Annotated in this window: 55 protein-coding genes (1 of these 55 cut by a window edge); 31 read left to right on the top strand and 24 right to left on the bottom strand. The window is 66.6% G+C overall.

Features of this window, described 5'->3' with window-relative positions; genetic code table 11:
* Positions 1-98 carry the final stretch of a CPXCG motif-containing cysteine-rich protein gene (locus DFO68_RS10280; RefSeq protein WP_133483571.1) on the top strand. 112 nt of this gene lie to the left of the window's left edge, so only the last 98 of its 210 coding nucleotides appear in the window; its start codon lies off the left edge, out of view; its stop codon occupies positions 96-98.
* Between the two features lie 134 nt (positions 99-232).
* A complete protein-coding gene (gene trxB, locus DFO68_RS10275) occupies positions 233-1,183 on the top strand; it encodes a thioredoxin-disulfide reductase (protein WP_133483570.1) in 951 nt (316 codons plus the stop codon).
* 205 nt (positions 1,184-1,388) lie between these two features.
* Here the strand turns inward: trxB and DFO68_RS10270 are convergent, their stop codons facing one another.
* On the bottom strand, positions 1,389-1,667 hold the full coding sequence (locus DFO68_RS10270) for a SlyX family protein (protein ID WP_373191212.1): 279 nt from the start codon (positions 1,665-1,667) through the stop codon (positions 1,389-1,391).
* 65 nt (positions 1,668-1,732) lie between these two features.
* On the opposite strand from DFO68_RS10270, the gene DFO68_RS15945 reads away from it, so the two are divergent.
* A complete protein-coding gene (locus DFO68_RS15945; RefSeq protein WP_279512803.1) occupies positions 1,733-2,197 on the top strand; it encodes a cold-shock protein in 465 nt (154 codons plus the stop codon).
* A 92-nt stretch (positions 2,198-2,289) separates the two neighbouring features.
* Here the strand turns inward: DFO68_RS15945 and DFO68_RS10260 are convergent, their stop codons facing one another.
* The 7 genes from DFO68_RS10260 to map all read right to left on the bottom strand — a co-directional run bounded on the left by DFO68_RS10260 (position 2,290) and on the right by map (position 9,847).
* Positions 2,290-2,676 (bottom strand): hypothetical protein, encoded by a 387-nt coding sequence (locus DFO68_RS10260; RefSeq protein WP_133483569.1) that lies wholly within the window; start codon positions 2,674-2,676, stop codon positions 2,290-2,292.
* A 7-nt stretch (positions 2,677-2,683) separates the two neighbouring features.
* Positions 2,684-3,856, bottom strand: a complete 1,173-nt coding sequence (gene dapE / locus DFO68_RS10255; RefSeq protein WP_133483568.1) for a succinyl-diaminopimelate desuccinylase — start codon at positions 3,854-3,856, stop codon at positions 2,684-2,686.
* Positions 3,843-4,868 (bottom strand): 2,3,4,5-tetrahydropyridine-2,6-dicarboxylate N-succinyltransferase, encoded by a 1,026-nt coding sequence (gene dapD, locus DFO68_RS10250; protein WP_133483567.1) that lies wholly within the window; start codon positions 4,866-4,868, stop codon positions 3,843-3,845. The genes dapE and dapD overlap by 14 nt, the downstream gene beginning before the upstream one ends.
* Positions 4,869-4,913: 45 nt before the next feature.
* Positions 4,914-5,009: an arsenate reductase family protein gene (locus tag DFO68_RS16055; protein WP_373191205.1), complete on the bottom strand. Its 96-nt coding sequence runs from the start codon at positions 5,007-5,009 to the stop codon at positions 4,914-4,916.
* Positions 5,003-6,208, bottom strand: a complete 1,206-nt coding sequence (dapC, locus tag DFO68_RS10240) for a succinyldiaminopimelate transaminase (RefSeq protein WP_133483566.1) — start codon at positions 6,206-6,208, stop codon at positions 5,003-5,005. The genes DFO68_RS16055 and dapC overlap by 7 nt, the downstream gene beginning before the upstream one ends.
* A 155-nt stretch (positions 6,209-6,363) precedes the next feature.
* Positions 6,364-9,045, bottom strand: a complete 2,682-nt coding sequence (locus tag DFO68_RS10235; protein WP_133483565.1) for a [protein-PII] uridylyltransferase — start codon at positions 9,043-9,045, stop codon at positions 6,364-6,366.
* Positions 9,046-9,055: 10 nt separating this feature from the next.
* Entirely contained in the window at positions 9,056-9,847 is a 792-nt protein-coding gene (map, locus tag DFO68_RS10230; protein ID WP_133483564.1) for a type I methionyl aminopeptidase, read from the bottom strand.
* Positions 9,848-10,145: 298 nt separating this feature from the next.
* Between map and rpsB the strand changes: the two genes are divergently transcribed.
* The 17 genes from rpsB (at position 10,146) to tilS (ending at position 30,734) form a co-directional block, all read left to right on the top strand.
* Positions 10,146-10,892 carry a 30S ribosomal protein S2 gene (gene rpsB / locus DFO68_RS10225; RefSeq protein ID WP_133483563.1) on the top strand — a complete coding sequence of 249 codons (747 nt, stop codon included), beginning with the start codon at positions 10,146-10,148 and terminating at the stop codon, positions 10,890-10,892.
* A 136-nt stretch (positions 10,893-11,028) separates the two neighbouring features.
* Positions 11,029-11,898 (top strand): translation elongation factor Ts, encoded by an 870-nt coding sequence (gene tsf / locus DFO68_RS10220; RefSeq protein ID WP_133483562.1) that lies wholly within the window; start codon positions 11,029-11,031, stop codon positions 11,896-11,898.
* Between the two features lie 115 nt (positions 11,899-12,013).
* The gene (gene pyrH, locus DFO68_RS10215) at positions 12,014-12,781 is read left to right on the top strand and encodes a UMP kinase (protein WP_133483561.1); all 768 of its coding nucleotides are present in this window, start codon (positions 12,014-12,016) and stop codon (positions 12,779-12,781) included.
* Between the two features lie 4 nt (positions 12,782-12,785).
* On the top strand, positions 12,786-13,343 hold the full coding sequence (frr, locus tag DFO68_RS10210; protein ID WP_133483608.1) for a ribosome recycling factor: 558 nt from the start codon (positions 12,786-12,788) through the stop codon (positions 13,341-13,343).
* 61 nt (positions 13,344-13,404) lie between these two features.
* Positions 13,405-14,193 (top strand): polyprenyl diphosphate synthase, encoded by a 789-nt coding sequence (gene uppS / locus DFO68_RS10205; RefSeq protein ID WP_133483560.1) that lies wholly within the window; start codon positions 13,405-13,407, stop codon positions 14,191-14,193.
* Positions 14,186-14,986, top strand: a complete 801-nt coding sequence (locus DFO68_RS10200; protein WP_133483559.1) for a phosphatidate cytidylyltransferase — start codon at positions 14,186-14,188, stop codon at positions 14,984-14,986. The genes uppS and DFO68_RS10200 overlap by 8 nt, the downstream gene beginning before the upstream one ends.
* Before the next feature lie 2 nt (positions 14,987-14,988).
* On the top strand, positions 14,989-16,164 hold the full coding sequence (ispC, locus tag DFO68_RS10195; protein WP_133483607.1) for a 1-deoxy-D-xylulose-5-phosphate reductoisomerase: 1,176 nt from the start codon (positions 14,989-14,991) through the stop codon (positions 16,162-16,164).
* A gap of 39 nt (positions 16,165-16,203) precedes the next feature.
* A complete protein-coding gene (gene rseP / locus DFO68_RS10190; RefSeq protein WP_133483558.1) occupies positions 16,204-17,562 on the top strand; it encodes a sigma E protease regulator RseP in 1,359 nt (452 codons plus the stop codon).
* A gap of 87 nt (positions 17,563-17,649) precedes the next feature.
* On the top strand, positions 17,650-19,995 hold the full coding sequence (bamA, locus tag DFO68_RS10185) for an outer membrane protein assembly factor BamA (protein WP_243726481.1): 2,346 nt from the start codon (positions 17,650-17,652) through the stop codon (positions 19,993-19,995).
* A 143-nt stretch (positions 19,996-20,138) separates the two neighbouring features.
* A complete protein-coding gene (gene lpxD, locus DFO68_RS10180; protein WP_133483557.1) occupies positions 20,139-21,176 on the top strand; it encodes a UDP-3-O-(3-hydroxymyristoyl)glucosamine N-acyltransferase in 1,038 nt (345 codons plus the stop codon).
* Between the two features lie 104 nt (positions 21,177-21,280).
* Positions 21,281-21,724, top strand: coding sequence for a 3-hydroxyacyl-ACP dehydratase FabZ (fabZ, locus tag DFO68_RS10175; protein ID WP_133483556.1), 444 nt, complete (start codon positions 21,281-21,283; stop codon positions 21,722-21,724).
* A complete protein-coding gene (gene lpxA / locus DFO68_RS10170; protein ID WP_133483555.1) occupies positions 21,721-22,488 on the top strand; it encodes an acyl-ACP--UDP-N-acetylglucosamine O-acyltransferase in 768 nt (255 codons plus the stop codon). The genes fabZ and lpxA overlap by 4 nt, the downstream gene beginning before the upstream one ends.
* Positions 22,489-22,515: 27 nt before the next feature.
* A complete protein-coding gene (gene lpxB, locus DFO68_RS10165; RefSeq protein WP_133483554.1) occupies positions 22,516-23,712 on the top strand; it encodes a lipid-A-disaccharide synthase in 1,197 nt (398 codons plus the stop codon).
* Complete coding sequence (rnhB, locus tag DFO68_RS10160) at positions 23,709-24,347, top strand: ribonuclease HII (protein WP_133483553.1); 639 nt, start codon at positions 23,709-23,711, stop codon at positions 24,345-24,347. Before lpxB ends, rnhB begins: the two co-directional genes overlap by 4 nt.
* Before the next feature lie 281 nt (positions 24,348-24,628).
* Complete coding sequence (gene dnaE, locus DFO68_RS10155) at positions 24,629-28,129, top strand: DNA polymerase III subunit alpha (protein ID WP_133483552.1); 3,501 nt, start codon at positions 24,629-24,631, stop codon at positions 28,127-28,129.
* Between the two features lie 276 nt (positions 28,130-28,405).
* Positions 28,406-29,359 carry an acetyl-CoA carboxylase carboxyl transferase subunit alpha gene (gene accA, locus DFO68_RS10150; RefSeq protein WP_133483551.1) on the top strand — a complete coding sequence of 318 codons (954 nt, stop codon included), beginning with the start codon at positions 28,406-28,408 and terminating at the stop codon, positions 29,357-29,359.
* Positions 29,360-29,381: 22 nt separating this feature from the next.
* On the top strand, positions 29,382-30,734 hold the full coding sequence (tilS, locus tag DFO68_RS10145) for a tRNA lysidine(34) synthetase TilS (protein WP_133483550.1): 1,353 nt from the start codon (positions 29,382-29,384) through the stop codon (positions 30,732-30,734).
* On the opposite strand, the gene ppx is transcribed toward tilS, so the two are convergent.
* Positions 30,664-32,208: an exopolyphosphatase gene (gene ppx / locus DFO68_RS10140; RefSeq protein WP_133483549.1), complete on the bottom strand. Its 1,545-nt coding sequence runs from the start codon at positions 32,206-32,208 to the stop codon at positions 30,664-30,666. The two genes, tilS and ppx, sit on opposite strands and share 71 nt — an antisense overlap.
* A gap of 448 nt (positions 32,209-32,656) precedes the next feature.
* Between ppx and rho the strand changes: the two genes are divergently transcribed.
* The 9 genes from rho to DFO68_RS10110 all read left to right on the top strand — a co-directional run bounded on the left by rho (position 32,657) and on the right by DFO68_RS10110 (position 39,465).
* Positions 32,657-33,916 (top strand): transcription termination factor Rho, encoded by a 1,260-nt coding sequence (gene rho, locus DFO68_RS10135; protein WP_133483548.1) that lies wholly within the window; start codon positions 32,657-32,659, stop codon positions 33,914-33,916.
* Between the two features lie 214 nt (positions 33,917-34,130).
* Entirely contained in the window at positions 34,131-35,618 is a 1,488-nt protein-coding gene (ubiD, locus tag DFO68_RS10130) for a 4-hydroxy-3-polyprenylbenzoate decarboxylase (RefSeq protein WP_133483547.1), read from the top strand.
* Positions 35,619-35,636: 18 nt separating this feature from the next.
* On the top strand, positions 35,637-36,416 hold the full coding sequence (locus tag DFO68_RS10125) for an NAD(P)H-flavin reductase (RefSeq protein WP_133483546.1): 780 nt from the start codon (positions 35,637-35,639) through the stop codon (positions 36,414-36,416).
* Positions 36,413-37,126, top strand: a complete 714-nt coding sequence (folM, locus tag DFO68_RS10120; RefSeq protein WP_133483545.1) for a dihydromonapterin reductase — start codon at positions 36,413-36,415, stop codon at positions 37,124-37,126. Before DFO68_RS10125 ends, folM begins: the two co-directional genes overlap by 4 nt.
* Positions 37,127-37,210: 84 nt before the next feature.
* Positions 37,211-37,339, top strand: coding sequence for a hypothetical protein (locus DFO68_RS15940; protein WP_279512802.1), 129 nt, complete (start codon positions 37,211-37,213; stop codon positions 37,337-37,339).
* Positions 37,340-37,402: 63 nt separating this feature from the next.
* Positions 37,403-37,528, top strand: coding sequence for a hypothetical protein (locus DFO68_RS15935; protein WP_279512801.1), 126 nt, complete (start codon positions 37,403-37,405; stop codon positions 37,526-37,528).
* A gap of 131 nt (positions 37,529-37,659) precedes the next feature.
* Positions 37,660-37,818, top strand: a complete 159-nt coding sequence (locus DFO68_RS15505; RefSeq protein ID WP_166637552.1) for a hypothetical protein — start codon at positions 37,660-37,662, stop codon at positions 37,816-37,818.
* Between the two features lie 7 nt (positions 37,819-37,825).
* A complete protein-coding gene (locus tag DFO68_RS10115) occupies positions 37,826-38,890 on the top strand; it encodes a 3-deoxy-7-phosphoheptulonate synthase (RefSeq protein ID WP_133483544.1) in 1,065 nt (354 codons plus the stop codon).
* 62 nt (positions 38,891-38,952) lie between these two features.
* Positions 38,953-39,465, top strand: coding sequence for a DUF3087 family protein (locus DFO68_RS10110; protein ID WP_133483543.1), 513 nt, complete (start codon positions 38,953-38,955; stop codon positions 39,463-39,465).
* Between the two features lies 1 nt (position 39,466).
* Here the strand turns inward: DFO68_RS10110 and ppk1 are convergent, their stop codons facing one another.
* Positions 39,467-41,671, bottom strand: a complete 2,205-nt coding sequence (gene ppk1 / locus DFO68_RS10105; RefSeq protein ID WP_133483542.1) for a polyphosphate kinase 1 — start codon at positions 41,669-41,671, stop codon at positions 39,467-39,469.
* Positions 41,672-41,716: 45 nt separating this feature from the next.
* Complete coding sequence (gene hemB, locus DFO68_RS10100; RefSeq protein WP_373191367.1) at positions 41,717-42,718, bottom strand: porphobilinogen synthase; 1,002 nt, start codon at positions 42,716-42,718, stop codon at positions 41,717-41,719.
* Between the two features lie 224 nt (positions 42,719-42,942).
* Between hemB and elbB the strand changes: the two genes are divergently transcribed.
* A complete protein-coding gene (elbB, locus tag DFO68_RS10095) occupies positions 42,943-43,605 on the top strand; it encodes an isoprenoid biosynthesis glyoxalase ElbB (RefSeq protein WP_133483540.1) in 663 nt (220 codons plus the stop codon).
* 94 nt (positions 43,606-43,699) lie between these two features.
* Here the strand turns inward: elbB and tatC are convergent, their stop codons facing one another.
* The 13 genes from tatC to DFO68_RS10030 all read right to left on the bottom strand — a co-directional run bounded on the left by tatC (position 43,700) and on the right by DFO68_RS10030 (position 55,990).
* Positions 43,700-44,467 carry a twin-arginine translocase subunit TatC gene (gene tatC / locus DFO68_RS10090; protein WP_133483539.1) on the bottom strand — a complete coding sequence of 256 codons (768 nt, stop codon included), beginning with the start codon at positions 44,465-44,467 and terminating at the stop codon, positions 43,700-43,702.
* The gene (tatB, locus tag DFO68_RS10085) at positions 44,451-44,900 is read right to left on the bottom strand and encodes a Sec-independent protein translocase protein TatB (protein ID WP_133483538.1); all 450 of its coding nucleotides are present in this window, start codon (positions 44,898-44,900) and stop codon (positions 44,451-44,453) included. The genes tatC and tatB overlap by 17 nt, the downstream gene beginning before the upstream one ends.
* Before the next feature lie 6 nt (positions 44,901-44,906).
* A complete protein-coding gene (gene tatA, locus DFO68_RS10080; protein ID WP_133483537.1) occupies positions 44,907-45,185 on the bottom strand; it encodes a Sec-independent protein translocase subunit TatA in 279 nt (92 codons plus the stop codon).
* Positions 45,186-45,242: 57 nt separating this feature from the next.
* Positions 45,243-45,578, bottom strand: a complete 336-nt coding sequence (locus DFO68_RS10075) for a phosphoribosyl-ATP diphosphatase (RefSeq protein ID WP_133483536.1) — start codon at positions 45,576-45,578, stop codon at positions 45,243-45,245.
* Between the two features lie 42 nt (positions 45,579-45,620).
* Complete coding sequence (ubiB, locus tag DFO68_RS10070; protein WP_133483535.1) at positions 45,621-47,243, bottom strand: ubiquinone biosynthesis regulatory protein kinase UbiB; 1,623 nt, start codon at positions 47,241-47,243, stop codon at positions 45,621-45,623.
* Positions 47,240-47,881, bottom strand: coding sequence for a ubiquinone biosynthesis accessory factor UbiJ (locus tag DFO68_RS10065; protein ID WP_133483534.1), 642 nt, complete (start codon positions 47,879-47,881; stop codon positions 47,240-47,242). The genes ubiB and DFO68_RS10065 overlap by 4 nt, the downstream gene beginning before the upstream one ends.
* Positions 47,881-48,636, bottom strand: a complete 756-nt coding sequence (gene ubiE / locus DFO68_RS10060; protein WP_133483533.1) for a bifunctional demethylmenaquinone methyltransferase/2-methoxy-6-polyprenyl-1,4-benzoquinol methylase UbiE — start codon at positions 48,634-48,636, stop codon at positions 47,881-47,883. The genes DFO68_RS10065 and ubiE overlap by 1 nt, the downstream gene beginning before the upstream one ends.
* Positions 48,637-48,736: 100 nt before the next feature.
* Positions 48,737-49,120 carry a gamma-butyrobetaine hydroxylase-like domain-containing protein gene (locus DFO68_RS10055; RefSeq protein WP_133483532.1) on the bottom strand — a complete coding sequence of 128 codons (384 nt, stop codon included), beginning with the start codon at positions 49,118-49,120 and terminating at the stop codon, positions 48,737-48,739.
* A gap of 124 nt (positions 49,121-49,244) precedes the next feature.
* Complete coding sequence (hslU, locus tag DFO68_RS10050; RefSeq protein WP_133483531.1) at positions 49,245-50,567, bottom strand: ATP-dependent protease ATPase subunit HslU; 1,323 nt, start codon at positions 50,565-50,567, stop codon at positions 49,245-49,247.
* A gap of 2 nt (positions 50,568-50,569) precedes the next feature.
* Entirely contained in the window at positions 50,570-51,088 is a 519-nt protein-coding gene (hslV, locus tag DFO68_RS10045; protein ID WP_133483530.1) for an ATP-dependent protease subunit HslV, read from the bottom strand.
* A 142-nt stretch (positions 51,089-51,230) separates the two neighbouring features.
* Positions 51,231-51,959, bottom strand: coding sequence for an SPOR domain-containing protein (locus tag DFO68_RS10040; protein WP_133483529.1), 729 nt, complete (start codon positions 51,957-51,959; stop codon positions 51,231-51,233).
* A 3-nt stretch (positions 51,960-51,962) separates the two neighbouring features.
* Positions 51,963-53,648, bottom strand: coding sequence for an arginine--tRNA ligase (gene argS / locus DFO68_RS10035; protein ID WP_133483528.1), 1,686 nt, complete (start codon positions 53,646-53,648; stop codon positions 51,963-51,965).
* Positions 53,649-53,749: 101 nt separating this feature from the next.
* The gene (locus tag DFO68_RS10030) at positions 53,750-55,990 is read right to left on the bottom strand and encodes a primosomal protein N' (protein ID WP_243726480.1); all 2,241 of its coding nucleotides are present in this window, start codon (positions 55,988-55,990) and stop codon (positions 53,750-53,752) included.
* Positions 55,991-56,149: 159 nt separating this feature from the next.
* Here DFO68_RS10030 and rpmE point away from each other — a divergent pair, with 159 nt between their 5' ends.
* Positions 56,150-56,362 carry a 50S ribosomal protein L31 gene (gene rpmE / locus DFO68_RS10025; protein WP_133483526.1) on the top strand — a complete coding sequence of 71 codons (213 nt, stop codon included), beginning with the start codon at positions 56,150-56,152 and terminating at the stop codon, positions 56,360-56,362.
* Positions 56,363-56,536 lie beyond the last annotated feature (174 nt).

Below are 56,536 nucleotides of genomic sequence, written 5' to 3'. Positions count from 1 at the left end.
CGCGCTGCTGTGCGCCGATTCAGCTGCGTATCGAGGTGTCGCCGGCCAGCGGCGAACTGGTCTCCCTGGCAGCCGGGCGTGATGACGATGTGCTCTAGCGCCCCACAGCGGACTGCCTGCCGGTTCCCCCGACGGCGTCTTGTCGCCGGTGTTTCTCACGGGCTGGGCCCTATCGGCGTGTGTCGGCAAGGCCCAGTCCGCAGCGCCATTATCGACTCCACGAGGTCCCTACATGAGCGACGCGCGTCACCAACGCTTGATCATCCTGGGCTCCGGCCCTGCCGGCTACACCGCCGCCATCTACGCGGCCCGGGCCAATCTCAAGCCCCTGCTGATCACCGGCATTCAGGCCGGTGGTCAGTTGACGACGACCACCGATGTGGACAACTGGCCGGGAGACGAGGCCGGTGTCCAGGGGCCTGAGCTGATGGAGCGCATGAGGCGTCATGCCGAGCGCTTCGATACCGAGGTACTGTTCGATCATATCCATGAGGTGGAGCTGCGCGATCGTCCTTTCACGCTCAAGGGCGACAGCGGCACCTACCGTTGTGATGCCCTGATCATCGCCACCGGCGCCAGTGCCCGCTATCTGGGCCTCGAGTCGGAACAGGCGTTCATGGGGCAGGGTGTCTCGGCCTGCGCGACCTGTGACGGTTTTTTCTACCGCAACCAGGAGGTGGTCGTAGTGGGCGGCGGCAATACCGCCGTGGAAGAGGCGCTCTATCTCTCCAACATCGCCTCCAAGGTGACCCTGGTGCATCGCCGGGACAGCCTGCGCGCCGAGAAGATCCTTCAGGACAAGCTGTTCGAGAAGACCGAGAACGGCAACGTGGTGCTGGAGTGGAACCACACCCTGGACGAGGTGCTGGGTGACAACAGCGGCGTGACCGGGGTGCGCATCAAGTCCACCGAGACAGGCGAGACCAAGGAGATCCAGGCGCCGGGGCTGTTCATCGCCATCGGCCACAGTCCCAATACCGGCCTCTTCGAGGGCCAGCTGGAGATGGCTGGCGGCTATATCAAGGTCAAGTCGGGCCTCGATGGCAACGCCACCGCGACCAGTGTGCCAGGCGTGTTCGCCGCCGGCGACGTGATGGACCATGTCTACCGCCAGGCGGTGACCTCCGCCGGTACCGGCTGCATGGCCGCTCTGGACGCCGAGCGCTATCTGGACGAGCTGTAAGCCAGCGACAAGCGCCCAGGCTGCGGGAGAGTTGCCCTGATGGCATGATGTCGCGGCTTGTCCTGCGACAGGCCTGCTCGGGGCGCTGTGAACCCTTCCCGGGCGCTACCGACGCCATCCTTGGCGTAGGAATCCCTCCAGGCCTGCCCCCGGCGCTGCTTGCCCAGATGGCGCCGCTTACATGCTTGGCCCCTTGAAGCCTGGATCAGTAATGCGGCGGCACTTCGTCCGCGGGGTGGGGTGTCGACGTGTCGCTTTCCTGCAGTGCCCGCCGCTGGTCGCGCAGCCGCTCCGTCATCAGTGCATTGAGCCTCTCCAGCCGCGCCAGGCGTTGCTCCTGGCCGGCTACGGCCGCGTCCAGGGTGTCGAGCCAATGCTCCTGGTAGGCGATGCGGCTCTCCAAGGCCTCAAGCCGCCGTGCCAGCTCGGCAGGCGTTGCCTCGGTGCCCATGGTAGAATCCTCGCGCTGAGTGTCGCCGTTCATCGTGCACCTCGCGGATCATGTATGCCTTCCTTCCTTTCACCTCTACAAGAGAGTCTTATAGGTCCATGAATCGAAAGGTCGTGTTTCGTTGTAGTCTTATCAGCCTGCTGCTGGCCGCGCCGGCCCCGCTGCTGATTGCCCTGTTCGTTCATCTTACCGGCGGTGTGCTGTCCCAAGAGCTGTTTGAAAGCCTCCAGGTTGGCGGTGTGGCTGTGGTCTATTTCGCCGCCGCAGCGGCGGTTTTCCTGGTACTGCTGGTCGCCACCTTGGTAGTCAATGCCCTGACGCCCCAGCTGGTCAACTTGGCCGAGGTCGAGAATGACGATCGCGAGATCGGCGAAGTGAAGTGGTTCAATATCAACAAGGGCTATGGCTTCATCACCCGTGGCGATGGCGAGGACGTCTTCGTGCATTTTCGTGCCATCCGCGGGCGAGGACACCGTACCCTGGCCGAAGGCCAGAAGGTTCGCTACCACGTCATCCAGAATGAGCGGGGGCTTCAAGCCGACGACGTCACCGTGATTACGTGAATCGAAGCGCCTGCGCTCGGCGCGTTATCTCACTGCCAACGACAACGCCCCGCCTCGGCGGGGCGTTGTCGCGTCTGGCCCAGGGGCCGGGGTCACTTCCCGGAGTCGGCCCAGTCGATCGGCTGCTCGTGGCCATCCGCTTTCACTTGCAGGAAGCGGTCCGGGTCATCGCCGGGCTGCCAGCCGCCCAGCGAGCAGCGCACCTCGCAGCCCAGCCGCGCGGCGGCTTCCCTGGCACACGCTAGGTCAGTCGCCCAGGGTGTCTCGGCACTGTCGAGCCACAGGCTAGCGAAGCCGTCGGCGGCCTTCTCCACCACCAGCACCGGCACTTCTCCGGCTGCGACGTGGCCTAGGGTGCGCCACTTGTGCTTGCCCGCGGGGCAGAGCGGCTCGGCACCGATGGCCTGCTGGAGCCAGGCATCAAGCCGCGTGATGTCGCAGTGGGCCAGATAGATCTCGATATCGGGAAAGGGTTGCATGGGCGCCTCAGGGCCGGGCCGTGCCGTTGATGAAAAGCCGGGTGAGGATCGCCTCATAGACTCGGCTGAGCTCCTCGAGGTCCGAGGCACGTACCCGCTCGTTGACCTGGTGGATGGTGGCATTGCAGGGGCCGAGCTCGACCACCTGGCTGCCCAGGGTGGCGATGAAGCGTCCGTCCGAGGTGCCGCCAGCGGTGGAGAGCTCGGGGCGGTGCCCCAGGACATCCTCGACGCCGTTGACGGCGGCCTCCACCAGCTCGCCTTCGGCGGTGAGGAAGGGCTCGCCGTTGAGTGTCCAGTCTAGGTGATAGTCGAGGCCGTGGGCCTCCAGTAGCGCCTCGGTTCGGCTGCGCAGCTGCTCGTGGGTCACCTCGGTGGAGAAGCGGAAATTGAACACCACCTCGACGTCGCCGGGGATGACGTTGGTGGCGCCGGTGCCCGAGCGGAAATTGGATATCTGGAAGTTGGTCGCCGGGAAGAAGGTGTTGCCGGCGTCCCAGTGCTCCCTGGCCAGGGCGTCCAGCGCAGGCAGCGCCTGGTGGATGGGGTTGCGCGCCAGATGCGGGTAGGCGACATGGCCCTGGATGCCCTTGATATGTAGCACTCCGCCCAGCGAGCCGCGGCGGCCGTTCTTGATCACGTCGCCGAGGCGCTCGGTGGAGGAGGGTTCGCCGACGATGCAGTAGTCGAGCCGCTCGTGGGTCTCGCGCAGATGCTCGACCACGGCCCGGGTGCCGTCCACTGCCGGCCCCTCCTCGTCGGAGGTGATCAAGAAGCCGATGCGCCCGTGGTGGTCCGGGTGTGCCTCGACGAAACGCTCCACCGCGGTGACCATCGCCGCTAGGCTGCCCTTCATGTCGGCGGCGCCCCTGCCCCGCAGCATGCCCGCCTCGTCGATGCACGGCTCGAAGGGCGGGAACTCCCAGTGGATGTGGGGGCCGCTGGGGACCACGTCGGTATGGCCGGCAAAGGCCAGCAGCGGGCCGTGATGGCCGCGGGTCGCCCAGACGTTCTGCACGTCGCCGAAGGGCAGGCGCTGGATCCGGAAGCCGAGCGCCGCGAGGCGCTCGATCATCAGCGCCTGGCAGCCCAGGTCATCCGGCGTCACCGAGGGGCGCCGGATCAGCTCGAAGGCGAGCTGCAGGGTCGGGGAGAGCGCCGGCGGCTTAGTAGTTGGCATGCAGCGCCTCGTTGAGCGCGATGGCGCTCTTGTTGGTGAGGCACTCGATGCGACCGTTCTGGGAGTTGCGGCGCAGCAGCAGGTCGTCCTGGCCGGCCAGCTTCCGGGCGGCCACGGTCTCGACCTCCTGGCCCTCGTCGTCGAGCAGGGTGACCTTGGCCCCGGCGGTGAGGTAGAGGCCGGCCTCCACGGTGCAACGGTCGCCCAGCGGGATGCCGATGCCGGCATTGGCGCCGATCAGGCAACCTTCGCCCACCTTAATGACGATGTTGCCGCCGCCGGAGAGGGTGCCCATGGTGGAGCAGCCGCCGCCGAGGTCCGAGCCCTTGCCGACCATCACCCCGGCGGAGATGCGGCCCTCGATCATGCCCGGCCCCTCTGTGCCGGCGTTGAAGTTGACGAAGCCCTCGTGCATCACCGTGGTGCCCTCGCCGAGGTAGGCGCCCAGGCGCACTCGCGCGGTGTCGCCGATGCGCACTCCGCCCGGGACCACGTAGTCGGTCATCTTGGGGAACTTGTCGACGCAATCCACGGAGAGCGCGCGGCCCTCCAGGCGCGCCTTGAGGCGCCGCGCCGGCAGCTCCTCGATGTCGATGGCCCCCTCGCTGGTCCAGGCGATATTGCGCAGCAGGCCGAACATGCCGGTGAGGTCCAGGCCGTGGGGTTTTACCAGGCGATGGGAGAGCAGGTGTAGCTTGAGGTAGACCTCCGGGGCGCCCTGGGGTGGAGTGTCCACGTCCAGGAACATCGCCACCAGCGGCCGCCGGCTGGCAGCCAGGGCGTCGGCGAGCTCGGCCTGCTTCTCGTGGCCGGCCGCCCTCAGTGCCTCGGCCAGCTCGTCGCACTGCTCGGGCAGGAAGCTCACCGCGGCATTGCCGTCGGGGGCATCGAGTACCTTGGCGGCGGCGGCCACCAGCTCGGCGTCAGGGTTAAGCAGCGGGGCTGGGTAGTAGATCTCCAGCCAGTCGCCCTGGGTATTCTGGGTGCCGATTCCGAGTGCGAAGCTCAGCATGGGGTGGTCTCCTCTGAAAGCGTGGGGGAAGGGCCTGAGCAGACCCTAGCGTGAGTCGTAGTCGCCGTCGCGGTAGCCGACGATGATCTCCTCCCCGCTATCGAGCAGCGGGCGCTTGAGCAGGGTGGGGTGGGTCAGCATCGGGGGTTCCTCTCGATGAAACGACGGATGCGCCAGGCGGCCTCCACCGTGGCCTCGAGCTCGGCGACCAGTGCCAGGCGCAGCCGGCCGCTGCCGGGGTTGGTGCCGCTGCTGCCGACCCGGCCCATGTAGCGGCCGGGCAGCACGCTGACGTTCGCCTCGGCATGGAGCGCGCGAGTGAAGGCCTCGTCGTCCCCGCCGGGCACCGCCGGCCATAGATAGAAGCTCGCCTGGGGAGCGGGAAAGTCCATGACCGGAGCGAGAATCTCGGTCACCGCGGTGAATTTCTCGCGGTAGGCAGCGCGGTTGGCGCGCACGTGAGCTTCGTCGTGCCAGGCGGCGATCGAGGCCTGTTGCACGGGCAGCGACATGGCGCAGCCGTGGTAGGTGCGGTAGCGCCGGAACGGGGCGATCAGCTCGGCGTCACCGGCGACGAACCCGGAGCGCAACCCCGGCAGGTTGGAGCGCTTGGAGAGCGAGTGGAATACCAGGCAGCGCCGGTAGTCGTGGCGACCGAGGCGCGCACAGGCCTCGAGCAGCCCCGGCGGCGGGGCGGCCTCGTCCAGGTAGAGCTCCGAGTAGCACTCGTCCGAGGCGATCAGGAAGTCGTGCTCATCGGCCAGGGCGATGAGCTTCTCGAACTCGACCAGCGGCGTCACCGCACCGGTGGGGTTGGCCGGCGAGCAGAGAAATACCAGCTGGACGTCGCGCCAGGTCTCGGCCGGAACCGCCTCGTGGTCCGGCAGGAAGCCGCTGTCGGCCGTGGCGTCGAGATACAGCGGCTCGCCGCCGGCGAGCAGGGTCGCACCCTCGTAGATCTGGTAGAAGGGGTTGGGCATCGCCACCCTGGCGGGGCGGGTGCGGTCCAGCGTGGCCTGGACAAAGGCGAAGATCGCCTCCCGGGTGCCGTTCACCGGCAGCACCTGGGTCTCGGCGTCGAGGCCCTCCAGGGCGAAGCGTCGTCTCGTCCAGCCGGCAATCGCCTCCCGTAGCTCGGCCGTCCCCGCGGTGGCCGGATAGCGGGCGAAGTCCTCGCGGTGGGTCGTGAGTGCCTCGAGGGCCGCCGCGAAGGGTGCATGTTGGGGCTCGCCGATGGTCAGCGGGATGTGTGTCAGTCCCTCGGGCGGCGTCACGCCGGCCTTGAGGGCGGCGAGCTTCTCGAAGGGGTAGGGCTTGAGCGCGTCGAGGTCGGGGTTCATGGCGGTCCAGGTGCGCCTTGGGCGTGCCAGCGCCGGCGTCTGTTTTCGGAAATGGCTCGCGGGCCGGCCGCAGCGCGCGGGCGAGAAAGGCGTCGATTATAGGCAAGCGCCGGGGCGGGCTCAAACGCCGCTGCATTACTTGAATCTGGGCGGTGTCAGCCGGGGATGGCGAGGACCTCGATAAGCCGCTCGCGCAGCTGCTGCTGGCGCTCGGTGTCGGTGATCGGCGCGCCGGCCTTGTCAGTGATGAAGAAGACGTCCTCGACCCGCTCGCCCAGCGTGGCGATCTTGGCCGCCGACAGCGCGATGTCCTGCTCCATGAAGATGCTCCCCACCCGGGCCAGCAGGCCGGGGCGGTCGGGCGCGACGAGCTCGAGCAGGGTGCGTTCGTTGGCCGGGTCCTGCTCGATGCTGACCTCGGTGGGCACGCGGAAATGCTTGAGCTGGCGCGGGGTGTGTCGGGTGACGATCCGCGGATAGTCGTCCGGGTCGTCGAGCTCCTCCACCAGGTGGCGGCGGATCTCCTCGATGCGCTCACGGTCACGGATCGCCTGACCGTGGTCATCCAGCACGATGAAGGTGTTCAGCGTCCAGTCGTTGCTGGAGGTGGCGATGCGCGCGTCGTGGATGGAGAGACCCAGTTGGTCCATGGCGGCGGCGGTGGCGGCGAAGAGGTCATCCACCGAGCGGGTGTGGATGAAGACTTTGGTGCCGCCCTCGGCCATGTCGTCGATGGGGGCGTTGATCAGGATTAGCGGCAGCTGGCTGTCGCCGTGGTCGAGGATGCCCTGGGTCTGCCAGACGATCTCGCTGGGGGCGTACTGCAGGAAGTAGTCCTCGCCTAGCGACTCCCAGAGCCGGTCGACCCGCGCCATGTCGGCGCCTACCGAGGCCAGCAGCGCGTGAGCCTCGCTACGGGTTTCCTGCACCCAGTCGTCGCGCTCCAGGGGGTTTTCGAGGCCACGGCGCAGGGCGCGCTTGGTTTCGCCGTGCAGCTGGCGCAGCAGCGAGGCCCGCCAGCCGTTCCATAGGGTCGGATTGGTGGCGTTGATGTCGGCCACCGTCAGCACATAGAGATAGTCGAGCCGGGTCTCGTCACCGACCAGACGGGCGAACTCGGCGATCACGTCGGGATCGGTGATGTCGCGCTTCTGGGCGACCATGGACATCATCAGGTGGTGCTCGACCAGCCAGCTGACCAGGCGGGTGTCGCGGCGGGAGAGCCCGTGGCGCTCACAAAAGGCTTCGGCATCCCGGGCGCCCAGGGTCGAGTGGTCGCCGCCGCGTCCCTTGCCGATGTCGTGGTAGAGGCCGGCGATCCACAACAGCTCCAGCTTGGGCAGCTGGTGAATTAGGCTGGCGGCCACCGGAAACTCCTCTTTCGCCTGGGGCTTGCGGAAGCGGTGGATGCACTTGAGCAGGCGCAGTGTATGGGCATCCACGGTGTAGATGTGGAAGAGATCGTGCTGCATCAGCCCCACGGCCTGGCCGAACTCGGGGAGGTACTTGCCGAGCACGCCGTAACGATTCATGCGCTGCAGCTGGCGAGCCACGTTGCCGCCCGAGCGCAGCAGCGCCATGAACAGGCTCTGGTGGCGCAGGTCGTCGCGGTAGAGATCGTCGATCAGGTGGCGATGGTCGCGGATCAGGCGAATGGTGTCGGCGCGCACCCCTTCGATCTCCGGGTGCTCGGCCATCAGCAGGAAGAGCTCGAGCAGAGCCGAGGGACGCTTGCGGAAGACATCGCGCGAGCGTGCTTGGATGTAGCCCCCCTTGATCTCGAAGCGCTCATTGAGCGGCACCGTGGTGAGCGCCTCGCCGGCGTGCAGGATTGCTTCGTCGAAGTGCTGCAGCAGCATGTCGTTGAGTCCGGCCAGTGCCGTGACATGGCGATAGTATCGCTTCATGAACTGCTCCACGGCCAGCCGCTCCGGCGTGTCGCGATAGCCGAACAATGTGGCGATGGTGCGCTGGTGGTCGAACAGCAGGCGGTCCTCGGCGCGGTCGTTGAGCATGTGCAGGGCGTAGCGTACCTGCCACAGGAAGGCCTGGCCCTGGCTGAGGATGCGCAGCTCGGGATCGTTCATGAAGCCGCCGGCGACCAGATCCTCGTAGCGCTGGGTGCCGAAGTGGCGCTTGGCCACCCAGCCGATCATCTGGATGTCGCGCAGCCCCCCCGGCGAGCTCTTGATGTTGGGCTCCAGGTGGTACTCAGAGTTGTTGTAGCGGTAGTGGCGACTGATCTGCTCCTGCCACTTGGCCTCGAAGAAGCGGTCTGCCGGCCACATCCGGTCGGTGGACAGGCGCGCCTGCATCGCCCCGCGCAGGCGTTCGGGACCGGCCAGGGTGCGGGTCTCGAGCAGGTTGGTGATCACCGTGATATCGGCCTTTGCCTCGCGTTCGCAGTCGGCCAGCGAGCGCACGCTGTGGCCGATCTCCAGGCCAATATCCCAAAGGAAGGTGATGAAGGCCGTTAGCGGCTCGCGATAGGGGGTATCGTCGTCCTGCTCGAGCAGCAGCAGCAGGTCGATGTCGGAGTGGGGGTGCAGCTCGCCGCGGCCATAACCGCCCACAGCGAGCAGCGCCACTCCGCCGTCGGGCCAGGCGTGCTGCTCCCAGACGAGGGCCAGCAGGCGGTCAAGACACCACGCCCGGCCATGCACCAGGTCGCGGATGTCGGCGCCGGCGCGAAAGCGCTCATCCAGGCGGGCCTGGATGGCGCGCAGCGCCGTCTTGAAGGGGGCGATCGGCGATCGTTCGCCGGCGAGCTCGGCGCGGAAAGCCTCAATATCGAAGAGGCTGTCGTCGGGAACGAAGCGGTAGTAATGCAGGAGCATGGCGAGCGACTCAGCGGTCGAGGAAGGAGAGGTCTTCGTCGCTTCGGGCGGTGAGTACCTCCACGCCCGTGGTGGTGACCAGCAGCGTGTGCTCCCACTGGGCGCTCAGGCTCCTGTCCTTGGTTACCGCGGTCCAGCCGTCGCGCAGCACCTTGGTGCGATGGTCGCCGACATTGATCATCGGCTCGATGGTGAAACACATGCCTGCCTGGAGGGCAATGTCGGCCTCGGGAGCATAGCCGTCGTAGTGCAGGATCTGCGGATCCTCGTGGAAGCCGGCGCCGATGCCGTGCCCGCAGAAGTCGCGCACCACCGAGTAGCCGTTGGCCTCGGCGTGGAACTGGATGGCGCGGGCCAGTTCCGAGAGGTGCACGCCCGGGCGCACCAGGGCGATGCTGCGGTAGAGGCACTCCTGGGTGACCCGGCACAGCCGTTCGCCCTGGATGGTCTCGCCGATGATGAACATCATGCTGGAGTCGCCGTGATAGCCGTCGGCGGTCTTCACAGTGATGTCGATGTTCATGATGTCGCCCTTCTTGAGCTTCTTGGCGTCATCGGGGATGCCGTGGCAGACCACGTGGTTGATCGAGGTGCAGATCGACTTGGGGAAGCCATGGTAGTCGAGCGGTGCCGGGGTGGAGCCGAGCTCGTCGACAATGTAGTCGTGGCAGCGTCGGTCCAGCTCGCCGGTGCTCACGCCAGCCTTCACGTGGGGGATGATCATCTCGAACACGCTGGCGGCCTGGCGGCCCGCCTCGCGCATCTTCTCGATCTCGTCGGGGGTCTTGATGGGTACGTTCATGGAATCTCGGATCAGGGGTGGTGTCGCCCAGATTACGGCGAGCTCGAGCAGCGGGCGACTTCATCTCGGCGGTCATCCATGGTATAAAGCTGCGCGCTTTCCTGCAATCGCGGAGCCCTGCCGACCCGTCGGTGCTTCGGCGAGACCCGGATACGCGCTCAATGATCCATGCAATGCCTTGAAATCACACATGCACCGTCACATGGTCCCGGGTGCTGTCGCGTCTCTGGCGACGAGCCGCGGCGGTCGGATCCATGGGGTGCGTGGAGGCCTAACCCGATTTTTCCAGGAGTCATCCATGGCACACGTCAATATGCGTGACCTGCTGAAGGCAGGCGCTCACTTCGGTCACCAGACCAAGTACTGGAACCCGAAGATGAGCAAGTACATCTTCGGCGCACGCAACAAGATCCATATCATCAACCTCGAGCACACCCTGCCGGCCCTCAACGAGGCCATCGATGTGGTCGAGAAGATGGCCGCGGCCAACAACAAGATCCTGTTCGTCGGCACCAAGCGCAGTGCGAGCAAGATCATCAAGGAAGAAGCTCAGCGCGTCGGCCAGCCATTCGTCAACCATCGCTGGCTAGGCGGCATGCTGACCAACTACAAGACCATTCGCGTCTCCATCAAGCGCCTGCGCGACCTCGAGACCATGCACGAGGACGGCACCTTCGAGAAGCTGACCAAGAAGGAAGTGCTGATGGCGACCCGCGAGCAGGACAAGCTCGAGCGGTCGGTGGGCGGTATCAAGGAAATGGGCGGCCTGCCCGATGCCCTGTTCGTGATCGACGTCGACCACGAGCGCATCGCCATCAACGAGGCGAACAAGCTGGGCATTCCGGTCATCGGCGTGGTGGATACCAACTCCGATCCCGATGGCGTCGACTACGTGATCCCGGGCAACGATGACTCCATTCGGGCCATCCAGATCTATGTCAAGGCCATCGCCGACGCCTGCGCCCGTGCGAAGGAAGGCCGTCCCGATGAATTCGTCGAGGTCACCGACGTCGAAGAGAGCCAGAGCGACGCCGCCGCCGAGTGAGCATCGGCCCGCCTGGGCCGGTCGCCGTGTCGTCACGTCGTTGGCGGCCCGCCGGACAGGCGCAAGGGGGCTCAGGCCCCCTTGTTTCTCTGCTTTGCTATCCATATCCAGGTCGAACCATTCAGAGGACACTACCATGGCAGCTATCAGCGCCTCCCAGGTCAAGGAACTGCGCGAGCGCACCGGGCTCGGCATGATGGAGTGCAAGAAGGCACTCACCGAGACCGATGGTGACATCGAGCAGGCCATCGAGAACCTGCGCAAGAACTCCGGCCTCAAGGCCGCCAAGAAGGCTGGCCGCACCGCCGCCGAGGGCGTCGTGGTGACCCGTGTGGCGGATGATGCCAGCTACGGTGTGATGGTCGAGATCAACTCCGAGACCGACTTCGTCGCCCGTGACGACAACTTCAAGGCCTTCGCCGAGAAGATCACCGATGCCTTCTTCTCCGCCAGGAGCGAAGACGTGGCCGCAGTGATGGAAGGGCCACTGGAAACTGCCCGCGAGCAGCTGGTGCAGAAGATCGGCGAGAACATCGGCGTGCGTCGCTGCGTGGTCGTCGAAGCCGGCGAAGGTCAGCTGGTCGGCGAATATGTGCATGGCGGCCGCATCGGCGTGCTGACCGTGCTTAAGGGCGGCAACCCCGAGGTGGCCAAGGACGTTGCCATGCACGTCGCGGCCATCAACCCGGCCGTGGCGCGTCCCCAGGACATGCCCCAGGCACAGCTCGATGCCGAGAAGTCGATCATCCTGGCGCAGCCCGATATGGCCGGCAAGCCTGAGCAGATCGCCGAGAAGATGGTTCAGGGCCGGCTGAAGAAGTACCTGGCCGAGAACAGCCTGACCGAGCAGCCCTTCGTCAAGAACCCGGACCAGACCGTGGGCGAGTTCGTCAAGGCGGCCGGCGGCGAGGTGGTCGGCTTCACCCGTTTCGAGGTGGGCGAGGGCATTGAGAAGGAAGAGGTCGACTTCGCCAAGGAAGTGATGGAACAGGCCAAGCGCAGCTGAGGTCTCAGGTTCAAGTATGAAGATGGCGTGCGCGCGAGCGCACGCCATCGTGTATCCGGCCGGTGAATCCGGCCATCCACCAGATCCCAAGCGTCGAGAATCCGGGAGACACCCCATGACCAGTGCCGATCACCCTGCCCCCAGCAAGCCCGAGAAGACCCGCGCTCAGGTGTCCAAGTACAAGCGCATCCTGCTCAAGCTCTCCGGCGAGGCGCTGACCGGCGATGCCGAATTCGGCATCGATCCCAAGGTGCTGGATCGCCTGGCGCTGGAGATCGGCCAGCTGGTAGGGATCGGCGTCCAGGTCGGCATCGTCGTCGGCGGCGGCAATCTGTTCCGCGGGGCGGCCCTGCACGAGGCCGGCATGGACCGGGTCACCGGCGATCACATGGGCATGCTGGCCACGGTGATGAATGCCCTGGCGATGCGCGATGCGCTGGAGCGCTCCAATATCCGCTCGCGAGTGATGTCGGCGATTCCGATGAGTGGCGTGGTGGAGCATTACGACCGCCGAACCGCCATCCGCTACCTGACGTCCGGCGACGTGGTACTGTTCTCGGCCGGCACCGGCAATCCCTTCTTCACTACCGACTCCGCGGCCTGCCTGCGCGGCATCGAGATCGATGCCGACGTGGTGGTCAAGGCCACCAAGGTCGATGGGGTCTACGACAAGGACCCGATCAGGCACCCCGACGCGGTCAAGTACGAACAGCTGTCCTACGATGATGCGCTCGATCAGAAGCTCGGGGTGATGGATTTGACCGCCATCTGCCTGGTGCGGGACCATGACATGCCGGTGCGGGTCTTCAACATGAACAAACCGGGTGCCCTGCTGAACCTGGTGGTGGGTGGCAAGGAAGGCACGCTGATTGACAGAGGGTAAGACAGTGATCGACGACATCAAGAAAGATGCGCAGAGCCGCATGCAGAAGAGCCTCGAGGCCCTTCACCAGAACTTCAACAAGATTCGCACCGGTCGCGCGCACTCCAGCATCCTGGATGCGGTGACCGTGGAGTACTACGGCAGCCAGGTGCCACTCAACCAGGTGGCCTCGATCAACGTCGAGGACGCCAGAACCCTGAGCGTGGTGCCCTGGGAGCAGCAGATGGTGCCCAAGATCGAGAAGGCCATCATGACCTCCGATCTCGGCCTCAACCCGGCCAGTGCCGGCAACGTGATCCGCGTGCCTATGCCGATGCTCACCGAGGAGACGCGCAAGGGCTACATCAAGCAGGCCCGCCAGGAGGCCGAGCATGCCCGGGTGGCGGTGCGCAATGTGCGTCGCGATGCCAACGGCGATCTCAAGTCGCTGCTCAAGGAGAAGGCGATCACCGAGGACGAGCAACATCAGGCCGAGGAGGCGATCCAGAAGCTCACCGACAGCATCATCGCCGAGATCGACAAGGCGCTGGAGTCCAAGGAACGCGACCTGATGCAGGTCTGAGGCTGACAGGCGCCGCCGCGGCTTGTCGGGCGCAATACGCTTATCCGCCATGCGAGACATCATGACGTCACCGCAGCCCCCCCCTGACAGGGCCACTTTCGACGACAGGCCCCTCGTTGGCGAGGCGCCCCTGCCGCATCATGTGGCCATCATCATGGATGGCAATAATCGCTGGGCGAAGTCGCGTGGCCTGTCCGGGGTGCGCGGCCACCATGCCGGTGTCGAGGCGGTGCGTGCCGTGATCCGTCGAGCCGCCGAGCGTGGCATCGAAACCCTCACGCTGTTCGCCTTCTCCAGCGAAAACTGGAAGCGGCCGGCCAGCGAGGTCAATGCGCTGATGGAGCTCTTTCTTCTGGCGCTCAAACGCGAGGTCAAGAAGCTGCACCGACACGGCATCCGCCTGTCGGTGATCGGCGATCGCAGCGCTTTTTCCACCTCGATCCAGAAGTATATCGTCAGCGCCGAGGCGCTGACGCGAGACAACACCGGCCTGCACCTGGTGATCGCCGCCAACTACGGGGGGCGCTGGGATATCGCTATGGCCGCGCGGCGGCTGGCCGAGCGGGTTGCCGCCGGAGAACTCGACCCCGAGGCGGTCGACGAGCAGGCCCTCGACGAGGCGGTAAGCCTGTCCGGCGACGCCCCCGTGGATCTGTGTATCCGCACCAGCGGCGAGCAGCGCATTTCCAATTTCCTGCTCTGGCAGATGGCTTATGCCGAGCTCCACTTCACCCCCGTGCTATGGCCCGACTTCGACGCCGTCGCCTTCGACCGTGCGCTGGCCGACTTCCAAGGGCGCCAGCGGCGCTTTGGCATGACCGATGAGCAGATCGAGGCACAGGGTGCTTAGACAGCGAATCCTCACCGCGGCCTGGCTAATTCCGCTGGCCTTATTCGGGTTGTTCGGCCTGGCGGATGTGGGGTTCAGGTTGTTCACCGCCGCCATCGTACTGCTCGCTGCCTGGGAGTGGACCAATCTCGCCGGCCTCAGGGCGCCGAGCCGTCGCCTGCTCTCGGTGGTGGGCCTCGCCGTGCTGATGGCGCTGTGCTGGGCGAGCGGGGCTGTGCTCTCGGCCTGGCCGCTGTGGCTGGGCGTGCTGGGCTGGCTGGTCAACCTTTACTGGGTGACCGGTTACCCTGCGCGCCTCGCGCAGTGGCGGTCGACCGGCATGCGCCTGGCCATGGGGCTCTGGGTGCTGCTACCGACCTGGGTGGGTTTCAGCGTGCTGCGCGAGGATGGCACCATCTGGCTGCTGTTCGTGCTACTGCTGGTGTGGGGCGCCGACATCGGCGCTTACTTCGTCGGCCGGACTCTGGGCCGTCACAAGCTCGCCCCCAGCGTTAGCCCCGGCAAGACCTGGGAGGGCGTAGCCGGCGGCCTGGCGGTCACCGCGCTGCTGGCGACCGGCTTCGCCGCCTGGCAGGAGCTGGGTGTCGCCGGCGGCCTGTTGCTGCTGCTGGCAACAGCGCTGGTGACGCTGGCCTCGGTGCTGGGTGACCTGCTGGAGAGCATGCTCAAGCGCCATCGTGGCCTCAAGGATTCCAGCCAGCTGCTGCCCGGCCACGGCGGGATGCTCGACCGGGTCGACAGCCTGACCGCGGCGGTGCCGCTGTTCGCGCTGCTGCATGGGGGGGGGCTGTGACGATAAGCCGCGTGACCGTGCTGGGCGCCACTGGCTCGATCGGCACCAGCACCCTGGATGTGCTCGGCCGCCATCCTGACCGCTACCGGGTCCATGCCCTGACCGCTCACCGCTCCCGGGAGGCGCTGCTGGCCCAGTGCCGGCGCCACCATCCGGCGGTGGCCGTGCTCGATGCCGAGGAAGATGCCGCCTGGCTGCGCGGGCAGCTGGCCGAGGCGGGGCTTGCCACCGAGGTGCTCGCCGGTAGCCAGGCGTTGGTCGAGGTGGCCGAGGCGCCCGAGGTGGACTGCGTGATGGCGGCCATCGTCGGAGCCGCCGGCCTGTTGCCGACGCTGGCCGCGGTGAAGGCCGGCAAGCGGGTTCTGCTGGCCAACAAGGAGACCCTGGTGACGTCGGGGGCGCTGTTCATGGAAGCTGTGGCGCGCCATGGCGCCACCCTGCTGCCCATCGATTCCGAACATAATGCCATCTACCAGTGTCTACCCGTCGAGCATCGTGGCGGCCTGGGGCGCCACGGCGTCAGGCAATTACTGCTGACCGCCTCGGGCGGCCCTTTTCGCGGCTGGTCGCGTGAGGCATTGGCCGAAGTGACGCCGAACCAGGCCTGTGCCCATCCCAACTGGTCGATGGGGCGCAAGATCTCGGTGGACAGCGCCACCCTGATGAACAAGGGGCTCGAGTTGATCGAGGCGTGCTGGCTGTTCGATGCCCGTCCCGAGCAGATTCAGGTGGTGGTCCACCCCCAGAGCGTGATCCACTCCATGGCGGCCTACAGCGACGGTTCGGTGATCGCCCAGCTGGGCAATCCCGACATGCGAACCCCCATCGCCTATGGCCTGGCCTGGCCGGAGCGCATCGACGCCGGCGTGGAGGCGCTGGATCTGTTTCAGGTCGCCCGGCTCGATTTTGAACCCGCCGACGAGGCGGCCTTCCCGTGCCTGCGCCTGGCCCGCGAGGCCATGGCCGCGGGTGGCACGGCGCCGGCGGTGCTTAATGCTGCCAACGAGGTGGCGGTGGAGGCCTTCCTGGCCGGTCGCCTCGGTTTCACCGAGATTGGCGAGCTGGTGGCCCGGGTGCGCGATGCGCGCCCAGTGGTGCCGGCCAAAGATCTCGAGACCATCCTCGAGGCCGATGTCCTCGCCCGGCGGGCGGCGCACGCCTGGCTGGTGCGGCAATAATGCTCGCACCTCTACGCTCTTGACTGCAAGGAGATTGTCTTGGCCCTGATCCAGAACGTGCTGGCCGTGATCGTGGTGCTCGGCCTGTTGATCACCTTCCACGAGTTCGGCCACTTCTGGGTGGCCCGGCGCTGCGGCGTCAAGGTGCTGCGCTTCTCGGTGGGCTTCGGCAAGCCGCTGTGGTCACGCCGCGACCATCACGGCACCGAGTTCGTGGTGGCCGCGATCCCGCTGGGCGGCTACGTGAAGATGCTCGACGAGCGCGAGGGCCCCGTCGATCCCGCCGAGCGCCATCTTGCGTTCAACAACAAGTCGGTCTGGCAACGTATCGCCGTCGTTGTGGCCGGCCCGCTGGCCAACTTCCTGCTGGCGATCGTCGCCTACTGGGCGCTGTTCGTGGCCGGCACCACCACCGTGGCGCCGGTGATCGGCAGTGTGGCGCCCGATTCCCCGGCCAGCCGTGGCGGTCTCGAGGCGGGCCAGGAGATCACCGCGGTGCGCGGCGAGGCGGTGCGCTCCTGGGATGAGATCAACCTCAAGCTGATCGCAGCCATTGGCGAGAGCGGTAAGCTCGAGGTGCAGGCCCGGGACGAGGCCGCCGCTGAGCCGCAAACCTATCGGCTGCCGGTGCAAGATTGGCTGGTAGGCCAGGATCCCCCCCGTCCGCTACCGAGCCTGGGGCTGACCCCTTGGCGGCCCGAAATCCCGGCGGTCATCGGCGAGGTGGTCGAGGGCGAGGCGGCCGCCAATGCTGGCTTGCAGAAGGGTGACAAAATCGTCGCAGTGGATGGCCAACCGGTCGCCGACTGGATGGCCTTTGTCGACCGGGTCCGCGCCAGTCCGGGTGAGCCCCTCGATCTGCTGGTGCGGCGCGACGGCAAGCGCCTAGAGCTCACCGTCACGCCAGCGCGCAACGAGCTCAAGGAGGGCGTGTCCATCGGCTATATCGGTGCCGGTGTCGAGGCCGTCAGCTGGCCCGAGAAGTACCGTCGCGAGATCCGCTATAACCCGTTGGCCGCCGTGGGCGAGTCGCTGTCCAAGACCGGCGAGATGACGGTGCTGACCCTGGGGGCCATCCGCAAGATGGCGGTGGGACTGATCTCGCCGTCGAACCTCTCCGGCCCCATCACCATCGCGCAGATTTCCGGCGACTCGGCGCGGGCGGGAGTGGCGAGTTTCATCAGCTTTCTCGCCTACCTGTCGATCAGCCTGGGGGTGCTCAACCTGCTGCCGATCCCGGTGCTCGATGGCGGCCATCTGCTCTACTATCTGATCGAGGTGGTGCGCGGTCGCCCGGTGTCCGAACGGGCCCAGGCCGTGGGTCTGCGCATCGGCCTGGCACTGGTCGGCACCCTGATGCTGATGGCGCTCTATTTCGACCTGATGCGGCTTGGGTAAATGGGTGTCGGCTTGTCAGTGGCCAGCACAAATGTATAAGGTGCCTGTCTGGTAAGGACGGCAGATCAACGCGAGCGAATCGACAGCATGAAAATCAAGACCATCGGACTGGCGGCGCTGCTGCTCGTGAGTGCCCAGGCGGCACAGGCACAATCTTTCCACGTTTCCGACATCAGGGTTGAGGGGCTGCAGCGGGTTTCGCCCGCCTCCGTGTTCAATGCCTTCCCTGTCAGCGCCCGCGACCGGGTGGATGAGCGTGAGCTGGCCGAGGCGGCCCGCGAGCTCTTTGCCACAGGGCTGTTCGAAGACGTCACGCTGGCTCGCGAGGGGGACGTGCTGATCATCCAGGTGGTCGAGCGCCCGACTATCGCGCGCCTCAACATCGAGGGTAACAAGCAGATTGCCGACGAGGATCTGCGCAATGGCCTCAAACAGGCCGGGCTCGATGAGGGGCAGGTGCTGCAGCTCTCCACCCTCGAGGAGATCCAGCGCGAACTGGAGGGAGTCTACCAGTCCCAGGGCCGTTACAGCGCCCAGATCGAGACCTCCGTGGAGGAGGTCGGCGAGGGCCAGGTTCAGGTCAATATCAACATCGACGAAGGCGCAGTGGCCAAGATCCGCCAGATCAATATTGTCGGTAACCACGATTTCGACGATGAGCAGCTGCGCGAGGTGTTCGAGCTCGATGACAAGCCGGGCTGGTTCTTCGGCTGGTTCTCCAGCGATGAGTACTCCCGCGAGGCCCTGTCCGGTGACCTGGAACGACTGCGCTCCTTTTATCTCGATCGCGGTTACGTGAACTTCAACATCGAGTCCACCCAGGTCTCGATCAGCCCCGACAAGTCGCGGATCTTCGTTACCGTCAACCTCGACGAGGGCCAGCAGTATCGTCTGGACGACATCCGCTTCGCCGGTGACCTGCAGATTCCCGAGGACGAGGCTCGTGAGCTGCTGAAAGTGGAATCCGGCGAGATCTTCTCGCGCAGCGACGTCACCGCTTCCATCGAGGCGCTGCGCTCGCGGCTGGGCGCCGAAGGTTTCGCCTTCGCCAACGTGGATGGCATTCCCGAGGTGGCCGCGTCCGGCGATACCGTGGATCTGATTTTCCGCGTCGAGCCGGGACGTCGTGCCTACGTGCGGCGTATCGAGTTCGTCGGCAATACCACCACCCAGGACGAAGTGCTGCGGCGCGAGATGGTCCAGATGGAGGGGGCGCCGGCCTCCACCGAATCGATCAGCCAGTCGCGTCAGCGCCTGGAGCGCCTGGGCTTCTTCAAGCAGGTCGACGTGGAGACTCGCCCGGTGGCCGGTGCGCCCGACCAGCTGGACGTCACCTACACGGTGGAGGAGCAACCCTCCGGCTCGATCTCGGTGAGTTTCGGCTTCTCTCAGAGCGCCGGGTTGATCTATGGCGCATCAATCTCCCAGAACAACTTTCTCGGGACGGGAAATCGGGTCAACTTCACCGCTCAGCGCAGCGATACCTTCACCAACCTCAACTTCGGCTTCACCGATCCCTACTGGACCCTGGACGGCATCTCGCGTGGTTATAACCTCTTCTACCGCGAGACCGACTATGAGGACTCCGATATCTCGACCTATTCCACCGATGCCTATGGTGGGGGCATCAACTTCGGCTATCCGATCAACGAGTTGGCCCGCCTCAACTTCGGCGCATCGGTCGAGGATCTGTCGATCGACACCTACCGCGATACCGCCTCGGAGATCCAGCGCTATGTGGATGACCAGGGCAGTGATGCCCAGAGCCTGAAGCTCACCGCCAGCTGGACCCGCAACAAGCTCAACCGAGGCATCATGCCGACTGCCGGCAATTACCAGCGTCTGTCGCTGGAGACGGCGGTGCCGGGCAGCGACGCCGAGTACTACAAGCTGCGCGCCCAGGCCCGCCAGCTCCTCCCCTTCAACGAAGAGCAGACCTGGGGCCTGAAGTTCGGCGGCGAGCTGGGCTACGCCGATGCCTTCAGTAGCGATCCCTATCCGTTCTACGAGAACTTCTTCTCCGGTGGCCTGGGCTCGGTGCGCGGCTACACCGGCAACACCCTGGGACCGGCGGTCACCGAGCGCAATGGCGGCGATGACCGCACCCTCGGGGGCAATGTGCTGGTGGAAGGCAGTGCCGAGGTGCTGTTCCCCATGCCCTTCATCAAGGACCAGCGCTCCCTGCAGACCTCGCTGTTCCTGGATGCCGGCAACACCTTCCTGACCGACTGTTACCCGGTGCTTGACGAGGATGCTGATCGGCAGCAGTGCGACTCCGGCGTTGACCTGAGCGATCTGCGCTACAGCGCAGGTGTCGGCCTCTCCTGGCTGACCCCGGTAGGACCGCTGACCTTCAGCGTCGCCCAGCCGCTCAACGACAAGAGCAACGACGAAACCCAGGTCTTCCAGTTTTCATTGGGCCAGACCTTCTGATCCCGCCTCTTGCGAGGAGCTTCTCCATTCATAAGCGCTATTCCCTTCTGTGCTTCGGCCTGCTGGCGCCCATCATGCTGCCGGCTCAGGTCGATCCGCTGGCACCCGCCGAGTAAGCCGGCCGTCTACGACAGCGAATCTTTATGAATCAAGACGCCCGAACCCTGACACTGTCCGAGATTGCCGAGCGCCTGGGAGCCCGCCTCGAGGGTGACGGTGAACGGCGGGTGAGTGGCCTGGCGACGCTCAGGGATGCCGCGCCTGACCAGGTGGCCTTCCTCGCCAACCGCGCCTACCTCAAGGATCTGACAGGGACGCGAGCCGCGGCGGTGCTGCTGGCTCCGGACCATGCCCAGAGCTGCCCGGTGGCGCGCCTGGAAATGGACAACCCCTATCTCGGCTATGCCGAGCTATCGCGGCTCTTCGATCCGCTCACCGACCGAATACCGGCCGGCATTCATCCCACGGCGGTGGTCGCCGACGACGTCTGCCTGGGGGCGGACGTCGTCATCGGCCCCCAGACAGTGATCGAATCAGGCGTCGAGCTGGGCGACGAGGTGGTCATCGGCCCGGGCTGCGTGGTGGGCGCCGACTCTCGCATCGGCCCCGGATCGCGGTTGCACGCCAATGTCACTCTCTGTCATGGCGTGGTGATCGGCGCTCGGGCCATCCTGCACAGCGGCTGCGTGATCGGCGGTGATGGCTTTGGATTTGCCCATGACGGGGCGCGCTGGCACAAGATCGCCCAACTGGGCGGCGTGGTGCTGGGCGACGATGTCGAAGTGGGTAGCTGCTCGAGCATCGATCGTGGCGCGCTTGGCGACACCCTGATCGGCGATGACGTCAAGATCGACAGCCAGGTGCAGATCGCCCACAACGTGCAGATCGGCGACCACACCGCGCTGGCCGGCTGCGTGGGCATTGCCGGCTCCACCCGGGTGGGCAAGCACTGCATGCTGGGCGGCGGGGTGGGACTCTCCGGCCACCTGACCATCGCCGATGGAGTGCAGGTCACCGGTATGAGCCTGGTCACCAACTCGATCCTGGAAGCGGGGGTCTATTCGTCGGGGACCGGTGCCATGGACAATGCCCAGTGGCGTCGCAACGCGGTGCGCTTCAAGCAGCTCGACGACATCGCCCGGCGCCTGGCGCGGCTCGAAAAAGCCGCGCGTCGCGATTGAGGGGGCATTGCAGGGCGGTATAATCCTCCGCCTGTTTCCGCCGGCCACTGGGCCGACCCTGACCTTCGCGGGAGGGGCATCCAGTCATTTCAGAGGTTGCTACGATGGTAATGGACATCAACGAGATTCGTGAATATCTGCCCCACCGCTACCCCTTCCTGCTGGTGGACCGGGTGACGGAGATCACCCTGGGCGAAGCCATCGTTGCCTACAAGAACGTCAGCATCAACGAGCCCTTCTTCAACGGCCACTTCCCGCATCATCCGATCATGCCTGGTGTGCTGGTGGTCGAGGCGCTGGCCCAGGCGTGTGGCATCCTCGGCTTCAAGACCGTCAATAAGCTGCCCGCCGACGGCTATGTCTACTATCTGGTGGCCAGTGACAACGTGCGCTTCAAGCGCCCGGTGATGCCCGGCGACCAGCTGGTGTTGGAGGCTCGGGTCGAGCGCACCAAGCGCGGCATCTGGAAGTTCGCCTGCCGTGCCACGGTCGATGGCGAGCTGGTCTGTGAGGCCGACATTACCTGCGCCGAGAGGAAGGTCGCTTGATACACCCCACCGCCCTCATTGATCCTGCGGCGCGCCTGGCCGACGATGTCGAGGTCGGCCCCTTCACGGTCATCGGGCCCGAGGTCGAGCTCGGGCCCGGCAGCCGCATCGGCCCCCATGTGGTGATCAAGGGCCCGAGTGTGCTGGGCGCGCGCACCCGTATCTTCCAGTTCGCCTCGGTGGGCGAGGATTGCCAGGACAAGAAGTATGCAGGGGAGCCGACCCGCCTGGTGATGGGCGATGACAACGTCATCCGCGAGGGGGCCACCCTGCACCGCGGCACCGTCCAGGATCGTGGCGAGACCACCATCGGTTCGCGCAACCTCTTCATGGCCTACGTGCATGTCGGCCACGACTGCGTGATCGGCAACGACTGTGTCCTGGCCAACCAGGTGACTCTCGCCGGCCATGTGCGTCTGGGTGACTTCGCCATCGTCGGCGGGCTCTCGGCCATCCACCAGTTCTGCCACTTCGGCGAACACGCCATGGCCGGCGGTGGCTCGATCATCACCAAGGATACCCCGGCCTACGTGATGATCAACGGCAACCCGGCGCAGGTCCATGGCCTCAATCTGGTGGGCCTCAAGCGACGGGGCTTCTCCAGAGAGGCCATCCGCGCGCTGGGCGAGGCCTACAAGCTGGTCTACCGCCACGGGCTGACCACCGAGCAGGCCCTGGCGCAGATTCGTGAGCGCTTCGCACTGCCCGAGACCGAGACCTTCGCCGCCTCTATCGAGGTCTCGACCCGCGGCATCATCCGTTGAGCATGGTACCTTGATGCGGGTGGCGTCATGACGGTCCGGCGTATCTATCTGGTCGCAGGCGAGCTCTCTGGCGATCTGCTGGGGGCCGGACTGATGCGGGCCCTGAAGACGCGCCACCCACGGGTGGCGTTTCGCGGCATCGGTGGTCCGCGCATGATCGCCGAGGGCCTCGATAGCCGTTTCCCCCTGGAAACCCTGTCGGTGATGGGCCTGATCGAGGTGCTCCGGCACCTGCCCCGGCTGGTCGGCGTGCGTCGCGAACTCAGGCGCGACGCCCTGGCCTGGCAGCCCGACGTGATGATCGGCATCGATGCACCCGACTTCAATCTCGGGCTGGAGCGGCAGCTGCGCGAGGCGGGTCTGACCACCGCCCACTACGTCAGCCCCTCGGTCTGGGCCTGGCGCCAGGGGCGCGTCAAGGGCATCGCGAAGTCGGTCGACGCCATGCTGACCTTGCTGCCCTTCGAGGCGGCCTTCTATGCCCGCCACCGGGTTCCGGTGGCCTTCGTCGGCCACCCGCTGGCCGACGAGTTGCCTCTTGACAACGATCGCATGGCCGCACGTGCCGAGCTGGGCCTGCCTGCCGCTGGCCCGGTGCTGGCGGTGCTGCCAGGCTCCCGGGCCAGCGAGATACGCTTCTTGGGCGAGACCTTTCTCGCTGCTGCCGAGCGGCTGTGTGCCGCGCGACCCAGGCTGCGGGTGGTGATCCCGGCGGCGACACCCGAACGCCGCGGCGAGCTGGAGATGCTGATAGCCGAGCATCCTGCCCTGATGGCGCGCCTGACCCTGCTCGACGGCCAGGCCCGGGAGGCCATGGTAGCCGCCGATGCGGTGCTGCTCGCCTCGGGCACCGCGGCGCTGGAGGCGATGCTCTGCCACCGGGCGATGCTGGTCGCCTATCGGATGGCACCCTTGACCCACTGGCTGGCCAGGCGGCTGGTCAAGACCGAGTGGATCTCGTTGCCCAACCTGATCGCCCGCGAGGCCCTGGTGCCGGAGCTGATCCAGGGGGAGGCCCGCCCCGCGGCGATCGCCGCGCGCCTGGGCGAGATGCTCGACGACCCCGCAGGACGGGCGACCCTGGAAGCGCGCTTTGCCGCCATGCATGCCGACTTGCAGCGTGACGCCAGCCGCCGGGCGGCCGAGGCTATCGAGGCGCTGGCGGCGGGGCAGCCGTTGCCGGCCAGCGTGGCCCCGGCGCTGGCCGACGAGGTGGCGCCATGACGGTCAGGGAGCGCGCGAGAGGGAAAGGGGCCCGCGAGCTGCCGCCGCTGGTGATCGACTATGCGGGCGAGCGCCTGGCCGGGGTCGACGAGGTGGGCCGCGGCCCGCTGGTCGGCCCGGTGGTCGCCGCCGCGGTGATCCTCGACCCGGCACGGCCCATCGCGGGCCTGGCCGACTCCAAGACCCTGACCGCCCGCCGTCGCGAGATCCTGGATGCGGTGATCCGCGCACGGGCACTGGCCTGCGCCGTGGCCGAGGCGTCGGCCGCCGAGGTGGACGCGCTCAATATCTACCATGCCACGCACCTCGCCATGCGTCGCGCCATCGACGCCCTGGCGCCGGCGGCCGAGTACCTGCTGGTGGACGGCAACCGGCTGCCCGGGCATCATGTCTCCGGTCAGGCAGTGGTCAAGGGCGATGCCCGTCATCCGGCCATCGCCGCCGCCTCGATACTGGCCAAGGTCGAGCGCGACGCAGGCATGCTGGCCCTCGATGCCCGGCATCCCGACTACGGCTTCGCCCGCCACAAGGGCTACCCGACCCGCGAGCACCTGGCCGCCCTGGAACGCCTGGGGCCGCTGCCGGAGCACCGTCGCTCCTTCGGTCCCGTCAAGCGCCAGCTGGCACTGTTTTAGGTCTCTCAAGCGGCACCACGAGAGGCGCCGGGAGCAGGTCGCAGAGGAGGTCCTATGCCAGGGGTGAGGAGGATTCCTCCGAACGGGCTGGCCAGGGATGGCCAGCACTGGCCCTGCAAGCGAAGCAGGACGCGAGAGCGCCGCAGGGCATCGGTAGCGCCCAGGGAGGGGTTTACAGCGCCTCCCCGCAGGCCTGTCGCCGGATCAGCCCCGAGCGATATTGCCGGGATAGCCTCGCGCTTCCTGTACTGATTATTTACCGCCAAGCCCCGAGCCCTTATATGACCACGCCCTTCGTTCATCTTCGCGTGCACAGCGAATTCTCCCTGGTCGACGGCCTGGTGCGTCTCAAGCCGCTGGTCCAGGCCGCCGTGGCCCAGGGCCTGCCCGCCGTGACGCTGACCGACGAGACCAACCTCTTCGGCCTGGTCAAGTTCTACAAGGGCGCCCAAGGCGCGGGACTCAAGCCGATCATCGGCAGCGATCTGTGGCTGGCCAACCCGCATGACGAGGGGCACCCCTATCGCCTGACGCTGCTGGCCATGGACGAGACCGGCTACCGCAACCTCACCGAGCTGATCTCGCGGGGCTGGATGCTCGGCCAGCGCCAGGGCCAGGCGCTGCTGGACAAGGCCTGGGTGCTCGAGCAGAGCGCGGGGCTGATCGCCCTGTCCGGTGGCCGGGAAGGCGAGGTCGGCCGCCACCTGCTCAGCGACCATCACGACGAGGCCCACGCCCTGCTCGAGGAGTGGAGCGCCGCCTTCCCGGGACGCTTCTACCTGGAGCTGACTCGCACCGGCCGTCCGCTGGAGGAAGAGTGCGTCCACCTCTCGGTGGACCTGGCCGTCGAGACCGGCACCCCGGTGGTGGCCACCAACGACGTGCGCTTCCTGGAGCGCGAGGACTTCTGGGCCCACGAGACCCGGGTGGCCATCGGCGAGGGCAAGGCGCTGGACGACAAGCGCCGCGAGCGACGCTACACCGAGGAGCAGTACCTCAAGAGCCCCGCCGAGATGGCGGAGCTGTTCGCCGACATCCCCGAGGCGCTGGAGAACAGCGTGATGATCGCCGCGCGCTGCAACGTGGAGGTGCGCCTGGGCGAGATCTTCCTGCCCGAGTTCGCGATTCCCGAGGGCATGACCCAGGACGAGTACTTCCGCAAGATCTCCCACGACGGCCTCACCGAGCGCCTGAACGCCCTTTTTCCGGCGGGGCGTTATCCGCGAGACGGGGCGGAGTATGCCGAGATCGATGCCCGCTACCGCAAGCGGCTCGACTTCGAGCTCGAGATCATCATCCAGATGGGTTTCCCCGGCTACTTCCTGATCGTCATGGACTTCATCCAGTGGGCCAAGGACAACGACGTCCCGGTAGGCCCGGGGCGTGGCTCGGGGGCCGGCTCGCTGGTCGCCTACGCTCAGAAGATCACCGACCTCGACCCCATCGGCTACGACCTGCTGTTCGAGCGCTTCCTCAACCCCGAGCGGGTCTCGATGCCCGACTTCGACGTCGACTTCTGCATGGAGAAGCGCGACCGGGTGATCGACTACGTCGCCGACCGCTACGGCCGCGACGCAGTGTCCCAGATCGTCACCTTCGGCACCATGGCGGCCAAGGCGGTGGTGCGCGACGTGGCGCGCGCCCAGGGCAAGCCCTACTCGCTGGGCGATAAGCTCTCCAAGCTGATTCCCTTCGAGGTGGGCATGACACTCGCCAAGGCCATCGAGGCCGAGCCGGCGCTCAAGGAGTTTCTCGACAACGACGAGGAGGCTGCCGAGATCTGGGAGATGGCCCTCAAGCTCGAGGGCATCACCCGTGGCACCGGCAAGCACGCCGGCGGCGTGGTGATCGCGCCGACCAGGCTCACCGACTTCTCGCCGCTGCTCTGCGACGAGGACGGCAGCGGCCTGATGGTGCAGTTCGACAAGAATGACATCGAGGAGGCCGGGCTGGTCAAGTTCGACTTCCTCGGCCTGCGCACCCTGACCATCATCGACTGGGCGCTGGAGATGGTCGACAAGGTGCGCGCCACCGAGGGTCAGGGGCCGCTGGACATCGACACCATCCCGCTGGATGACGTGCCGACCTTCGAGATGCTCAAGAAGGCCGAGACCACGGCTGTCTTCCAGCTCGAGTCCCGCGGCATGAAGGAGTTGATCAAGCGCCTGCTGCCGGATTCGCTGGAGGACATGATCGCCCTGGTGGCGCTGTTTCGCCCCGGGCCCCTGCAGTCGGGCATGGTCGACGACTTCATCAACCGCAAGCATGGCCGGGCGGAGATCTCCTATCCGCACCCGGACTACCAGCACGAGCTGCTCAAGCCGGTACTCGGGCCCACCTACGGCATCATCCTCTATCAGGAGCAGGTGATGCAGATCGCCCAGGTGATGGCGGGCTACTCGCTGGGCCAGGCCGACATGCTGCGCCGCGCCATGGGCAAGAAGAAACCCGAGGAGATGGCCAAACAGCGCGCCGGCTTCATGGAGGGCTGTGCGGCTAACGGTATCGACACGGACCTTGCCGGCAACATCTTCGACCTGGTGGAGAAGTTCGCCGGCTACGGTTTCAACAAGTCCCACTCGGCGGCCTATGCGCTGGTCTCGTATCAGACCGCCTGGTTGAAAGCGCATTATCCCGGCCCCTTCATGGCGGCGGTGATGTCCACCGAGATGGATAACCTCGACAAGGTGGTACCGCTGATCGAGGAGTGCCGTCACCTGGGGCTCACGGTGACCCCGCCCGATGTCAATGTCGGCGGCTACACGTTCACCGTCGACGACCAGGCGCGGATCGTCTACGGCCTGGGGGCGATCCGCGGGGTCGGCGAGGGCCCCATCGACGCCATCGTCGAGGCCCGCGAGGCGGGCGGCCCCTTCGAGGATCTGTTCGACTTCTGCCGTCGGGTCGACCCCAGGCGCATGAACAAGCGCACCCTGGAGGCGCTGATCCGCTCCGGCGCCCTGGACACCCTGGGCCCGAGCCGCGCGGTGCTCGGCGCGGCGCTGGAGGATGCCTTGAAGGCGGCGGTACAGAACCAGACCAATCACAACCTTGGCATGATGGACATGTTTGGCGAGGCCTTCGTCGATGAGTCGGCCGAGGACGCCTACGCCGAGTATCGCCAGGCCCGCGAATGGAGCGACAAGGAGCGCCTGGCCGGCGAGAAGGAGACCCTGGGGCTCTACCTCACCGGCCATCCCATCGACGAGTACGAGGGCGAGCTTGCGCGCTTCGTCTCCACTCGCATCAGCGACCTCAAACCCTCCCGGGAGCCCCAGCGGGTGGCGGGCCTGGTGGTCGGCGTGCGGACCATGAAGTCCAAGCGTGGCGACACCATGGCCTTCATCTCCCTGGACGATCGCACCGGGCGCATCGAGGCCTCGCTGTTCGGCGAGCTCTACGACCAGCTGCGCGGCCGACTCGAGGCCGATCAGGTGATGATCGTCGAGGGTGAGGTGTCCAGCGACGACTACTCCGGTGGCCTGCGCCTGCGCGGCAAGGCGGTCACGCCGATGGTCGAGGCGCGCAGCCGCTTCGGCCAGGCGGTGGAACTCTGCCTGGACGGCGGTCGCCTCAATGGGCGGCTCGTGGATTCGCTGCGCACTCGCCTTGTGCCCTTCCGCGACGCGCAGGGGCTGCCGGTGCGGTTGTACTACTGTAATGCCCAGGCCTCGGGCTGGCTGGAGCTCGCCGAGGAGTGGCGCGTCACGCCCAGCGACGAACTGCTGACGGGGCTGCGTGAGGTGCAGGGCCAGGACGGTGTGCGGCTGAAGTATCGCTGAGCATGGGCATAGGGCTTGCCCCTCATTGTCTTGCTTGGAACGAGTCGGGGCTTACCGGCGACAGGCTTATCGGGGGCGCTGTGAACCCCTCCCTGGGCGCTATCGACGCCATCCCTGGCGTAGGACCCCCTCCAAGCCTGTCCCCGGCCCCCTTGCCTCCTGGCGTGCTCTGCCTTGCGTGGTGCGTTGAGGGTGCGATAATGCCAGCCACGTCACTTTTCGCGCCGCGCCTGGCCTCGACGGGCAGGCGGTGAAACATCACAAGGCATCCGGCCAATGAATCCGAACTATCTCGACTTCGAACAGCCTATCGCCGAGCTTCAGGCCAAGATCGAGGAGCTGCGCCTGGTCGGCAACGACAGCCAGCTCAACTTGAGCGACGAGATCAGCCGGCTCGAGGAGAAGAGCCGCAAGCTCACTGAGTCGATCTTCAAGGACTTGACTCCCTGGCAGGTCTCGCAGCTCTCGCGTCATCCCCAGCGCCCCTACACCCTGGACTACCTGGCCAACGTCTTCAGCGACTTCGACGAGCTGCACGGCGATCGCAAGTTCGCCGACGATGCCGCCATTGTCGGCGGCGTGGCGCGGCTGGACGACAAGCCGGTGATGGTGATTGGCCACCAGAAGGGGCGCGACGTCCACGAGAAGGTGCGGCGCAACTTCGGCATGCCGCGCCCCGAGGGCTACCGCAAGGCCTGCCGCCTGATGGAGATGGCCGAGCGTTTTACGATGCCGGTGCTGACCTTCATCGACACGCCGGGGGCCTATCCGGGCATCGACGCCGAGGAGCGCGGTCAGTCCGAGGCCATTGCCAACAACCTGGCGGTGATGTCGCGCCTACGTACGCCGATCGTTGCCACCGTGGTGGGCGAGGGAGGCTCCGGCGGGGCGCTGGCCATCGGTGTTTGCGACGAGCTGGCCATGCTGCAGTACTCCACCTATTCGGTGATCTCCCCCGAGGGCTGCGCTTCCATCCTGTGGAAGAGCGCCGAGAAGGCTGCCGATGCCGCCCAGGCGATGGGCATCACCGCCGAGCGTCTCAAGGAGCTGGGACTGGTCGATACGCTGATTCCCGAGCCCCTGGGCGGCGCCCATCGCCATCCGGTGTCCACCGCCGAGCGGGTCAAGGCGTCGCTGCTGGCAAGTCTCGAGCGCCTGGAAGCGCTGGACACGGATCAGCTGCTGGCGCGTCGCTACGAGCGGCTGATGAGCTACGGGGCCCCTGCCTGACCGCATGGCCTCGGTGACGGTCATGGACGCTGATTCCATGGGGGCGACCCTGCAGCGCCTTGTCGATCGTGCCCTGGCGGCTACGTCGGCGGGGCGTTGCGTCTGGGTGGCCCTCTCCGGTGGGCTGGACTCCTCGCTGCTGCTGACGCTCACCGCAGAGGCCTGTCGGCGCCATCCACGCTCCTTGCGGGCGCTGCATGTCCATCATGGCCTGCAGCCTGCCGCCGACGGCTTCGAGCGTCACTGCCAGTGGCTCTGTTCGGGCCTCGGCGTGCCGCTTCGCGTCGAGCGGGTCGCCGTCGACTCGGCCGACGGGCAGGGTCGCGAAGGGGCGGCGCGGGCGGCACGCTACGCCGCCTTCGCCGAGTGCGTGGCGCCGGGCGAGACCCTCTGGCTGGCTCAGCACCGCGATGATCAGGCCGAGACCTTCCTGCTGGCTGCCCTGCGCGGTAGCGGGACGCGCGGCCTGGCCGGCATGACGGCCGGGCGCGCGTGGCGGGGGCGGCGCCTCGAGCGCCCGCTGCTTGGGGTCGAGCGCGCGACCCTCGAGGCCGAGGCGCGCCGCCAGGGCCTGGTCTGGGTGGAGGATCCTTCCAACGACGACGAGACCCTGGATCGCAACTTCCTGCGCCACACCGTGCTACCACTGCTGGCGACCCGCTGGGTGCATGCCGGCGAGTCGCTCTCGCGCAGCGCGGCGCTTGCCGGCGAGGCCGACGCCCTGCTCGATGAGCTCGCCGGCCTCGACCTCGAGCGCCTGGGCGGCGATGCGGCCTGCCTGCCGGTGGCGGGCCTGGAGACGCTTTCCGGTTCTCGACGACGCCTGCTGGTGCGCTATTGCTGTGGGCGGCTGGGCCTGGCGATGCCGCCGGCACGGCGGCTCGACACGCTGCTGGACCAGCTGGAGGCCAGGGAGGATGCCAAGGTGCGGGTAACCTGGTCTGATGCAGAGGCCAGGGTCTGGCGAGGGCGGCTATACCTGCTCGCCCCCCCTGAGGCGCTGCCGCCCGACTGGCAAGCCGAGTGGAATGGCCATGCGCCGTTGATGACGCCGCTGGGCGAGGTGCGGGTCTCGCTGGGCCGGGCCGACGGTGCGCCGGCACGGCTGCGGGTGGTGCCGCGGCAGGGAGGCGAATGGCTGCGGCTGCCCGGCCGTGGCCGACGCGATCTCAAGCGGCTGCTGCAGGAGGCTGGCGTGCCCCCCTGGGGGCGCGGGGGGCTGGTGGTGGCTCGAGAAGGCGAGACACCGGTGGCAGTGCTGGACCCGCGGGACGGGGCCTGCTGGCTGCTCGCCGAGGGTTGGGTCAGCCGTGACGAATCGTCAGGGGGAGATCCGCGGCCTGCTGATAGGCCATCTCCTGCTCCAGGTCGTTGAGCAGCAGCGCCGGTGTCTGTTCGCCGTCTAGCGTGAGTATCAGCGACTCGCCCTCGGCCTGCAGCCGAGGCACGGCGGGGGGCTGCTCAGGACGCGAGTGGTTGAGGATCACCGCCAGGCGCAGCAGCCGAGCCAGTCGGGCGTGGGGGCGGCGTTCCGACTCGGGCAGGGCCTGCCACTCCTTGACCGGGAACTTGCGGCGGTGGGCGCGCACCAGGAAGGCCAGCAGACGCTGCTCCGGTCGCGAGAAGCCAGCCAGGTCAGAATGCTCCAGCAGGTAGGCGCCGTGGCGATGGAACTGGCTGTGGGAGATGGCCAGGCCGATTTCGTGTAGTCGGCTGGCCCAGTCGAGGAAGCGTGCCTGGTCGTCATCGAGCGCCCAGGCCTGGCGAACCTGCTCGAACAGGGCGCCGGCGGTGGCTGCCACGTTGTCGGCCTGGCGGCCGTCCAGCTGGGCGTTGCGGGCCAGGTTGTCCAGGGTCTTGAGGCGCGAGTCCTCGGGGCTGTTGCGCCCCACCATGTCGTAGAGTACCCCTTCGCGAAGGGCTCCGTCGGCATAGCGCATCCGCTCCAGGTCGAAGGCCTCGAAAATCGCGCTAAGGATCGCCACCCCCGCCGGAAAGACCCGCGCACGGTCTGCCTTGAGGCCTTCCATGGCCACTTTGTCGAGTTTCTTGCACTTGATCAGGCGCTTGCGCAGGGCGGCCAGGCCGGTACGGGTGATTTCCCCGTCGGGCGCATCCCCAGCGGCCGCCATCACCGCGGCCGCAGCCTTGATGGTGCCGCTGGAGCCCACGGGGTCGGCCCAGCCTAGCCGCTGGTAGGGTCGCTGGATGTTGGCCAGTTCCGAAAGGGCGGCAAGCTCCGCCTGGCGCATGCGCTTCTCGCTGATCTCGCCGCTGGCGAAGAAACGCCCGGTGAAGGTCACGCAGCCCATGCGCAGGCTCTCCAGCGCCAGGGGCTCGAAGCGCTCGCCGATGATGAACTCGGTCGAGCCACCGCCGATATCGACGATCAGCCGGCGGCCATCCTCCGCTAGGGCATGAGCCGCGCCGAGATAGATCAGGCGAGCTTCCTCGCGGCCGGCGATGATCTCGATGCGCTGGCCGAGCAGGGCCTCGGCGCGCTCGATCAGCGTCTGGCTGTTGGCCGCATCGCGCAGCGCATTGGTGCCCACCACCCGCAGGTGGCCCGGGGTGATGTCGTCGAGGAAGGGGGCGAAGCGGGTCAGGCAGTCCAGGGCGCGCTGCATGGCTGCCTCGTCAAGGTATCCTTCCTCGTCGAGACCGGCGGCCAACTGGACCTTCTCGCCCAGCTTCACGACCACTTGTAGCCGGTCATCCTGGTAATTGGCCACCAGCAGGTGGAAGCTGTTGGAGCCGAGGTCGATGGCGGCGAGCCGGGCAGGATCGCCGGCCACGGCAGCGGGAAGGGGGTCGGCAGCAGTGGGTGCCGTGTCCTGTGGCGAGCTCATGGCAGTTCCTTCCGAATCGGTCAGGGGCAAGGGTGCGCGGCGCTTCCTGCCGTGTCAATTGCCGCCGGCCCGGGACTTGCGTTCGCCTGCCGGCTTGACTACTATCGAGTCGTTCGCCTGTTCCAAATGCTTCCCGATCGTCTCGCGGTGATCCCGTTACGATCAACTTCAAGTCGTCAGACAGCCCACTGCTTTAGTCCGCGATTCCGGCCGCCTGGCCCGGACCCGCAGGTCAGGCGAAAACGCACCTGCTTCCTCGCTTCCGATATCGGCCCCCGCACCTCCAGAAGGCGGTAAGCGGTCATCCGTCCCAGGCCATACGATACAGCACCACGAGAGGTAGCCTGTCCGGGCTCTGAACGCATCCACAGGGCGTCCTCGTCTCGCCTCCTGTCTTTCCCATGGCGCACTGCCGCCCGGCTTCCACGAGCGAATTCTGAACACACCGATGAATCTTACCGAACTCAAGCAAAAGCCAGTGCCGGAGCTTCTGGAGATGGCCCGCGAGATGGGCATCGACAACCTGGCGCGTTCCCGCAAGCAGGACATCATCTTCGCCATCCTCAAGAAGCACGCCAAGAGTGGCGAGCCGATCTTCGGTGATGGCGTGCTGGAGATCCTGCAGGATGGATTCGGCTTCCTGCGCAGCGCCGACAGTTCCTACCTGGCCGGCCCTGACGACATCTACGTCTCGCCCTCCCAGATCCGGCGCTTCAACCTGCGCAAGGGCGACTCCATCTCCGGCAAGATTCGTCCGCCCAAGGAAGGGGAGCGCTACTTCGCGCTGCTCAAGGTCAGCGAGATCAACTTCGACAAGCCGGAGAACGCCAAGCACAAGATCCTGTTCGAGAACCTCACGCCGCTGTTCCCCCAGGAGCGGCTGCGCATGGAGATCGGCAACGGCTCCACCGAAGACCTCACGGCGCGGATCATCGATCTCACCGCGCCCATCGGCAAGGGCCAGCGCGGCCTGCTGGTCTCGCCGCCCAAGGCGGGCAAGACCCTGATGTTGCAGAACATCGCCACCTCGATCACCCGCAACGATCCCGACTGTCACCTGATCGTGCTGCTGATCGACGAGCGTCCCGAGGAAGTGACCGAGATGTCGCGCACCGTGCGTGGCGAGGTGGTGGCCTCGACCTTCGACGAGCCGCCGGCCCGCCACGTGCAGGTCGCCGAGATGGTGATCGAGAAGGCCAAGCGCCTGGTCGAGCACAAGAAGGATGTGGTGATCCTGCTCGACTCCATCACCCGCCTGGCGCGCGCCTACAACACCGTGGTGCCGAGCTCCGGCAAGGTGCTCACCGGCGGTGTCGATGCCCATGCCCTGGAGAAGCCCAAGCGCTTCTTCGGTGCCGCCCGCAACATCGAGGAGGGCGGCAGCCTGACCATCATCGCCACGGCGCTGGTGGATACCGGCTCGAAGATGGACGAGGTGATCTTCGAGGAGTTCAAGGGCACCGGCAACATGGAGGCGCACCTGGATCGCAAACTGGCCGAGCGTCGGGTCTACCCGGCGATCAACATCCGCCGCAGCGGCACTCGTCGCGAGGATCTGCTGGCTTCCGAAGAGGAGATGCAGCGCATGTGGATCCTGCGCAAGCTGCTCAACCCCATGGAGGACACCGCGGCCACCGAGTTCCTGATCGACCGCCTGAAGGATACCAAGACCAACCTCGAGTTCTTCGAAGCGATGAAGCGCCGCTGACCACGGCTGCCGGGAATGCCACTGCGCGGCTGACCCGGCGACAGGCCTACGAGGGGGTGCTGTAAACCCCTCCCTGGGCGCTACCGATGCCATCCCTGGCATAGGACCCGCTCTCCGGCCTGTCCCCGCCGCCGCTTGCCATGGCAACACTGCAGACGTATTCAAGGGGCATGCTATGCCGTCCCTTTCGTCATTCTGGAACCGGGAAATCCGCATGAAGTACAAGGACCTGCGCGAGTTCATCGCGGTGCTCGAGGCCCAGGGCGAGCTCAAGCGCATCACCGCCGAGGTCGACGCCTACCTCGAGATCACCGAGATCTGCGACCGTACCCTGCGCGCCGGGGGGCCGGCGCTGCTGTTCGAGAACGTCAAGGGCCACACCATGCCGCTGCTCGGCAACCTCTTCGGCACGCCGAAGCGGGTAGCCATGGGCATGGGCCAGGACTCGGTCGCCGCGCTGCGCGAGGTGGGCGAGCTGCTCGCCTTCCTCAAGGAGCCCGAGCCGCCCAAGGGCTTCCGCGACGCCTGGAGCAAGCTGCCGATCTTCAAGCAGATCATGAGCATGGGGCCGAAGACCGTGCGCTCGGCGCCGGTGCAGGCGCTCGCCTATGAGGGCGATGAGGTCGACCTCGACCGCCTGCCCATCCAGCACTGCTGGCCGGGCGACGTGGCTCCCCTGGTCACCTGGCCCTTGGTGATCACCAAGGGGCCCCACAAGAGCCGCCAGAACCTCGGCATCTACCGCCAGCAGAAGCTCGGTCGCAACCGCCTGATCATGCGCTGGCTTTCCCATCGTGGCGGGGCACTCGACTTCCAGGAGTTCCAGCAGGCCCACCCCGGCGAGCCCTTCCCGGTGGCGGTGGCGCTGGGCGCCGACCCGGCCACCATCCTCGGCGCCGTGACCCCGGTGCCCGACAGCCTCTCCGAGTACGCCTTCGCCGGCCTGCTGCGTGGCTCGCGCACCGAGCTGGTCAAGTGTGTTCATGCCGATCTGGAGGTACCTGCATCAGCAGAAATCATTCTGGAAGGCTTTATCTATCCCGACGACATGGCGCTCGAGGGCCCCTACGGCGACCATACCGGCTACTACAACGAGGTCGAGACCTTCCCGGTGTTCACGGTGACGCGCATGACCCTGCGCGAGAACGCCATCTACCACTCCACCTACACCGGCCGCCCTCCCGATGAGCCGGCGATCCTGGGGCTGGCGCTCAATGAGGTGTTCGTGCCCATCCTGCGCCGCCAGTTTCCCGAGATCGTCGACTTCTACCTGCCGCCTGAAGGGTGCTCCTACCGCATGGCGGTGGTGACCATGACCAAGCAGTACCCCGGCCATGCCAAGCGCGTGATGATGGGGGTGTGGAGCTTCCTGCGCCAGTTCATGTACACCAAGTTCGTGGTGGTGCTCGACGACGACGTCAGTGCCCGGGACTGGAAGGACGTGATCTGGGCCATCACCACGCGCATGGACCCCGCCCGCGATACCGTGATGGTGGAGAACACGCCCATCGACTACCTGGACTTCGCCTCCCCCGTGGCGGGACTGGGCTCCAAGATGGGCCTGGATGCTACCTGCAAGTGGCCCGGCGAGACCGACCGTGAGTGGGGCACGCCCATCGTCATGGACGCGGATGTCAAGGCCCGCGTCAGCGGGCGCTGGAACGAGCTGGGCATCGACCTCCCCGACAACACGACATTCTAACAACTTCATGAGGCTTTCATGACGCCAAGGACCCTGACCTGTCTGGTCACCGAGGTCGAGGATCTCACCCCGGACGTCTTCCGCGTTCAGCTGGAGGGACGGCCGGAGGCTGTGGCCCATGAGCCCGGCCAGTACCTGGAGCTCAGGCTCGATGACGAGACCTGGGTACCGTTCTCCATCGCCAATGCGCATGCCGGCGATGGCACCATCGAGCTGCACATCCAGCACTGGCCGGAGCGGGAGAACTCCGCCCGGCTGCGCGAGCTGATGCAGGTGGCCCAGCGGCTGACCCTGCACCTGCCCGGCGGCGATTGCCTCCTCGACCCGGACAGCACGCGCCCGCTGCTGCTGATCGCCGCTGGCACCGGCTTCGCGCAGATGAAGGCCATCATCGAGGCGGCGCTGCATGCCGACCCGAGGCGCGAGATCGATCTCTGGTGGGCGGTTCGCGAGCGTCGCCACCTCTATCTGGAGCGTCTGCCCCGTGAATGGGCGCAAGGGCACGCCCATTTCCGCTTCCATGCCGTGACCGAGGTCGCGCCCGAAAAAGCCCTGACGGGGGAGCGGGTCGTCAGCCACCGTGGCCGCATCGATCAGGCGCTGGCGATGACCCTCGAGGATGTCTCGGGGCATGACGTCTATCTCTCCGGTTCGCCGGGTATGGTCTATGCCTGCGTGGACGTGCTGGCTTCGCTGGGTCTCGAAGCCTCACGGGTCTTCTCGGATGTCTTCGCCTATGCGCCGCGGGACCCCATCGTGCCCACCGCGGGCAGCCTGGTGAGGGAGGGGCGACCATGAGCGCCTCGCCGATCCTGATCACCGGCGGCGCCCAGCGCCTGGGACGCCACTGTGCCGAGCGCCTGCGAGACGATGGCCATCCGGTGATCATCAGCTATCGCCGCGAGCGCCCCGAGCTGGACGCGCTGCGTGAGCGGGGCATCGTCACCCTGCCGGCAGATTTCTCGACGGAGGCGGGTATCCTCGACTTCGTCGCGCGGCTCAGGGCCGAGACGCCGTCGCTGCGGGCCATCGTGCATAACGCCAGCGACTGGGCGCCGGACTCCACCGGACCCGAGGCGGGGGCCACCTTCGAGCGGCTGTTTCGCATCCACATGCTGGCGCCCTACCTGATCAACTTGCACGGCCGGGTGCTGCTCGAGGCGTGCAGCGAGCCCCAGCGCGATATCGTGCATCTGACCGACTACGTGGTGCAGAAGGGCTCGCGCAAGCATGCCGCCTATGCCGCCACCAAGGCGGGGCTGGACAACCTGACGCTGTCGTTCGCTGCCATGTACGCCCCTGAGATCCAGGTCAATGCCATCGCCCCGGCGCTAATCATGCTGGGCGAGGGCGACGACGAAGCCTACGCCGAGAAGGCCCGCGCCAAGTCGGCGATGCAGATGGTGCCCGGCCCCGGGGTGATCTATCAGAGCCTGCGCTACCTGCTCGACAATCGTTATGTCACCGGCGTAACGCTACCCGTGGACGGCGGACGTCACCTGCGCTGAGCCTGCGACCATCGGTGCCGTGCCAGATGCGGCCATCTTCGCTAGAATGCTCACCTACCCTGACACGATAGTAAGGAGCGACATATGGCGGGACACGACACGAACTTCAAGGACGGAAGCGGCCTGCTCTCCGTGGTGCTCGGCCTGGTGGTGCTGGTGGCCATGAGCTGCCTGCCGGCCACCCTCGGCTGGTACCTGGTGTTCGCCGGTTGAGCGGCGGCCCTTGCCAGCCGTGCCACGATGCGCCAGGATAAGCCAAGATCTCAGGAGCGACCCATGACCATGAACCGCCATGCCCAGCCCGCCTCTCACGTGGCTCGCAACGCCAGCGTGGCATGCGCGGTGCGCGGGGACTGGCATGGCTTTTGGTTTATCCCCGAGGTGCCCGTGGCCATATCCTGAGCGCAACGCGCGACATCGCCGGCAGGCACCCCACCAGGGCCGCCTCCGCCAGAACCCCCGGACGGCTGCCCCGTCCGGGGGTTCTGGGTTTTACGGTACCGTCCATACAACCGACATCCAGGAGAGAGACCATGACCGCATCTATCACCCTTCGCCAGATTCTGGGCTTCGCGGGCTATGACGGCGACTGGCGATTTAGCGAGCTGCGGTCGGCCCTCACCGCCACGTCCGGCCGTAGCGAGATCGTTGGCACCCGATTGACACGATGTATGACCGCTACCCGGAGCTGATCACGCCATGACTTCTTCCCTTGCCGCCGCCCCTCTGACCGAGACCCTGCACCGCGCCGCCAACCCGGCTAGGCCGCTGCCCACGCCCGGCGAACTGCGCCGCGAGCTGCCGCTCTCCCCGGCGATGGCGGCCCGGATCGAGGCCCAGCGCCTTGCCATCCACGAGATCCTTGCCGGCCGCGACAAGCGCCTGCTGGTGGTGGTCGGCCCCTGCTCCATCCATGACCCCGAGGCGGCTTTGGAGTACGCCCACCGTCTGGCCACGTTGGCCCCGCGCATCTCGGACCAGCTGCTGCTAGTGATGCGCGTCTACGTGGAGAAGCCGCGCACCACCGTGGGCTGGAAAGGGCTGGCCTACGACCCGGACCTCGACGGCAGCGGCGACATGGCCCGCGGCCTTGCGGTTTCGCGCCAGCTGATGCGTGAGGTGACCAAGCTAGGGCTGCCGGTGGCCACCGAGCTGCTGCAGCCGATGCTCGCCCCCTACCTGGAGGACCTGCTCGCCTGGGTGGCCATCGGCGCACGCACCACCGAGTCGCAGCTGCACCGTGAGCTGGCCAGCGGCCTCGAGGCGGCGGTTGGCTTCAAGAACGCCACCGGCGGCGATATCGGCGTGGCGCTGGATGCCATGCGCGCCGCGGCGCATCCGCACAGCCATTTCGCCCTGGATGAACTGGGTCGCCCCACGGTGCGCCATACGGCAGGCAATCCCCACACCCAGCTGGTGCTGCGCGGCGGCCACGGCGCGCCCAACTACCAGGCTCAGCATGTCCAGGCGGCGCGCCGTGCCCTGCAGGACGCCGGGCTCACGCCGCGGCTGATGGTTGACTGCAGCCATGCCAATGCGCGCAAGGATCACCGCCGCCAGAGCGAGGTACTACTCGATGTACTGGGTCAGCGCCAGGCCGGCGAGACGGCGCTGGCGGGGCTGATGCTCGAGAGCCATCTTTACGAGGGCAAGCAGCCGCTGCAAGCGGGCCGGCTGCGTCATGGGGTCTCGGTCACCGACGCCTGCCTCGGCTGGGAGACCACCGAGCAGCTGCTGCTCTCCGCCGCCGAGCGTCTATGTTAGCCCTGTACCGCTGGGGGAGGGATAATCACGCCCGACGCCCGATTCATCGCCCAGGAGAGCCCATGCCGTTCCAGTTCGAGGACTACGACCCCGAGGTCTATCGCCGCAAGGCCAGGCTGATCAGCCTAGCCATGGCGGGTCAGCTGATCGTCTGCGCCTTGCTGTTCACCTTACTGTTGCAGGCCGTCTTCGCGGGCGGATTCTGGCTCAACGCCCTGGGCGTGCTACTGGGGGTGGTGGCCACCAGCCTGGTTTTCGCTTTGCTGCGCAAGCGTCCCTGGATGGCCGAGGTGCGCTATGTCTGGCAGCTTAAGCATCAGCTGGCTCGGGTCAGCGGCTATCTGCCGGCCCTGCGCCGCAGCATGGCGCAAGGTAATCCCGCCGCCCTGGATATCCTCGCTTTTTACCACCAGGGCATGGCCCAGCTCGCCGAGCTCAACGGCCGCACCCTGGATGATGATGCCGAGCTTCTCGCCGAGCGGGAGGTGGTGCGTGCCGCCCGTCGTGAGCGGGGCCTGGCCGAGCGTGTCGAGGGTTTTGATCCTCATCAGCTTGATGCTTTCCGCAAGGGCTGAGTCACGCCCTGGCGGCATAAGCGAACAGCAGAGTCTCCTGGGCGCTGATCGGCGCTGCGCCACCTGGCTGCTGCTTGACGTAGAGGCCGTCGCTTTGCAGCAGCCAGCTCTGACAGTTGTCCACCAGGTAGGTCTCGAGATCCTTGCGGACCCGGGCGGCCAGCTTCCTGTCCAGCAGCGGGAAACAGGTCTCCACCCGGCGGAACATGTTGCGCTCCATGAAGTCGGCGCTCGAGCACCAGGTTTCGGACTTGCCGTCGTTGTGGAAGTGGAATACCCGGGTATGCTCCAGGAAGCGGCCGATGATCGAGCGCACCCGAATGTTCTCGGAGATGCCGGGAATGCCCGGGCGCAGGCAACATATGCCGCGGATGATCAGGTCGCATTCCACGCCGGCTTGTGAGGCCCGGTAGAGCGCCTGAATCAGTTGCGTCTCGGTGAGCGAGTTGCACTTGATGATCAGGTGGGCGCGCTTGCCCTTGCGGGCATGCTCCGCTTCCCGGTCGATCCTGGCCAGCATCTGTTCGTGCAGGGTGAAGGGGGCGTGCAGCAGTTGCTCGATATGCCGGGCGCGGCCCATGCCGGAAAGCTGCTGGAAGACCTTGTGCACGTCGGCGCAGAGCACCGGGTCGGCGGTCAGCAGACTGTAGTCGGTGTAGAGCTTGGCGGTTCGCGAATGGTAGTTGCCGGTGCCCAGGTGGGCGTAGTGGCGCAGCTTGCCGCGTTCTCGGCGCACGATGTGCATCATCTTGGCGTGAGTCTTGTAGGCCATCACCCCGTAGATGACGATCGCCCCGGCCTCCTGCAGGCGCGAGGCCAGCGCCAGGTTATCGGCCTCGTCGAAGCGCGCCCGCAGCTCGATCACCACCGTGACCTCCTTGCCGTTGCTGGCGGCCTCGACCAGCGCATTGACGATGGGCGAGTCGGCGCCGGTGCGGTAGAGGGTCTGCTTGATGGCCAGCACGTCCGGGTCGCGGGCGGCCTCGCCGAGCATCTCCTCCACCGGCGAGAAGGACTGGAAGGGATGGTGGAGCAGGATGTCGCCATCGGCGATCGCCGCCAGCACGCTGTCGGCCTTGCGCAGCACCTTGGGCAGGCCAGGGGTGAAGGGGCGATAGAGCAGTTCGGGGCGCTCCACGTCATTGAGCACCGACATCATGCGGGTCAGATTCACCGGGCCGTTGACACGGAAGAGGTCTGCCTCGTCGAGCTGGAACTGCCGCAGTAGGAACTCGGTCAGCTCCTCCGGGCAGTTGTCGGCTACCTCGAGACGCACTCCGCTGCCATAGCGCCGCGACAGCAGCTCGCCGCGCAGTGCCGAGGCGAGATCGGAGACCTCCTCGGGGTCCACCGAGAGGTCGGCGTTGCGGGTCAGTCGGAACTGGTAGCAGCCGAGCACGGCCATGCCGGGAAAGACCTCCTCGGCGTGAGCATGGATCATCGAGGAGAGGAAGACGTATTCGCTGAAGCCCTCCTCGCAGAGCGCCTCGGGCAGGGCGATCACCCGCGGCAGTGAGCGTGGTGCCGGCAGGATGGCCAGCCCTCCCTCGCGGCCGAAGGCGTCCTTGCCCTCTAGCTGGACGATGAAGTTGAGGCTCTTGTTGACCAGACGTGGGAAGGGGTGAGAAGGGTCCAGGCCGATGGGGCTGATCACCGGCATGATCTGGGTCTCGAAGTAGTCGCGCACCCAGGTGCGCTGGGCCTCGGACCAGTTCCCGCGGCGGCGGAAACGCAGCCGCTGGGCCTCCAGAGCGGGAATCAAAACCTCGTTGAGGATCTGGTACTGGCGCGCCACCTGGGCATGGGCGATCTGGGAGATCTCGGCCAGCACCGAGCGCGGCGAGCGACCGTCAGCACCGGTGGAGTCATCGCCGAGCAGAATCTGATTCTTGAGGCCTGCCACGCGGATCTCGAAGAACTCGTCCATGTTGGACGAGAAGATCAGCAGGAACATCAGCCGGTTGAGCAACGGATGCGCCTCGTCGAGCGCCTGTTCGAGGACCCGGACGTTGAACTGCAGGTGCGAGAGCTCGCGGTTGAAGTAGAGCCCGGGGTCAGTCAGGTCCGCATCCGGGTCCGGCAACGCCTTGGGCTTGATGCCGGTGCGGGTCTGGTTCAACCGCGGGGTGGGCGGCTCAGGAGGTTCGCCACCCTGTGCGGGTCTGGGGATATCGGACTCTCGTTCGGGACCGCGTGTTTCTTCCATGGGGGATCCTGTGGTCGGGCGGAAGGGCGCTGTCCCTCCCGTCGTCTATGACGTCGCGAGCAGCCGCGCCGCTCGCTTGGCGAAGTAGGTCAGCACGCCATCGGCGCCGGCGCGCTTGAAGCAGAGCAGTGATTCGAGGATCACCTCATCCGTCTCCAGCCAGTCATTCTCGAAGGCGGCCATGTGCATAGCGTACTCGCCGCTCACCTGATAGGCGAAGGTGGGCACCCTGAGCTCGTCCTTCACCCGACGCACCACGTCTAGGTAGGGCATGCCAGGCTTGATCATCACCATGTCGGCCCCCTCGGCCAGATCCAGCGCCACCTCATGCAGCGCCTCGTCACCATTGCCCGGGTCCATCTGGTAGGTGGTCTTGTCCGCGCGGCCGAGATTGCCGGCCGAGCCTACGGCATCGCGGAAAGGGCCATAGTAGTGCGAGGCGTACTTGGCGCTGTAGGCCATGATGCGGGTGTTGACCAGCTGCTCCTGTTCCAGCACCTGGCGAATCGAGCCGACCCGCCCATCCATCATGTCCGAGGGCGCCACCACATCGGCACCGGCCTCGGCATGGGAGAGCGCCTGCTTGAGCAAGGTTTCCACCGTGCGGTCGTTGTGGACGTAGCCTGCCTCGTCGAGAATGCCATCCTGGCCATGGCTGGTATAGGGGTCGAGCGCCACGTCGGTGATGATGCCGAGCCCGGGGAGCGCCTCTTTGAGGGTGCGCACGCTGCGCTGGACGAGGCCCGAGGCGTTGTAGGCCTCCTCGGCGAGTTCGCTCTTGAGCTTCTTGCTCACCACCGGGAACAGGGCGATGGCCGGGATGCCCAGCGCGAAGGCCTCCCGGGCCTCCTCGATCAGCAGGTCGAGGGATAACCGGTCCACACCGGGCATGGAGGCCACCGCCTCGCGCTGGCCCTCGCCTTCCAGCACGAATACCGGCCAGATCAGGTCGGCCGAGGTCAGGGTGTGCTCGCGCATCAGGCGGCGGGAGAAATCGTCGCGCCGCATGCGGCGCAGGCGCGAGGTTGGAAACTGGCGTGTGGTCATGAAGCTCAAGGCGTCTCTCCGTAGATGAAAATCGGAACCGCCATCGGTCATTCTGGTGATGCAGGATGACGATGTGATGACAGCAAGACTCGAATGGATTGAGTATATCAGTGTCCCCCTTCGTCGAAAGCCGCTTCTTGTCGCACCCGGGCCGACTCTCTAAAGTGAAGGTTCGCGGATTCCAGGCCTGGTTTCGCCGGGCGACTACCTTCAAGGAGAAAGGCATGAGCAAACAGGTGGCGGTTATCCTCTCGGGATGCGGGGTGCAGGATGGAGCCGAGATTTACGAGACGACCCTGGCACTGCTGCGCCTCGACCAGCTGGGTCTGGGCTATCGCTGCTTCGCCCCTGACATCGAGCAGTATCATGTCGTCGATCATCGTCGTGGCGAGGTGGTCGAGGGTGAGCGTCGCAACGTGCTGACGGAGTCGGCGCGCCTGGCTCGCGGCGAGATCTCGCCCCTCGATGAGCTTGATGCCGATGACTTCGATGCGGTCATCCTTCCCGGCGGCTTCGGCGTCGCCAAGAACCTCTCTGACTTCGCCTCGGCGGGTGCCGGCATGCAGGTGATCGACACGCTGACCGAGGCGCTGGCCGGCTTCCATGAAGCACGCAAGCCGATCGGTCTGATATGCCTCAGCGCGGTGCTGGTGCCACGCCTGCTCGACCCCGGCATCGCCGTCACCGTGGGGCATGATCCCGGCGTCGCCGGCGCAATCAGTGCCATGGGCGGCCTGCACCGCAGTTGCGGTGTCGAGGATATCGTGGTGGATTTCGAGAACCGCGTGGTGACCACTCCGGCCTACATGCTGGCCACCCGCATCAGCGAGGCCGCTACCGGTATCTTCAAGCTGGTCGATCGCATCGACGAGCTGATGGATCTTTGACCCGGCTACGCCGGGGAGTTAGAAGCGATAAGCCGTAAGCTGTAAGTTAAGCTTCCAGGGCATTGAGCCTTGGGGGTTTCTTATGGCTTGCAGCTTACAGCTGCTGGTCCTCCACGTCCTTCTCGCGCTTGCGGCGTACCAGCCGACCGAACAGCAGGCCGACCTCATAGAGCAGGTACATCGGTACCGCCAGCAGGCTCTGGGAGACCACGTCCGGCGGTGTGAGCAACATGCCGATGACGAAGCAACCCAGCACCACGTAGGGACGCTTCTGTGACAGGGTCTCCACCGTAGTGGCGCCTGAGAGGATCAGCAAGAAGGTGGCGATGGGGATCTCGAAGGCCACCCCGAAGGCGAAGAACAGCTTGAGGACGAAGTTCAGGTACTGGTTGATGTCGGTCATCACCGCGACATTCTCCGGCCCGGTCTGGGTGAAGAACTGGAATAGCAGCGGGAAGACCACGTAGTAGGCGAAGGCGGCGCCGCCATAGAACAGCGCCACGCTGGAAGCCAGGATCGGCAGCGCCAGGGCCTTCTCGTTGTCATAGAGCCCTGGCGCCACGAAGGCCCAGGCCTGGTGGAGCACATAGGGCACGGCGATGAACACCGCCACCACCAGGGTCAACTTGAACGGTGCGAGAAAGGGCGAGGCCACCTCGGTGGCAATCATCTGTGAGCCTTCGGGCAGCAGCGCCATCAGTGGCTGGGCAACGAAGGTGTAGATGTCGTTGGCGAATGGATACAGACCCAGGAAGATCACCAAGATCGCGATCACCGCGCGCATCAGTCGTGAGCGTAGCTCGACCAGGTGCTCGATCAATGGGGCCTGGTTCTGCTCCTGGGGGTCACCGGTGTTGCTCATCGGGGGCAGAATCCTTGTCGGCGGTGGAGGCATCGGCGGGGCGCTGGGCATCGTCCTCGCTGCCCGTGCGAGCCCGGCTCAGGGCATCGTCGAGCTGCTTCTCGGCGGGGGCGGCCGTCGAGGCTTTATTGGCATCGTTAGCCACCGAGGCTGACGGGCGCTCGCCGGCATCCTCCTCGGCAATGCTCTCCACGCCGCGCTTGACCTGCTTGACGCCCTCATCGAGTTTCTTCTGCTGCTCGTTGAGTTTCTGGCGCAGCTCCTCCGCCTCGAGCTGAGCACTGATCTCGCGCTGCATGCCCGAAACGCTGCGCTTGATCTTGCCGATCCACAGCCCCAGGGTACGCGCCGCCTTGGGCAGGCGCTCGGGACCCAGCACCAGAAGGCCCACCACACCGATCAGCATCAGTTCGAGAAAGCCCATATCGAACATGGCGGGTTACTTGCGCTCTTCCTGGTGCTCTTGTTGGTCGTGGGCCTTCTGCTCGGCCTTGACGTCGTAGGTGTTGAGCCCTTCTTCATGGCTGACGCGGGCCTGGGGATCATCCGCCTGCTCGGCCTCGTCCTTTTCCTTCTCCTCCTCGTGCATGGCCTTCTTGAAGCCCTTCACGGCGCCGCCCAGGTCGCCGCCGACGTTGCGCAGCTTCTTGGTGCCGAAGATCAGGATAATGATGCCGAGAACGATCAGCAGCTGCCAGATACTGATACCACCTAACATAGTTGCTTCCTCAGGTTGGGGCTCCGGGGGGGGCACCCCCGGCAGGGCCAGTTGACGCTAGGATTGCCGCGCAGCTTTCTCATCGTGTCCAGAGACACCGAAGCGGCGGGCCAGCTCATCTAGGACCAGGTGATGGTCGAGGCCCAGGTGCGAGAGCATGACCAGGCTATGAAACCACAGGTCGGCCGTTTCGGCGATCAACGCTTGGCGTGTCGACGCATCGCCGTGCTCGGCATCCTTGGCGGCCAGCAGGGTCTCGGTGGCTTCCTCGCCGACTTTCTCCAGTATCTTGTTGAGTCCCTGGTGATGCAAGGCCGCTACATAGGACTCCTGTGGCTGTGCCAGGCGGCGTTGTTCGAGCACGACCTGGAGACGGTCTAGGATATCGCTCATGGGTGAAGGTTCCGTTGCAGTGGATGGAAAGTGGCGCAGCCCTCACTGCCAGGCCAGTAGCAGTACGCCGAGGGCAACAGCGGCCAGGGTTGGCCAGGGCTGGCCTGCGGCCCACTCACCCAGCGGCTGCCAGGCCAGCGCGACGGCCAGTAGAAGCAGACCCAGGCGTAGCCGCCGCTGGCTTTTACCCCGTTGAGTCAGCTGCCGGGAGATGACACCCATGGCCTCGGCCTGGCGGCGGCGCTGACGATGTTCCCCCTCGGCACGGCTGAGGACCTGATAGGCGAGCACCGGCAACTCGGGCAGCTGGCGCGAGAGTTCCGGGGCCTGTCGCTTGAGCGACTGCCAGAGGCCGCTGGCGCCGGCGCGCTCCTTCATCCAGCGCTCCAGGTAGGGCTTGGCGGTGCTCCACAGGTCAAGGTCGGGATAGAGCTGGCGGCCCAGTCCTTCGATGTTGAGCAGCGTCTTCTGCAGCAGCACCAGTTGAGGCTGTACTTCCATGTTGAAGCGCCGAGCGGTCTGGAACAGGCCCAGCAGCACTTGGCCGAAGGAGATGTCCTTGAGCGGCTTCTCGAGTATTGGCTCACACACGGTGCGGATCGCCGCGGCGAACTCGTTGGCGCGGGTCTGCTCGCCCACCCAGCCGGACTCGATATGCAGCGCCGCCACCTCGTAGTAATCCTGGTGGAAGAAGGCCAGCAGGTTGCGCGCCAGGTAGTCCTGGTCCTCGCGGGTCAGGCTGCCGACGATGCCGCAGTCGATAGCGATGTACTGCGGGTCCTGGGGATGCTCGAAAGAGACGAAGATGTTGCCCGGATGCATGTCGGCATGGAAGAAGTTGTCGCGGAACACCTGGGTGAAGAAGATCTCCACGCCGCGTTCGGCCAGCTTCTTGAGGTCAGTGCCCTGGGCGAGCAGCGCTGCGGTATCGGCCACCGGCACGCCGTAAATGCGCTCCTGCACCATCACCCGGCGGTGGGTCAGTTCCCAGTGGATGGCTGGCACGTAGAGCAACGGCGAGCCCTTGAAATTGCGCTTGAGCTGGGAAGTGTTGGCGGCCTCCTTGGTGAGGTCGAGCTCGTCGAACAGGGTGGCCTCGTAGTCGCGCACCACCTCCACCGGGCGCAGCCGGCGGGCCTCGGGTATGCGTGCTAGTACGCTGGCGAAGCGATACATCAGCGCCATGTCCTGGCGCATCACGCGCTCGATTCCCGGGCGAATGATCTTGATCACCACAGCCTCGCCCCCGTGCAGCCGGGCGGCATGCACCTGGGCGACGGAGGCCGAGGCCAGCGGCTCGGGCTCGAAACTGGCAAAGGCTTCTTCCAGCGACATCGCCAGTGCCTCCTCGACCAGGGCCATGGCCTGGCGACCGGGGAACGGCGGCACGCGATCCTGGAGGCGCTGCAGCTCGTCGGCGATATCCTTGGGCAACAGGTCACGACGGGTCGAGAGCATCTGGCCAAACTTGACAAAGATCGGTCCCAGCGACTCCAGGGCCAGGCGCAGACGCTCGCCGCGGGAGCGGTCGCCGAGGGGCACCATTCGCAGTGGCGAGACCATGAACAGCCCGCGCAGCCACCAAGGCAGTCGCGTCAGCGGCAGCAGGGTGTCGAGGCGGTAGCGTGTGATCACCCAGGCGATGCGCGAGAGCCGCAGGATCATGGGGTCGTCTCCGGCGCCGCCAGGCGGCGGCGCAGGCGCGCTAGGCGTGCCTCGAGGCGGTCGGTGGCGATCTCCATTTCGGTCAGGTGATCGCGCATCGCCTCGAGCTGATGGCGCCCCGGCAGCAGGCGTGCCTCCTCGAAGACGTACTCCCCCACGTCGGCGCATAGCTCCTGGCGGGTGCGCAGCCCCCAGCGCCCCAGGCTGCGCAGTCCTTCGGCCAGGCTGTGGGCCGCAATGTCACCGAGCCAGCGGGCGAGTTCCGCCTCCCAGTCCAGGTCGAGGTCGAGCAGCAGGTCGCGGGTTGCTTCCAGCAGGGTCAAACGCCCGCGAACGGCGAGCTTGCCCTGGAACATCAGGCGCTCCACCGACGCCCCGCCGAGCAGTTCACCGAGGGTCTCGGCATCCAGCTCGACCACCGCGTCGAAGGCCGCCTCGTCGAAGCTCTCCTCGGCAGTGTCGTCGGGGCGCAGCAGGTCGAGGCCGGTCGGGTGGAAGTGGATGGCCAGCGCCAGGGCGGGATGCTCCAGGCGCAGCAGCAGGCGCTGACCGTCCAGCTGCGCCAGACGCGACGGGGCCGCTGGGTCGCGGGCGAGCAGGGCGTTCAGGGTGCGTTCCAGGGCGGTTAGCAATAACATTATAATTTGATGCCGCGATGCAGGGCGACGATGCCCCCGGTGAGATTGGTATACTCGACCCGCTCCAGCCCGGCGGCTTCCATCATCGCCTTGAGGGTCTGCTGGTCGGGATGCATGCGGATCGACTCGGCCAGGTAGCGGTAGCTGTCGGCGTCGCCTGCCACCCGTTCGCCGATCTTCGGCAGCAGGCGGAAGGAGTACTCGTCGTAGGCCCTGGAGAGCAGCGGATTGCCCGGCTTGGAGAATTCCAGCACCAGCAGCCGGCCACCGGGCTTGAGCACCCGGGTCATGGAGCGCAGGGCGGCGTCCTTGTCGGTGACGTTGCGCAGTCCGAAGGCAATGGTGATGCAGTCGAAGGTGTTGTCGGGGAAGGGCAGGCACTCGGCGTTGGCCTGGACGTACTCGACGTTGCCGCCGACGCCGCTGTCGAGCAGCTTGTCGCGGCCGACCCGCAGCATGGATGCGTTGATGTCGGCCAGCACCACCCGTCCGCGGGGGCCCACCATGCGCGAGAACTTGGCCGTGAGATCCCCGGTACCGCCGGCGATGTCGAGCACGCTGTGGCCGGGGCGCACCCCGGCGCGCTCGATGGTCAGCCGCTTCCAGAGGCGATGGATGCCCATCGACATCAGGTCGTTCATGATGTCATAGCGGGCCGCCACCGAGTGGAAGACATGGGCCACGCGCGAGGCCTTCTCCTCGACTGGGACTTCCTGGTAGCCGAAGTGTGTGGTGTGCTTGTCACTGGCGCTCATGCCGTGGGGCTCCCGAATCGCTGTGATGAGGGGAGGCCTGGCGGCCTCGCGATGGGCGCCATTGTAGCCTTCCCCGGCGGCGATTGTCTTGACGCCACCCCTACAGCTGCTTGATCTCGATGCCCAGGGGCTCCCGGGAGGCGCCGGCCTCTTCCAGGCGGCGCAGATAGTCGGCCCAGTTGGCCTCGCGACGCCAAATCAGGTCATAGAGGTAGTCCCAGCTGAAGAGCCCGCTGTCGTGGCCGTCGTCGAAGTGCAGCTTCAGCGCGTAGCGGCCGGCCTGGGTGATGTCCTTCAGGCCCACGTGCTTCTTGCCCACCTGCAGGGTGGCGGTATCGGGGCCATGGCCGCGCACCTCGGCGGAGGGCGAGAAGACCCGCAGGTACTCCACCGACAGCCGGTAGCTCTCGCCGCCCTCGTAGACGAGCTCAAGCTCACGCTCCTTGCGATGGTAATGCACATTGGTGGGGATAGGGGCTGTCATAAGCACCTCCGGTAAGAGGTAAGTCGGAAGAGAGAAAAAGTCAGGCAAGCAGGGCTGTGCTCATGTCTTCCCTTTTCAAGGCGCGAAGCGCCGCTCTTCTTCCTTGCAGCGGCGCAGCCGCGCCTTACAAGATATACCGCGAGAGGTCTTCGTCCATCGCCAGCTCGCCGAGCTGGGAGTCGACGTAGGCGGCATCGATCGACAGCGGGCTGTCGAAGTCGCCGCCCAGGTAGGAGGCCTCCTCGAGCAGGCGCTCCATCACCGTGTGCAGGCGCCGGGCGCCGATGTTCTCGGTGCCTTCGTTGACTTTCCAGGCAATCTCGGCGATGCGCGCGATGCCCTCCTCGGTGAAGGCCACCTCGAGCCCCTCGGTGGCCAGCAGCGCCTGATACTGCTTGGTCAGCGCGGCAGAGGGTTCGGTGAGGATGCGCTTGAAGTCCTCCGGCGTCAGGGCGTTGAGCTCAACGCGGATCGGCAGTCGACCCTGCAGCTCGGGGATCAGGTCCGACGGACGCGAGAGGTGGAAGGCGCCGGAGGCGATGAACAGGATGTGGTCAGTCTTGACCATGCCGTACTTGGTGGAGACCGTGGAGCCCTCGATCAGCGGCAGCAGGTCGCGCTGCACCCCCTCGCGGGAGACCTCTCCACCGCTGGACTGGCCACTGCCCTTGCAGACCTTGTCGATCTCGTCGAGGAAGACGATGCCGTTCTGTTCCACCGCCTCGACAGCGCGGCTCTTGATATCGTCCTCGTTGACCAGCTTGCCGGCCTCCTCGTCGCGCAGCAGGCTGAAGGCGTCCTTCACTGCCACCCGGCGGATTTCGCTCTTCTGCTTGCCCATGCCGGCGAACAGGTTCTGCAGCTGGCTGGTCATTTCCTCCATGCCCGGCGGGGTCATGATGTCAACGCCGGCGCCCTGGGGGGTGACCTCGATGTCGATCTGCTTGTCGTCGAGCTGTCCCTCACGCAGCTTCTTGCGAAATATCTGGCGGGTCGAGCTATCCTGGCGCGGGGCATCCTCCTGGCCCCGAGGCGGCGGTAGCAGGGCATCGAGGATGCGCTCCTCTGCGGCATCCTCGGCACGATGGCCCACCTCGGCCTTGGCCTGCTCGCGCACCAGCTTGATGGCGGCCTCGGTCAGGTCACGGATGATCGACTCGACGTCGCGGCCCACGTAGCCCACCTCGGTGAACTTGGTGGCCTCAACCTTGATGAAGGGGGCACCGGCGAGCTTGGCCAGGCGGCGAGCGATCTCGGTCTTGCCCACGCCGGTGGGGCCGATCATCAGAATGTTCTTGGGGGTCACTTCCTGGCGCAGCTCGCCGTCGAGCTGCATGCGCCGCCAGCGGTTACGCAGGGCAATGGCCACGGCGCGCTTGGCATCCTGCTGGCCGACGATGTACTGGTCCAGGGCGTGGACGATCTCGCGGGGGGTCATCCGGGTCATGGTCAGAGCTCTTCCAGGGTGACGTTATGGTTGGTGAACACGCAGATATCAGCGGCGATGGACAGCGATTTCTCGGTGATCTCGCGGGCCCCGAGGTCGGTATTCTCGAGCAGGGCGCGGGCGGCGGACAGGGCGAAGTTCCCGCCGGAGCCGATGGCGATGATGCCGCGTTCGGGCTCCACCACGTCGCCGTTGCCGGTGATGATCAGCGAGGCATCCTTGTTGGCCACGGCGAGTAGCGCCTCTAGGCGGCGCAGGGCGCGGTCGGTACGCCAGTCCTTGGCCAGCTCCACGGCGGCCTTGACCAGGTTGCCCTGGTACTTTTCCAGCTGCGCCTCGAAGCGCTCGAAGAGGGTGAAGGCATCGGCGGTACCGCCGGCGAAGCCGGCCAAAACCTGGCTGTGGTAGAGGCGTCGCACCTTGCTGGCGTTGCCCTTCATCACGGTGTTGCCCAGCGAGACCTGGCCGTCACCGGCCAGCGCCACCTCATCGCCGCGGCGCACGGAAACGATCGTGGTCATGGGGGACTCCTTGGGGGAGCGCGGGGCTCCCGATAACTGGCGGCGCCGCGGGCAGGGCCGGGCGCCGTGGATGAACGTAAGGAGTGACGTGCGGGCGGGGGGCGAGGAATTCAAGCGCAGTCGTGTCTCATCGTCCGGCCAGTCAGTTCTGCAGCTGGATCAGCAGTGGCTCGATGCCCTGGGTGAGCATCAGGTCCTTTGCGCGGGTGAGCTCGCGCCGGTCGCTATAGGGGCCGACCTGCACCCGGTGCCAGGTGTCGCCGCCGTCGGCCTTGACCTTGCTGATCTTGGCCAGCAGACCGAAGTCGCGCAGCCGACCGGCCAGCCTGCTGGCATCGTCCGCCTCGCGGAAGGACGCGGCCTGCAGCATGAAGCGGGCATCGGACGGCGGCGTGTTCGACTGGCGCGTATCCGGGCGCTGCTCCTTTGCGGCAGTATCGGTCTTCATGGTGGCGGCGATCACCCGGGCGATGGGGTCGTCGCCAGCCGCTGCCTCAGGTGCCGCAGGACGCCGGGGCGAGGAGGTGGTGGACACCGGCATCTGGCCCTCGGGGGCAATCACCTCGGATTCGGGTAACAGGGTGTAGAACTCGAAGGTCGGCATTGGCGGGTTACCGGAGGCGTCGTCCACCGAGTCGCCTTCGCCGGCTGGCTGGGGACTTTCGGGTTTGGTCAGCACCGTGGCCAGCGGCGAGTCGCTGCTCTGCTGCCAGGGGGCGATACCCTGCTGGTACTGGGCCAGCAGGAAGCCGGCCACCAGGCCGGTCAGGCCCCACAGCCAGCCCGGGATAGCGCGACGCGGGGAGGGTGCGGTGCGCCGCGGGCTGCTGGTGGCGCCGCGCTTCTTCGCTGGCTGCTTGCGGGTGGTCATGGCTTACATCTCCTCCGGCGCACCGACACCCATCAGGTCCAGGCCATTGCGCAGCACCTGGCGCGTGGCCAGGCCCAGCGCCAACCGGGCGTTGCGCAGGGCGTCATCATCGACCATCACCTTCACCGCGTTGTAGCAGGTGTGGAAGTCGGCGGCGAGCTCGAGCAGGTACTGGGCGATCTGCTGAGGTTCGCGGACGGCGGCGGCGTGCTGCACTACCTCGGGATAACGCGCCAGGCGATTGAGCAGCGTTTTCTCCTGACTGGCCTCGAGTAGCGCCAGGCTTGCCATGGCCAGGCGGTGGTCGAAGGGTATCTTTTCGGCCTCAGCCTTGCGCAGCATGCTGCACACCCGGGCGTGGGCGTACTGCACGTAGTAGACGGGGTTGTCGTTGGACTGGGAGCGCGCCAGGTCGATATCGAAGGTGAGCTGGGAATCCGCCCGGCGGGCGGCCAGGAAGAAACGGGTGGCATCGCGGCCGACCTCGTCGATTAGGTCGCGCACCGTGACGTAGCTGCCGGCGCGCTTGGAGAGCTTCACCTCGACCCCGGAGCGGGTGACCATCACCATCTGGTGCAACACGTATTCAGGCCAGTCGCGGGGAATGCCGACCTCGAGCGCCTGCAACCCGGCACGCACCCGGGTCACGGTGGAGTGGTGGTCGGCGCCCTGCTCGTTGATCACCGTCTCGAAGCCGCGCTGCCACTTGTCCAGGTGATAGGCGACGTCAGGCAGGAAGTAGGTGTAGTGGCCGTCGGACTTGCGCATCACCCGATCCTTGTCGTCGCCGAAGTCGGTGGTGCGCAGCCACAGGGCGCCATCCTGTTCAAAGGTATGGCCCTTCTCGATGAGTTGCTGGACCGTGGCCTCGACCTTGCCCTGCTCATAGAGCGAAGACTCCAGGAAGTAGACATCAAATTCAACGCCGAAGGCCTTGAGGTCAAAGTCCTGTTCACGGCGCAGGTAGGCCACGGCGAAGTCCTGGATAGCGTGGAGGTCGTGCGGGTCGGCTGCCGCCGTGACGTGACGGTCGTCGGCATCCACGGTCTCACCGGCCAGGTAGGCATTGGCCACGTCGATGATGTAGCCGCCGCGGTAGCCGTCCTCTGGCCAGCCTGGGTCGCCGGGATCGATGCCCTGGGCCCGCGCTTGAACCGAGCGCGCCAGATTGGTGATCTGGGCGCCGGCATCGTTGTAGTAGAACTCGCGGGTTACCTTGTGGCCGGTGGCTTCGAGCAGACGGCTGATGCAGTCGCCGATCGCTGCGCCGCGGCCATGGCCGACGTGCAGCGGCCCGGTGGGATTGGCGGAGACGAACTCCACCTGCACCTGGCGACCCAGGCCGGTGAGGTTGCGGCCGTAGGCCTCCCCGGCCTCGAGCACCTGACGTACCACTTGGGCGGCGGCGTCGATGGCGGCGAAGAAGTTGACGAAACCGGGACCGGCGATCTCCACTTTTTGCACCGCATCGCTTGCCGGCAGCGCCGCGACCAGTAACTCGGCCAGCTCGCGGGGCGGCCGGCCGGCCGGCTTGGCCAACATCAGCGCCAGGTTGGAAGCATAGTCGCCGTGGGCCTTATCGCGGGTCGGGTCGACCTTGATGGTCGGCGTAATATCGGCGGGCAGCACGCCCTGCTGCCGAAGGTTGTCCAGGGCGCCCTCGAGCAGCGCGATGATGGTCTCTTTCATGGAAGTGTCCGGTGTCCTGTGGCGTGGGCGGTACGGAGCGACCGCCGGGCGAGTAGGGGCGCCATTATCGGCAATCGGTGTCGGGCTTTAAAGGTGTGTGGTCAGGCCAGGGTCTGGGGGTCGATGTCCAGCGACCAGCGTACCCGTCGCGCCTCGGGGTGACCCTCGAGCCAGGCGACCAGCCAGGCGCCGGCCTCGTGCAGCTGGCTGCGGCGATCGGCGGCCAGCATCAGCTGCAGGTGGTAGCGGTTCTGACGACGTTCCATGGGGGCGGGCACCGGCCCTAGGCAGTCGACCGCGAGGCTTCGCTCGCCGATCCGCTGGCGCAGGGCCTCGGCAGCCAGATCGCCCAGCGCAACCACGGTCGCCTCGCGAGGGGCCTCCAGACGCAGCAGGGCGAGGAAGCGGAAAGGCGGCAGATGCGCGGCGCGCCGCTCCTCCAGCAGCTGACCGGCGAGGGCGTCGTAGCCCTGCTCGGCCAGTAGGCGCAGGTGCGGGTCGTCGCTGTGCAGGGTCTGCACCAGCACCCGGCCGGGATGGGCGGCGCGCCCGGCGCGCCCCGCCACCTGCTCGATCAGCTGGGCGCTGTGCTCCAGGGCCCGGAAGTCGCTGGCATAGAGCCCGGCATCGGCATTGACCACCACCACCAGGGTGACGTGGGGCAGGTGGTGCCCCTTGGCCAGCATCTGGGTGCCTACCAGCAGGCAGGGCTCGCCGCGGCGTACCTCGGCCAGCATCTGCTCGAGGGCATCACGGCGCCGGGTGCTGTCACGGTCGATGCGATGCACCGGAATGTCGGGGAAGAGGGCGGCCAGGGTCTCCTCGGTGCGCTCGGTGCCGCTGCCCAGGGGGCGCAGGTCGACGCTGCCGCACTCGGGGCAGGCGTCGGGAAGGGCGCGGCGCCGGTCGCAGTGGTGGCAGGCCAGCAGCGGCGGCTGCCGGTGCAGGGTCATGCGCGCATCGCAGTGGTCGCACTCGGCCAACCAGCCGCAGGCGTGGCAGGCCAGGGTGGGGGCGAAGCCGCGGCGGTTGATGAACACCAGCACCTGATGGCCGGCGGCCAGGGTCTCGCGCAGCGTCTCGACCACCGGGGCCACCAACCCGCCCTGGCGGGGCCGGCCGCGCAGATCGACGAGTTCGAGGCGAGCCGGGGCATGGCGGCTCGCCCGGCGGGTTAGGCGCAGGTGGCGGTAGTCGCCGTCCAGCGCCCGCTGCAGGGATTCCAGCGATGGCGTGGCGCTGCCCAGCAGTAGCGGAATGCGATGGTGGTGGGCACGGGCCACGGCCAGGTCGCGGGCATGGTAGCGCAGACCATCCTGCTGCTTGTAGGAGCCGTCGTGCTCCTCGTCGACGATGATTACGCCGGGGCGGGCCAGCGGCGTGAAGATGGCCGAGCGGGTGCCGATGATGATGGGTGCCCGGCCACTGGCAGCGGCCTCCCAGGCATCGAGGCGCTGGTGATCGCTGAGCCCCGAGTGCAGGGCCACCACCGGCGCTCGGAAACGGCGGCGAAAGCGGGCGAGGGTCTGGGGCGTCAGGCCGATCTCGGGGACCAGCACCAGTGCCTGGCGGTGGCGGCCGATGACCGCCTCGATCAGCTGCAGATAGACCTCGGTCTTGCCGCTGCCGGTGACGCCATGCAGCAGGCAGGGGTGAAAGCCGTCGAGCCGTTCGTGGAGAGCGGCCAGCGCCACGGCCTGCTCACGATTGAGGGGGAGGGCCGGTTCGGCCAGGCCGCATCCTGCGGCTGCCGGCGAGGCGGCCAGCGCTTCCTCGTGACACACCACCAGCCCCTTGTCGGCCAGCGCACGCAGCTGGTCGCGGGTGAACGATTGGGCAAGGATCGCCTGGCTGACCATCCCCTGGGGATGCTGGCGCAGCATGGCCAGCAGCTCGGCCTGACGGGGGGCTCGGGTCAGGCTTGGCGGGGCATCCTCGCGGCCGGCGGCGGTGACGCACCAGCGCTCCCTGGTGCGCGCCTCGAGCGCTCTGCCCTGGCGCAGCAGTGATGGCATCGCCTGGTGCAGAGTGTCGCCGAGGGCATGCTGGTAGTAACGAGCGGCGAAGCGACACAGCCATAGCCAGTCGGCCGGCAGCGGGGCCTCGTCCAGGCAACTGGTCACCGGTCTGAGGCGCGAAAGCGAAAGCTCGCTGGCGTCTCGACACTCGACCACCACGCCGACGACTTCCCGCCGACCGAGCGGGACTTGCACCCTCAACCCGGGTTGCCAACCGCCGGCGGGCACTTCTTTGCAAGGGCGATAATCGAATAGCCGGCGCAGTGGCGTGGGCACGGCAATGCCCAGCACGCGCGGCACGGGGCGGCAAGGGGAGTCGGGCAATTGGCCTCCGGCGTCGGCTCTGCTATAATGCTGCGCCGCTGCGGATAACCTGTTCCTGATAAAGAGGGCGTGGCGGCAACCGGTTCGCATCGACAGACAACCCGTATGCGGTGCCTGGCAGAAGATCAGGTGGCGGCATACAGCTTCATGAGGCTCAAGATGAAACAAGGTATCCATCCGGATTACAAGACGGTCAACGCGACCTGCTCCTGTGGCGCCACTTTCGAGGTCGGCACCACCGCCGATCATGACTTCTCCCTGGACGTCTGCTCCCAGTGCCACCCCTTCTACACCGGCAAGCAGAAGCAGGCGACCACCGGTGGGCGCGTCGAGCGCTTCAACAAGCGTTTCGGTGCCGCCATCAAGCGCTGAGCCGTCCGGCACGACGCACCCTAAAGGAACCCGCCCCGCGTGGCGGGTTTCTTTTTGTCTGTGCGCCAGGCATGGCGCGCAGCGCCTGACTGGCGCTGTTTCCAAGGGTGGTGCCTTGGAATGACTTGGGGGTGAAAGTCCCCTGCACGCCCGGCAAGGGGAAGTGCTAGCCGA

This window comes from Halomonas ventosae (assembly GCF_004361885.1).
GTDB classification, from domain to species: Bacteria; Pseudomonadota; Gammaproteobacteria; order Pseudomonadales; family Halomonadaceae; genus Halomonas; species Halomonas ventosae_C.
Note: the sequence above shows the minus strand (reverse complement) of the source record. Positions and strands in the feature narration are given on the sequence as shown.

Coding starts and splice junctions, on each gene's coding strand:
- uppS (WP_133483560.1), top strand. CDS start 13,405: ATGACGTCACCGCAGCCCCCCCCTGACAGGGCCACTTTCGACGACAGG.
- ubiB (WP_133483535.1), bottom strand. CDS start 47,243: ATGATCCTGCGGCTCTCGCGCATCGCCTGGGTGATCACACGCTACCGC.
- tatC (WP_133483539.1), bottom strand. CDS start 44,467: ATGAGCAACACCGGTGACCCCCAGGAGCAGAACCAGGCCCCATTGATC.
- DFO68_RS10125 (WP_133483546.1), top strand. CDS start 35,637: ATGACGCCAAGGACCCTGACCTGTCTGGTCACCGAGGTCGAGGATCTC.
- argS (WP_133483528.1), bottom strand. CDS start 53,648: ATGAAAGAGACCATCATCGCGCTGCTCGAGGGCGCCCTGGACAACCTT.
- pyrH (WP_133483561.1), top strand. CDS start 12,014: ATGACCAGTGCCGATCACCCTGCCCCCAGCAAGCCCGAGAAGACCCGC.
- DFO68_RS10055 (WP_133483532.1), bottom strand. CDS start 49,120: ATGACAGCCCCTATCCCCACCAATGTGCATTACCATCGCAAGGAGCGT.
- dnaE (WP_133483552.1), top strand. CDS start 24,629: ATGACCACGCCCTTCGTTCATCTTCGCGTGCACAGCGAATTCTCCCTG.
- tatA (WP_133483537.1), bottom strand. CDS start 45,185: ATGTTAGGTGGTATCAGTATCTGGCAGCTGCTGATCGTTCTCGGCATC.
- dapD (WP_133483567.1), bottom strand. CDS start 4,868: ATGCTGAGCTTCGCACTCGGAATCGGCACCCAGAATACCCAGGGCGAC.
- DFO68_RS15505 (WP_166637552.1), top strand. CDS start 37,660: ATGACCGCATCTATCACCCTTCGCCAGATTCTGGGCTTCGCGGGCTAT.
- rpsB (WP_133483563.1), top strand. CDS start 10,146: ATGGCACACGTCAATATGCGTGACCTGCTGAAGGCAGGCGCTCACTTC.
- ubiD (WP_133483547.1), top strand. CDS start 34,131: ATGAAGTACAAGGACCTGCGCGAGTTCATCGCGGTGCTCGAGGCCCAG.
- accA (WP_133483551.1), top strand. CDS start 28,406: ATGAATCCGAACTATCTCGACTTCGAACAGCCTATCGCCGAGCTTCAG.
- DFO68_RS15935 (WP_279512801.1), top strand. CDS start 37,403: ATGACCATGAACCGCCATGCCCAGCCCGCCTCTCACGTGGCTCGCAAC.
- folM (WP_133483545.1), top strand. CDS start 36,413: ATGAGCGCCTCGCCGATCCTGATCACCGGCGGCGCCCAGCGCCTGGGA.
- hemB (WP_373191367.1), bottom strand. CDS start 42,718: ATGACCACACGCCAGTTTCCAACCTCGCGCCTGCGCCGCATGCGGCGC.
- dapE (WP_133483568.1), bottom strand. CDS start 3,856: ATGCCAACTACTAAGCCGCCGGCGCTCTCCCCGACCCTGCAGCTCGCC.
- rho (WP_133483548.1), top strand. CDS start 32,657: ATGAATCTTACCGAACTCAAGCAAAAGCCAGTGCCGGAGCTTCTGGAG.
- tatB (WP_133483538.1), bottom strand. CDS start 44,900: ATGTTCGATATGGGCTTTCTCGAACTGATGCTGATCGGTGTGGTGGGC.
- hslU (WP_133483531.1), bottom strand. CDS start 50,567: ATGACCCGGATGACCCCCCGCGAGATCGTCCACGCCCTGGACCAGTAC.
- tilS (WP_133483550.1), top strand. CDS start 29,382: ATGGACGCTGATTCCATGGGGGCGACCCTGCAGCGCCTTGTCGATCGT.
- DFO68_RS16055 (WP_373191205.1), bottom strand. CDS start 5,009: ATGCTGACCCACCCCACCCTGCTCAAGCGCCCGCTGCTCGATAGCGGG.
- ubiE (WP_133483533.1), bottom strand. CDS start 48,636: ATGAGCGCCAGTGACAAGCACACCACACACTTCGGCTACCAGGAAGTC.
- rpmE (WP_133483526.1), top strand. CDS start 56,150: ATGAAACAAGGTATCCATCCGGATTACAAGACGGTCAACGCGACCTGC.
- DFO68_RS10065 (WP_133483534.1), bottom strand. CDS start 47,881: ATGTTATTGCTAACCGCCCTGGAACGCACCCTGAACGCCCTGCTCGCC.
- DFO68_RS10040 (WP_133483529.1), bottom strand. CDS start 51,959: ATGACCACCCGCAAGCAGCCAGCGAAGAAGCGCGGCGCCACCAGCAGC.
- DFO68_RS10235 (WP_133483565.1), bottom strand. CDS start 9,045: ATGCTCCTGCATTACTACCGCTTCGTTCCCGACGACAGCCTCTTCGAT.
- fabZ (WP_133483556.1), top strand. CDS start 21,281: ATGGTAATGGACATCAACGAGATTCGTGAATATCTGCCCCACCGCTAC.
- rnhB (WP_133483553.1), top strand. CDS start 23,709: ATGACGGTCAGGGAGCGCGCGAGAGGGAAAGGGGCCCGCGAGCTGCCG.
- dapC (WP_133483566.1), bottom strand. CDS start 6,208: ATGAACCCCGACCTCGACGCGCTCAAGCCCTACCCCTTCGAGAAGCTC.
- ppx (WP_133483549.1), bottom strand. CDS start 32,208: ATGAGCTCGCCACAGGACACGGCACCCACTGCTGCCGACCCCCTTCCC.
- map (WP_133483564.1), bottom strand. CDS start 9,847: ATGAACGTACCCATCAAGACCCCCGACGAGATCGAGAAGATGCGCGAG.
- DFO68_RS10075 (WP_133483536.1), bottom strand. CDS start 45,578: ATGAGCGATATCCTAGACCGTCTCCAGGTCGTGCTCGAACAACGCCGC.
- ppk1 (WP_133483542.1), bottom strand. CDS start 41,671: ATGGAAGAAACACGCGGTCCCGAACGAGAGTCCGATATCCCCAGACCC.
- elbB (WP_133483540.1), top strand. CDS start 42,943: ATGAGCAAACAGGTGGCGGTTATCCTCTCGGGATGCGGGGTGCAGGAT.
- DFO68_RS10260 (WP_133483569.1), bottom strand. CDS start 2,676: ATGCAACCCTTTCCCGATATCGAGATCTATCTGGCCCACTGCGACATC.
- lpxB (WP_133483554.1), top strand. CDS start 22,516: ATGACGGTCCGGCGTATCTATCTGGTCGCAGGCGAGCTCTCTGGCGAT.
- tsf (WP_133483562.1), top strand. CDS start 11,029: ATGGCAGCTATCAGCGCCTCCCAGGTCAAGGAACTGCGCGAGCGCACC.
- DFO68_RS10115 (WP_133483544.1), top strand. CDS start 37,826: ATGACTTCTTCCCTTGCCGCCGCCCCTCTGACCGAGACCCTGCACCGC.
- DFO68_RS15940 (WP_279512802.1), top strand. CDS start 37,211: ATGGCGGGACACGACACGAACTTCAAGGACGGAAGCGGCCTGCTCTCC.
- bamA (WP_243726481.1), top strand. CDS start 17,650: ATGAAAATCAAGACCATCGGACTGGCGGCGCTGCTGCTCGTGAGTGCC.
- trxB (WP_133483570.1), top strand. CDS start 233: ATGAGCGACGCGCGTCACCAACGCTTGATCATCCTGGGCTCCGGCCCT.
- hslV (WP_133483530.1), bottom strand. CDS start 51,088: ATGACCACGATCGTTTCCGTGCGCCGCGGCGATGAGGTGGCGCTGGCC.
- DFO68_RS10110 (WP_133483543.1), top strand. CDS start 38,953: ATGCCGTTCCAGTTCGAGGACTACGACCCCGAGGTCTATCGCCGCAAG.
- lpxD (WP_133483557.1), top strand. CDS start 20,139: ATGAATCAAGACGCCCGAACCCTGACACTGTCCGAGATTGCCGAGCGC.
- DFO68_RS15945 (WP_279512803.1), top strand. CDS start 1,733: ATGAATCGAAAGGTCGTGTTTCGTTGTAGTCTTATCAGCCTGCTGCTG.
- DFO68_RS10270 (WP_373191212.1), bottom strand. CDS start 1,667: ATGAACGGCGACACTCAGCGCGAGGATTCTACCATGGGCACCGAGGCA.